48 protein-coding genes and 2 pseudogenes (1 of these 50 only partly in view) are annotated in these 57,671 nt (G+C 37.9%); 14 read left to right on the top strand and 36 right to left on the bottom strand.

From position 1 onward, the window contains the following. Positions 1–355: 355 nt before the first annotated feature. The 4 genes from G3567_RS00975 to G3567_RS00990 all read right to left on the bottom strand — a co-directional run bounded on the left by G3567_RS00975 (position 356) and on the right by G3567_RS00990 (position 6,218). A complete protein-coding gene (locus G3567_RS00975) occupies positions 356–916 on the bottom strand; it encodes a cob(I)yrinic acid a,c-diamide adenosyltransferase (RefSeq protein ID WP_164003305.1) in 561 nt (186 codons plus the stop codon). Between the two features lie 462 nt (positions 917–1,378). Beyond that, positions 1,379–3,646: an inorganic phosphate transporter gene (locus G3567_RS00980; RefSeq protein ID WP_164003306.1), complete on the bottom strand. Its 2,268-nt coding sequence runs from the start codon at positions 3,644–3,646 to the stop codon at positions 1,379–1,381. 398 nt (positions 3,647–4,044) lie between these two features. Beyond that, positions 4,045–5,328 carry an OmpA family protein gene (locus G3567_RS00985; protein WP_164003307.1) on the bottom strand — a complete coding sequence of 428 codons (1,284 nt, stop codon included), beginning with the start codon at positions 5,326–5,328 and terminating at the stop codon, positions 4,045–4,047. A gap of 554 nt (positions 5,329–5,882) precedes the next feature. Continuing rightward, complete coding sequence (locus G3567_RS00990; RefSeq protein ID WP_164003308.1) at positions 5,883–6,218, bottom strand: GIY-YIG nuclease family protein; 336 nt, start codon at positions 6,216–6,218, stop codon at positions 5,883–5,885. Between the two features lie 527 nt (positions 6,219–6,745). Here G3567_RS00990 and G3567_RS00995 point away from each other — a divergent pair. Beyond that, a complete protein-coding gene (locus G3567_RS00995; protein WP_164003309.1) occupies positions 6,746–8,278 on the top strand; it encodes a hypothetical protein in 1,533 nt (510 codons plus the stop codon). An 830-nt stretch (positions 8,279–9,108) separates the two neighbouring features. On the opposite strand, the gene G3567_RS13515 is transcribed toward G3567_RS00995, so the two are convergent. From G3567_RS13515 to G3567_RS01045, 11 genes and pseudogenes are all read right to left on the bottom strand, one after another. Next, complete coding sequence (locus G3567_RS13515; protein WP_262887100.1) at positions 9,109–9,237, bottom strand: hypothetical protein; 129 nt, start codon at positions 9,235–9,237, stop codon at positions 9,109–9,111. 137 nt (positions 9,238–9,374) lie between these two features. Beyond that, a complete protein-coding gene (locus tag G3567_RS01000; protein ID WP_164003310.1) occupies positions 9,375–10,022 on the bottom strand; it encodes an acetyltransferase in 648 nt (215 codons plus the stop codon). 37 nt (positions 10,023–10,059) lie between these two features. Beyond that, positions 10,060–10,671 carry a sugar transferase gene (locus G3567_RS01005; RefSeq protein WP_164003311.1) on the bottom strand — a complete coding sequence of 204 codons (612 nt, stop codon included), beginning with the start codon at positions 10,669–10,671 and terminating at the stop codon, positions 10,060–10,062. An 80-nt stretch (positions 10,672–10,751) separates the two neighbouring features. Continuing rightward, a pseudogene (locus G3567_RS13430) lies at positions 10,752–11,000 on the bottom strand (four helix bundle protein); the annotation flags it as partial. A gap of 181 nt (positions 11,001–11,181) precedes the next feature. Next, positions 11,182–12,432: a glycosyltransferase family 4 protein gene (locus G3567_RS01015; RefSeq protein WP_164003312.1), complete on the bottom strand. Its 1,251-nt coding sequence runs from the start codon at positions 12,430–12,432 to the stop codon at positions 11,182–11,184. Next, positions 12,433–14,295, bottom strand: coding sequence for a heparinase II/III domain-containing protein (locus G3567_RS01020; RefSeq protein ID WP_164003313.1), 1,863 nt, complete (start codon positions 14,293–14,295; stop codon positions 12,433–12,435). It abuts the gene before it with no gap. A gap of 8 nt (positions 14,296–14,303) precedes the next feature. After that, on the bottom strand, positions 14,304–16,421 hold the full coding sequence (locus tag G3567_RS01025) for a bi-domain-containing oxidoreductase (RefSeq protein ID WP_164003314.1): 2,118 nt from the start codon (positions 16,419–16,421) through the stop codon (positions 14,304–14,306). Further along, the gene (locus tag G3567_RS01030) at positions 16,418–17,506 is read right to left on the bottom strand and encodes a glycosyltransferase family 4 protein (protein ID WP_164003315.1); all 1,089 of its coding nucleotides are present in this window, start codon (positions 17,504–17,506) and stop codon (positions 16,418–16,420) included. Before G3567_RS01030 ends, G3567_RS01025 begins: the two co-directional genes overlap by 4 nt. After that, positions 17,499–19,373 (bottom strand): asparagine synthase (glutamine-hydrolyzing), encoded by a 1,875-nt coding sequence (gene asnB / locus G3567_RS01035; RefSeq protein WP_164003316.1) that lies wholly within the window; start codon positions 19,371–19,373, stop codon positions 17,499–17,501. The genes G3567_RS01030 and asnB overlap by 8 nt, the downstream gene beginning before the upstream one ends. Positions 19,374–19,559: 186 nt before the next feature. Then, the gene (locus G3567_RS01040) at positions 19,560–20,633 is read right to left on the bottom strand and encodes a glycosyltransferase family 4 protein (protein ID WP_164003317.1); all 1,074 of its coding nucleotides are present in this window, start codon (positions 20,631–20,633) and stop codon (positions 19,560–19,562) included. Continuing rightward, positions 20,630–21,844 carry a hypothetical protein gene (locus G3567_RS01045; RefSeq protein WP_164003318.1) on the bottom strand — a complete coding sequence of 405 codons (1,215 nt, stop codon included), beginning with the start codon at positions 21,842–21,844 and terminating at the stop codon, positions 20,630–20,632. Before G3567_RS01045 ends, G3567_RS01040 begins: the two co-directional genes overlap by 4 nt. A gap of 19 nt (positions 21,845–21,863) precedes the next feature. Between G3567_RS01045 and G3567_RS01050 the strand changes: the two genes are divergently transcribed. Further along, positions 21,864–22,040 carry a hypothetical protein gene (locus tag G3567_RS01050; protein ID WP_164003319.1) on the top strand — a complete coding sequence of 59 codons (177 nt, stop codon included), beginning with the start codon at positions 21,864–21,866 and terminating at the stop codon, positions 22,038–22,040. Here G3567_RS01050 and G3567_RS01055 read toward each other — a convergent pair. From G3567_RS01055 to G3567_RS13610, 19 genes and pseudogenes are all read right to left on the bottom strand, one after another. After that, the gene (locus G3567_RS01055) at positions 22,037–23,041 is read right to left on the bottom strand and encodes an ATP-binding protein (protein ID WP_164003320.1); all 1,005 of its coding nucleotides are present in this window, start codon (positions 23,039–23,041) and stop codon (positions 22,037–22,039) included. The genes G3567_RS01050 and G3567_RS01055 overlap by 4 nt on opposite strands. Positions 23,042–23,051: 10 nt before the next feature. Then, entirely contained in the window at positions 23,052–24,404 is a 1,353-nt protein-coding gene (locus G3567_RS01060; RefSeq protein ID WP_164003321.1) for a surface carbohydrate biosynthesis protein, read from the bottom strand. A gap of 4 nt (positions 24,405–24,408) precedes the next feature. Further along, positions 24,409–25,857, bottom strand: a complete 1,449-nt coding sequence (locus tag G3567_RS01065) for a lipopolysaccharide biosynthesis protein (RefSeq protein ID WP_164003322.1) — start codon at positions 25,855–25,857, stop codon at positions 24,409–24,411. After that, on the bottom strand, positions 25,847–26,536 hold the full coding sequence (locus G3567_RS01070) for an acylneuraminate cytidylyltransferase family protein (protein ID WP_164003323.1): 690 nt from the start codon (positions 26,534–26,536) through the stop codon (positions 25,847–25,849). The genes G3567_RS01065 and G3567_RS01070 overlap by 11 nt, the downstream gene beginning before the upstream one ends. Then, on the bottom strand, positions 26,537–27,589 hold the full coding sequence (locus tag G3567_RS01075) for a nucleotidyltransferase family protein (RefSeq protein WP_164003324.1): 1,053 nt from the start codon (positions 27,587–27,589) through the stop codon (positions 26,537–26,539). A 6-nt stretch (positions 27,590–27,595) separates the two neighbouring features. Further along, positions 27,596–28,753, bottom strand: coding sequence for a UDP-N-acetylglucosamine 2-epimerase (gene neuC, locus G3567_RS01080; protein WP_164003325.1), 1,158 nt, complete (start codon positions 28,751–28,753; stop codon positions 27,596–27,598). Beyond that, positions 28,753–29,760, bottom strand: coding sequence for an N-acetylneuraminate synthase (gene neuB / locus G3567_RS01085; protein WP_164003326.1), 1,008 nt, complete (start codon positions 29,758–29,760; stop codon positions 28,753–28,755). Before neuB ends, neuC begins: the two co-directional genes overlap by 1 nt. Before the next feature lie 3 nt (positions 29,761–29,763). Continuing rightward, positions 29,764–30,393 carry an acetyltransferase gene (locus tag G3567_RS01090; RefSeq protein WP_164003327.1) on the bottom strand — a complete coding sequence of 210 codons (630 nt, stop codon included), beginning with the start codon at positions 30,391–30,393 and terminating at the stop codon, positions 29,764–29,766. After that, positions 30,383–31,528 (bottom strand): LegC family aminotransferase, encoded by a 1,146-nt coding sequence (locus G3567_RS01095; RefSeq protein WP_205521154.1) that lies wholly within the window; start codon positions 31,526–31,528, stop codon positions 30,383–30,385. Before G3567_RS01095 ends, G3567_RS01090 begins: the two co-directional genes overlap by 11 nt. 48 nt (positions 31,529–31,576) lie before the next feature. After that, the gene (locus G3567_RS01100; RefSeq protein WP_164003328.1) at positions 31,577–31,939 is read right to left on the bottom strand and encodes a four helix bundle protein; all 363 of its coding nucleotides are present in this window, start codon (positions 31,937–31,939) and stop codon (positions 31,577–31,579) included. A gap of 83 nt (positions 31,940–32,022) precedes the next feature. After that, a complete protein-coding gene (locus G3567_RS01105; RefSeq protein WP_164003329.1) occupies positions 32,023–33,210 on the bottom strand; it encodes a UDP-N-acetylglucosamine 4,6-dehydratase in 1,188 nt (395 codons plus the stop codon). A 30-nt stretch (positions 33,211–33,240) separates the two neighbouring features. Next, positions 33,241–34,443: a UDP-N-acetyl-D-mannosamine dehydrogenase gene (wecC, locus tag G3567_RS01110; protein ID WP_164003330.1), complete on the bottom strand. Its 1,203-nt coding sequence runs from the start codon at positions 34,441–34,443 to the stop codon at positions 33,241–33,243. A gap of 9 nt (positions 34,444–34,452) precedes the next feature. After that, entirely contained in the window at positions 34,453–35,607 is a 1,155-nt protein-coding gene (wecB, locus tag G3567_RS01115; RefSeq protein ID WP_164003331.1) for a non-hydrolyzing UDP-N-acetylglucosamine 2-epimerase, read from the bottom strand. A gap of 42 nt (positions 35,608–35,649) precedes the next feature. Continuing rightward, positions 35,650–36,960 carry a nucleotide sugar dehydrogenase gene (locus tag G3567_RS01120; RefSeq protein ID WP_164003332.1) on the bottom strand — a complete coding sequence of 437 codons (1,311 nt, stop codon included), beginning with the start codon at positions 36,958–36,960 and terminating at the stop codon, positions 35,650–35,652. Positions 36,961–37,021: 61 nt separating this feature from the next. Then, on the bottom strand, positions 37,022–37,378 hold the full coding sequence (locus G3567_RS01125) for a four helix bundle protein (RefSeq protein WP_164003333.1): 357 nt from the start codon (positions 37,376–37,378) through the stop codon (positions 37,022–37,024). Between the two features lie 119 nt (positions 37,379–37,497). Further along, a complete protein-coding gene (locus G3567_RS01130; protein WP_164003334.1) occupies positions 37,498–38,493 on the bottom strand; it encodes an SDR family oxidoreductase in 996 nt (331 codons plus the stop codon). After that, positions 38,486–38,767 (bottom strand): GIY-YIG nuclease family protein, encoded by a 282-nt coding sequence (locus G3567_RS01135; RefSeq protein WP_164003335.1) that lies wholly within the window; start codon positions 38,765–38,767, stop codon positions 38,486–38,488. The genes G3567_RS01130 and G3567_RS01135 overlap by 8 nt, the downstream gene beginning before the upstream one ends. Before the next feature lie 173 nt (positions 38,768–38,940). Continuing rightward, positions 38,941–39,285, bottom strand: a complete 345-nt coding sequence (locus tag G3567_RS01140) for a phosphomannose isomerase type II C-terminal cupin domain (RefSeq protein WP_164003336.1) — start codon at positions 39,283–39,285, stop codon at positions 38,941–38,943. 177 nt (positions 39,286–39,462) lie between these two features. Further along, positions 39,463–39,651 (bottom strand): annotated as a pseudogene (locus G3567_RS13610) (four helix bundle protein); the annotation flags it as partial. Between the two features lie 917 nt (positions 39,652–40,568). Here G3567_RS13610 and G3567_RS01150 point away from each other — a divergent pair. Next, entirely contained in the window at positions 40,569–42,908 is a 2,340-nt protein-coding gene (locus G3567_RS01150) for a zinc-dependent metalloprotease (protein ID WP_164003337.1), read from the top strand. Positions 42,909–44,563: 1,655 nt separating this feature from the next. Here the strand turns inward: G3567_RS01150 and G3567_RS13580 are convergent. Both G3567_RS13580 and G3567_RS01160 read right to left on the bottom strand, forming a co-directional pair. Continuing rightward, positions 44,564–45,190 carry a response regulator gene (locus G3567_RS13580; RefSeq protein ID WP_164003338.1) on the bottom strand — a complete coding sequence of 209 codons (627 nt, stop codon included), beginning with the start codon at positions 45,188–45,190 and terminating at the stop codon, positions 44,564–44,566. A 186-nt stretch (positions 45,191–45,376) separates the two neighbouring features. Continuing rightward, on the bottom strand, positions 45,377–48,409 hold the full coding sequence (locus G3567_RS01160; protein WP_164003339.1) for a sensor histidine kinase: 3,033 nt from the start codon (positions 48,407–48,409) through the stop codon (positions 45,377–45,379). A gap of 131 nt (positions 48,410–48,540) precedes the next feature. Here G3567_RS01160 and G3567_RS01165 point away from each other — a divergent pair, with 131 nt between their 5' ends. The 11 genes from G3567_RS01165 to G3567_RS01215 all read left to right on the top strand — a co-directional run. Next, positions 48,541–49,269 (top strand): hypothetical protein, encoded by a 729-nt coding sequence (locus G3567_RS01165; RefSeq protein ID WP_164003340.1) that lies wholly within the window; start codon positions 48,541–48,543, stop codon positions 49,267–49,269. A 79-nt stretch (positions 49,270–49,348) separates the two neighbouring features. Further along, entirely contained in the window at positions 49,349–50,212 is an 864-nt protein-coding gene (locus G3567_RS13440; RefSeq protein ID WP_235923422.1) for a nuclear transport factor 2 family protein, read from the top strand. A 92-nt stretch (positions 50,213–50,304) separates the two neighbouring features. After that, complete coding sequence (locus tag G3567_RS01175; RefSeq protein WP_164003341.1) at positions 50,305–50,742, top strand: hypothetical protein; 438 nt, start codon at positions 50,305–50,307, stop codon at positions 50,740–50,742. 2 nt (positions 50,743–50,744) lie between these two features. Further along, positions 50,745–51,155 carry a RidA family protein gene (locus tag G3567_RS01180; protein WP_164003342.1) on the top strand — a complete coding sequence of 137 codons (411 nt, stop codon included), beginning with the start codon at positions 50,745–50,747 and terminating at the stop codon, positions 51,153–51,155. Between the two features lie 2 nt (positions 51,156–51,157). Continuing rightward, positions 51,158–51,850, top strand: coding sequence for a DUF2306 domain-containing protein (locus G3567_RS01185; protein WP_164003343.1), 693 nt, complete (start codon positions 51,158–51,160; stop codon positions 51,848–51,850). A gap of 6 nt (positions 51,851–51,856) precedes the next feature. Then, a complete protein-coding gene (locus tag G3567_RS01190; RefSeq protein WP_164003344.1) occupies positions 51,857–52,612 on the top strand; it encodes an SDR family NAD(P)-dependent oxidoreductase in 756 nt (251 codons plus the stop codon). A gap of 128 nt (positions 52,613–52,740) precedes the next feature. Further along, the gene (ahr, locus tag G3567_RS01195) at positions 52,741–53,745 is read left to right on the top strand and encodes an NADPH-dependent aldehyde reductase Ahr (protein ID WP_164003345.1); all 1,005 of its coding nucleotides are present in this window, start codon (positions 52,741–52,743) and stop codon (positions 53,743–53,745) included. A 97-nt stretch (positions 53,746–53,842) separates the two neighbouring features. Then, positions 53,843–55,135, top strand: coding sequence for a DUF418 domain-containing protein (locus G3567_RS01200; protein WP_164003346.1), 1,293 nt, complete (start codon positions 53,843–53,845; stop codon positions 55,133–55,135). Positions 55,136–55,139: 4 nt separating this feature from the next. Beyond that, on the top strand, positions 55,140–56,312 hold the full coding sequence (locus tag G3567_RS01205) for a DUF1624 domain-containing protein (RefSeq protein ID WP_164003347.1): 1,173 nt from the start codon (positions 55,140–55,142) through the stop codon (positions 56,310–56,312). 44 nt (positions 56,313–56,356) lie between these two features. Next, entirely contained in the window at positions 56,357–57,418 is a 1,062-nt protein-coding gene (locus tag G3567_RS01210) for a proline iminopeptidase-family hydrolase (protein ID WP_164003348.1), read from the top strand. A 20-nt stretch (positions 57,419–57,438) separates the two neighbouring features. Next, a protein-coding gene (locus G3567_RS01215; RefSeq protein ID WP_164003350.1) for a hypothetical protein crosses the window boundary here: on the top strand, positions 57,439–57,671 show its beginning. It continues 814 nt past the right edge of the window; the window shows 233 of its 1,047 coding nt (coding positions 1–233); its start codon is at positions 57,439–57,441; its stop codon lies beyond the right edge, outside the window.

Below are 57,671 nucleotides of genomic sequence, written 5' to 3' on the forward strand. Positions count from 1 at the left end.
CTGGTGAACTGGTGAACTGGTGAACTGGTGAACTGGTGAACTGGTGAAAATTTAAAATATCAGATGCAACAAAACAAATTCAGCCGTTAATAGTAGAAAGTATAAAGTAGTAGGTAGTGAGTAAAAAAACTGAACTGGTAAATAGCTGCTCTATCGAGTAATCGTATAATGGAATAGTGGAATAATCGGCAGGGCGCTTGAGGGAACGATGACGAAGACTTCTGGTTAACTAGTCAACTGGTAGACTAGGCCTTTGGCTTTTAGCCCTTAGCCGTTGGCATTCTGACCTTCCCTAAATAGCGTTGACCATTTTTTTATTTTTAAAATTCTATACTCACCACTCAAAAACTCACGACTACTTCCCCGTATCCGGAATCCACTTTACCTCCTCGGCGTTTTTCTGTTTGGCGATGCACCTTGCCAGCACAAACAAATAATCAGAAAGCCGGTTCAAATACTGCAGGACTTTCTCGTCAAAGGGTTCCAGATTGATAAGCGCGGCGCAGATACGCTCTGCCCGTCTGCAAACGGTTCTTGCCACATGGCAGTGCGACACAGCCGTATGCCCGCCCGGCAGCACAAAATGGGTCATTTCAGGCAGGTCCTCGTTCATCCGGTCAATCTCTTGTTCAAGGAACAGGATATCCGCTTCCTTGAGTTTTGGAATTTTAGAGGCGTTTGAAGCCTTAGCCGGGTCTGAGGCTAAAATCGCTCCCACCGTAAACAATTTCTCCTGAATCTGAATCAGGCCTTGCTTTGAGTTCACATCCAAATCCTGGTCTCTTACCAGGCCTAAATTGGCATTCAGTTCGTCCACGGTTCCGTAACTATCAATTCTTAGGTTATGTTTAGCGACACGCTTCCCCCCAAAAAGCGAGGTCGTGCCTTTATCTCCTGTTTTTGTATATATTTTCATGAGCACTTATTTATATTCAAATATAATCATATGCAGAGGAGTAGACTAGTGGGAGAAGCGGGGATTTTTTTTAAATATATTAGAAATTAAATAGTAGAAGTACGAAGTGGTGAGTCAAAACTAAAAATTTGAGATGAGAAGAACAAAGAGAAAAGAGAATAGAAGAAAGACTGGTCAACTGGTATACTGGTCTACCAGGCTGTTAGCCTTTGGCTTTTAGGTGTTGGCGTTCTAAACTTCCCTAAATAGCGTTGACCGTTTTGGTTATTTTTATAATTCTACTCACCTCTCAAAACTCACAAACTCATCGATTCCGGATTGCTGCGCTTTATCGAGTAATCGTGTAATCGAATAGTCGTATAATCGGCAGGGCGCTTGAAGGAACGATGAGGAGACACTGACGAAGACTTCTGGTTAACCTGTAACTGGTCGACCGGCAGACTAGTCTACTGGTTAACTAGCTTAAAACTCCTGTTTTGCCTCTTCGTAATATTCCTTAAACAATTCCAGCAGAGCCACAGAGGTTTTGGTTAGGGTTTTGGTCTCCAGTAAAATTCCGAAATAAAGCTTTGAGTTTTTGGGACTATTTTCCGTCTCGCGAATTCTTTCAATCTGCTTTTGAAGCAAATCGCTAATTTTGTTCAACACCTTTTTTTCGTTGATGATCAGCTGTTCTATACTGTCAAATTCTGAGGACTGAAAGGCTTTGATCAGCTCGCTGTAAACCTCATCCAAATCCCGCTGCACGCTCTTCAAATCGCGTATCTGACTAAATTTCAGGTTTTTGTGGTTGTTGCTCACGTGAGTATGGCTGCTTCTGGTGATATACGCCAGAGACTGGACCATATCCTGAAGGTAATCCAGCGTCAGGACATAAAATTTCGAGGCTTCCACATTGGTATCTTCTAGAGACTTGATGTAATAGAAAATATTATCTTTAAGTTTATTGATCAGCACTTCGAGCTCCTCCTGGGTTTTTAAACTTTTTTTAAGTCGGTTCAGATCGTGGTAACCCAGATTATTGACGACGTCCAATAACAAATCGTTGACCCCTGAGATGATCTTGACGATGTTTTCAGAAGACTCTTTGGTCATTTCATTGATGGTGATGATATCGGTTTTGTTGAATTTTTTGTGTTCGCGTTCAAATTTCACTCGCCTGGAGTGTCGCACTGCACTTCGTACAATGGAAAACAAAGCGATAATCAATAAAATACCAATGGCATAATAGGACCCGAACCAGATGATGAGCGACAGGAGTCCTGCAGCCGTAAACGCAATGGCGGCCGTCGCAATCCAGCTTCCTATGACATTGAAAACCCCGGATACCCGGTAGACCGCACTTTCTCTTCCCCAGGCGCGGTCTCCAAACGAAGTCCCCATGGCCACCATAAAGGTAACGTAGGTGGTGGATAAAGGCAGGGTATAGTTGGTAGCCAGAGAAATCAGAATACTGGCTAACACGAGGTTGACGGAAGCCCTCAGCAAATCGAAAGCCGGCTTGGCCACCCCTTTTTTATAGCCCAGGGCTTTTTCAGGAAAATTAAAACGGCTATTGATTTTCTCCTGAACGGGTTCTGAAAGCACCTGTGAAAAGGTCTGACCTACAAACACCGAATACCGGACCACGGTTCTGGATAAAGCATTGGGACGAAAACGCTCCTGACCCTCCCCCTGCCGACCTAAATTCACGCCCGTCTGAACGACATACTGGGCTTTGCTGGAAAACCAAAGCGTGACCACCATAATACCTCCTGCTATCACCAATAAATACACCGGGGTCTGGACTTCCCCAGACAGGCCGTCCATCAAAAACTGGGAAGGAAGCACCCCGGACGCAAGAAAAGCCTCCTGCCATAGCAAAAAGGCCTGCCAGGCCGCAATACTCACCCCGATAAAGTTGACTAGGTCATTTCCCGCAAAGGCCAGGGCCAGGGCAAAGGTACCGATGACCACAATCACTTTTAAAATATGTAAATGGAACACCTGAATCAGCACATTGGAAACCAGGGTCCAGAAGAAAAAACTGATACCGATAATCCACAGCTTGCTTTCCAGTATCTGTTCAATAAGATTTTGATCTATAAAGGTAATGGAGTTGGTTCCCTTCAGGAGGATGAAATAGGTGATGGCCGACAAGGAAACGCCGCCGTATAAACCGCCTATATAGTTGAGTTTACTTTGGTAGTCAAAGGAAAAAATAAGCCTTGATATAAACTGAACGATGGCACCGACCCCAAAAGCTACAAATACCGATATAAGAATCCCCAAACTGATTTCGGAGGCGTTTTGAACATTGATGAATTGTCTCAAATTCGAAAAGCCTTCCCCGGTTTCATAAAGCTTCAGCAGCGAAATGACCACGGCAGCCCCAAGGAGTTCGAAAACCACAGAAACGGTGGTAGAGGTTGGTATACCGATGGAATTAAAGAAATCCAGCAACAGGATATCGGTGATGAGCACCGCCAGAAAAATAATGATGATTTCATCAAAAAAGAAGAGTTCCGGATTGAAAATCCCTTTCCTGGCCACTTCCATCAGACCAGAAGAAAACACAGCCCCCACCAGAACGCCAAGCCCGGCCACGATCAGAATGGTACGCATGGGAACGGCTTTAGACCCTATTGCTGAATTCAGAAAGTTCACTGCATCATTACTCACCCCCACCACCAGATCGGCGATGGCGAGCAGAAACAGTAAAACGATAAGGGAGGTGTAAAGCGTTTCCATTCAAAGAAAATCAACCGCAAAAATGATACTTTCTATCGATCTACAGCAGGCTCTATTGTTATGAAATGATTAAGTTAGTTGAGGACTGCTGGCTGTGTCATTTCGGCCGAGCAGTAATCTTTGGGAGTAATAGTAGAAAGTACAAAGTAGTGAGTAGTAAGTAGAGAGTAGGAAGTAAAAAAAATGAGCTGGTGAGTCGTAACACTCTATCGTGTAATCGTGTATTGGTATAATCGGCAGGACGCTTAAGAAAACGTTGACGAAGACTTTGACAAAGACTTCTGGTTAACGGGTCATCTAAATTTGAAAAGAAAAATATGAACTAATCCTATTCATAAAATCAAAAAACCCCTCGGCATATCTGCCAGAGGGGTTTTGGAAATATATAGTATGATATTCTATTTCAATTCGAAAGACACACGTCTTGACAACTGTCTTGTTTCGTCTATCATATTATCTTCTGGTCCGTAGTTTACACTACCCCCACCTTGGTAAGATAATCTCGAGGCATCGATACCTGAAGCGATAACGATATCATAGATTTTCTTAGCACGGTCTTCAGATAATTTCATATTGTAATCTGAACCTCCAATTCCGTCAGCATAACCGGTTAACACTGCTTCAGCTTTTGGATATTCTTTCATGTATCTAACAATCTTGTTAATCGCTTCCAAAGAATAGAATTCCGGCTGAGTGCTGTTGAATCTAAAGTAGACATTCACGATTTTATCATTAGCTTCCGGCTTCACTTCAGCAATACCCGACTGAGACATGTTAAGCGCATATTCTTTAGTCACATAGGTTTCGTTTAATGTACTTTCCAACTCATCAGGAATACCGTTTTGATTCGCATCCACAGATTCTCCTTTGGTATTCACCGCCACACCGGCTAAGGTATTTGGCTCTCTGTCCAGATAATCCGGAACACCGTCTTTATCGGTATCCAGCATGTCACGCTCAATTTTAGCTAAGTCGTTTTCCAGAGTTGCAATACGATCTCCAAATAATTTTTCGTTGGAATTGTCAACCCAGTCTGCGTGCTTCTCTTCACTTCCTAAGTAAATGGATAGACCGGCAGTTACATTAGCAACCCAACCGTCAAATCCTCTGCTACCAGCAGGGCCATTACCATCAACACCGACTTGTTGCGAAACATTACCAAGAAAACTTGCATCTAAATTGAATGCGACTTTGTCGGATAATTTAATCTGAGGGGTTAAACCGGCAATAAATCCAAAAGCATTATCATTTCCTCCAATATCTGAACTAAATGTAGAATGCTGAACACCACCATGGGCCAGTAAATTAAATCGGTTTGTGAAATCATTAAAATTCAGGATCGCGCCCAAATTCAAGACACCTTCACCTGTAAAGGTCCACATATCTGTTGAAAATGGTAATGAATTATCACCTTCAGTTATTTCAGAATAAATAGCGCCAGCGCGTAATCCAAATTTTTCGTTAAGCATATAACGAACAGAGGCATTGTAAACCAAGTCTTCGAATTTGCCGGAATTATATTGAGGGCTACTGAAAGGTTTAGGCGTACTTAATAAACCTACCCCAAAATCTATCGACCATTTGTTATATTCCGTGTAAGGAGTGTCTGCTGTATCTTCCTGAGCATTCACTATAAACGTGAATAAGAAAAGGAATGATGTTAATAATGTAATCTTTTTCATAATTTTAAAATTTAGTTACAACAAATATACGGGTTTCAAATTAATAGCAATGTAAAATTACATTTAATTTTAACAATTATCCATTATTCACAAGTTATTTGACTTTTAGCCTTAGTACTTGCTCCTATTGACCTGAAGTTGCTTTGGGTTCTCCTGAATTCTTTTATTTTGTCGTTAATTCACAGCTTGTTCATAGGTGTATACGTGAAAGCGTTTAAGGGGGGGAAGCTTACAAAGTGGTGAGTGGTGAGTATAAAGTAAAAAAACTGACCTTCTAAATAGCTACGCTTTCGTGTAATCGCATATTCGAATAATCGGCTAGAGCTTGAAGGAACGCTGACGAAGACGTTGAAAACTGGCTGTTGGCTTTTGGCCGTTAACCGTTGGCTTTTTCGAGTGACGATAAATTTTCGGAAACAATAAAGTAATATTTTACCTTAGCCTAATGGCTTAACTTTTTCTTAAATCAAAATAAATTAGATGCTAATCTCGATAGCTATCGGGACAGGATGACAAATTTAAATTATGTGTCACCCTGAACATACCTGTCTGCGTCACGCGGGCAGGCTTGTTTCAGGGTCTGGGTCACTACCTAAGGGCTTGTATAAATCCTTCCAATCTGGATTATCTTGTTCAATCAAATTTATTTTCCACTGTCGGTGCCAGTTTTTGAGTTGTTTTTCTCTTGCGATGGCATCTTCTATATATTGAAAATCCTCAACATAGACCAAGCGATTCAATTTATATTTTGAGGTAAATTTACTTCCTTCTCCTTTGATATGCCTTTCCATTCTATCGTCTAGACCGCCAGTTACTCCAATGTATAATGTACCCTTAGGCTTATTGGTCAAAATGTAAACTGAGTAGTTATGAAAGCTTCGTTTAGTCATAAGTTAAATATAGTGAAGATGCTGAACTAAATTCAGCATGACAAATCTTGTGTTCAGCATGACAAAGCATTAATCAGATTTTTTTAAAATTTTCATTAATAATTTAAAATTCTATACCCACCTCTCTAAAACTCAAAGACTCACAAACTACTCAACTCAAGTTTGCTTCGCTCTATCGAGTAATCGAGCTATCGAATAGAGGTATAATCGGCAGGGCGCTTGAGGGAACGATGACGAAGACTAAGACTTTGACTTCTGGTTAACCGGTCTACTAGGCTGTTGGCCGTTGGCTCTATGACCTTCCCTAAATAGCGTTGACCGTTTTGGTTAATATACCTATTGGTTATTTTCACAATTCTATAATCACCACTCACCAATCAAAGACTCACAAACTCAAAGACTCAAAAACTAAGTGTCTACAACTTGTAATTCAAGATTTACCGACATACTCTGGTCTGAATGCGAAGAGAGGTAAGGCATTTAGGTGTATTCGTATATATTTGTGTCTGTATATAATCCTTTACGCTATGTGGAAAAGAATTCTCTTCACGCTTCTAATGTCAAGTGTTGCCTTCGCACAAAATTCCGATCAGGTTCCTCAATTGCAGCAGCAAAAGGGTTTTGGTCAAATCGACTTTTTATCCATCGACATGCCTGAAACTGTGGAGGGCATTCGTGAACCGAATATGGCCTGGTCCGGGCTGCACTATAACCTGCGTTTTGGTGATTTTTATACAGGTCTGGGGATTTATGGTTCACTGACGGGGCAGCGTGGCGGATTTTTCACTCTGGGTCTAAACGCCGGTTTACAGACGCATCTCAGCGATTTGCTGTTTATTGACACGGGCTTACACTTTGGCGGGGGTGGTGGCGCCGGCGCTCCCGATGGCGGGGGTGCTTTTATATTGCCTCATGCCGACCTAGGATTTCAGTTTAAGCCCTTTTCCGTGACGCTGGGGTATAGCTACGTCAACTTTATCGATAAAGGCCGGATTGAAAGCCATCAGTTGCATTTCGGAATGCAAATCCCTTTAAACTTTAACTATGCCACTTTCGACCAGATAGAGAAAACATACCCCTCAGCGGCTTTAAAAAACACCTCCTGGGATAAGCCTTTCAAGCGCTTTTCGGGGATGCTGCACCTGAATAATTTAATGGTAAGCGATCGTTCTGTAATTGCTAACGTGTCACCTTCTGCAGACAGGACTATTCGGCTTGTCGGGCTCGAAATCGATGCCTATCTGGAAGACAACTGGTTTGTTTTTCTGAAAGCCGACGGCGCCTACAGCGGTATACCGGCGGGGTATATGGATGTTTTTTTAGGAGGAGGCTATCACTTGAGTTTCAATAACAACAAAACCAACCTGCTCACCAAATTGGGCATGGGTGCCGGCGGTGGCGGCGGTGTGGATACCCAGGGCGGGTTTATGATTTATCCGGATATATCGCTGGAGCAAAAACTGTTTGAAGACCTTTACCTCGCGATTAATACAGGCTTCATGCTTACGCCCGACTCTCATTTTTCCTCCTCTACTTACGGACTTGGGCTAAAATACTACACCAACTTCAATGGCATTAGACCTAAGTCTGAAAGCAGGTCCGCAACATTTAAAGGTTTCGAAGCCATTTTAAAACAAGAGGTTTACGCAAATGCTCAGCGCACTTCCAATCCCACCGAAAACCTGTACCAGATCTCTTTTCAGCTGAATTACTTTTTAAACAAAACCTTTTATCTGGCAGGACAAACCTCCTTTGCCAATTTCGGTAATGCAGGAGCCTATGCCGAAGGGATTGCCGGTCTGGGACTTCAGTCGCCTTCTCTTTTTGGCAATACCATTCAGGTGTTTGGTCAGGTTCTGGGAGGCGGTGCCGGTGGCGGGAACATCAGCACCGGTCAGGGGCTTATTATAAAACCGGCAGCAGGCCTCAATTTAAAACTGTCTCCAACCTTATCCCTGAGAAGTTCTGTGGGATACACCAAGGCTTTAAGAGGGGATTTGGCCAGCGTATTTGGCAGTTTGGGACTGAGTTATAAGCTTGCTTTTTTGAAGGCGAAGTAGGGAGTAGTGAGTAGTGAGTAGTGAGTAAAAAAACTGAACTGGTAAATAGCTGCTTATTCGTGTAATCGAATATTCGAATAATCGGCTAGCGCTTGAAGGAACGATGACGAAGACGTTGAAAACTGGCTGTTGGCTTTTGGCCATTAGCCGTCTGCATTCCGCAAGAGCGGGAGCGAGATGGGCCTGCCTGCGTTAACTTGGCAAAGGCAGGGAATCTTTTTGTTTTCGATAGGAAAGATTATTCAGCCACCGATAAGATCCTATTTTAAATTAAAGCTGTATTACTTTTTACCATCGCCGTAAAAAGTAACCAAAAAGGTCTAGGCTTGCTAAAAAAATATAAGAAAAATCTACGAAATCCCCAGCCACAGATAAAAAATAACTCATCACGCAAAAGCGTGACTCAAACAGATTTTTATCTTTTAGCCAATCCTGCTTCCTTGATTTTCAATATTTTTTTAGTAGGCCAGTTTTAAATTCTTAACTGTTATTAATAAAAAAATCTAGATTCTTTACTATTCACTTTAATTCTAATTGTTTTAACATCGAATTGCCTGTACTGAGCGCAGTCGAAGTAGAGTGAGATGGAATGGGGAGTAGATATTAGATTTCAGATGTTAGAAAATGGAGAAAAGAACATAGAACAAAGAGGGATGACCTTCCCTAAATAGCGTTGACCATTTTGGTTAATATGCTAATTTTTTATTTTCATAATTCTATACCCACCAATCAAAGACTCACAAACTACTCAACTGACGTTGACAACTAGTTACCCGGTCTACCAGTCTACCGGTTTTCCAACAGTTCACTATTCACTACTCACTTTATTACTACATAAACGAATCGTAATACCACATACTACTATCAAATCTGTAATCGTCGTTTTGGGAGTCCTGAAGGGATTGGTCTGAAAAGACCTGGAGGGTGGGCTTGCCGCTTACCGGTTTGATGGCGGACACGTAGCCGGCAGGAATAAATAAAATGTGGTGATCCTCTGCTTTGAGAATGTATTCTTTTAGTTTGAAAAAAGAGATTCCTTAGTCTTAGAAAAACTCTTCCAGCTTAGGTTGGGCAGAGAGAATAAAAAGCATTCAGTTTATGAATGAAACTTGATGGGTTTTGCAGGAATTCCTACAGCGGTGCAATTTGCAGGTAAAGATTTTGCAACAACGGCTCCAGCACCAACAATAGTATTTTCTCCAATCTGTAATTGATTAATTATTTTTGCGCCTGTACCTACGTAAACTCTCTCTTCTATTATGACTTCTCCTGAAATGTTTACTGAAGGCATAAATGAGGAGAAACTTTTAATTTCAGTATCGTGACCTACTGTACAAGACAGGTTTAAAGTAACGAAATCTCTTATTTTAATATTACAAGTAATAACTGTATTAGCGCAAATAACACATCCTTTTCCTACTGTAACATCGTCTTTCCCTAGCCAAACATTGGGATGAATAAGAGTAGGATATTTGAATTCAAAATTTTCTAATCGTTTAATTATATTTTTTTTTACATCAGAAACTCCAATACCCAATGCTATTGATATTTTATCGTCCCTTTTTGTCAAATCATCAATTGAACCTAGATAGGGCAACCCATTAATAATGTTTGGTAAGTTACCATCATCATCATAGAAACCGATAATATCATACTTAGGTTTGGCTTCATTAATTTGATCTATCAACATTTTTACTTCACGACCAAAACCTCCAGCTCCTATAATTGCTATTTTACCTTTCATAGTTTTCATTATTAGTTTTCATTATTAGTTTTCATTATTAGTTTAATGTATCTCCTTTAAACTTTTCTGCTGTAGCTTGTCCTACCTGATTTATACCTTCTGAAACAAATACTTTTTTTATGGTTAAAAATAATATTTTTAGATCTAATGCAAAGCTTTGATTCCTGATATACTCTACATCCAATCTAAATTTATCTTCCCAGGAAATCGCATTTCTTCCATTTATCTGAGCCCAGCCAGTAATACCTGGTTTTACTTGGTGACGTTTTTTCTGTTCCTGGTCATATAAGGCCAAATACTCAGGTAATAAAGGACGCGGTCCCACTAAACTCATATCACCTTTAAGCACATTAATTAACTGCGGAATTTCATCTAAAGAGGTTTTGCGTACAAATTTTCCAACAACTGTTAAGCGCTTTTCATCTGGTAATAAATTCCCGTTCTTATCTGTTGCATCGTTCATGGTTTTGAACTTGATGATTTTGAATATATGTTCGTCTTTACCTGGCCGCTTTTGAAAAAAGAAAGGTTTGCCTTGATTAGCAATGAATAAGAGTATAGTAACTATATTAAAAATTGGACTCAGCAGGAGTAAACCTATCAGAGCAGCAAGGAAGTCGAAAAGGGGTTTTATGATGGGTTTGTACATTTGGTTTAGTGACTGGTTATTAGTGATGAGTGATTAGTAAGTAGTGATTGGTGACTAGTTACTATTTTACTCATTACTAGTTACTGTTTAGATTTTACATTTCCTATAAGTCCAGACAACATCTTAGAGATGGAAGCAAGCTTAATTTTTAGTTCTTCATTTTTGTTATTATCAATAAATCCAAGGTTTTCAGCTATAATGAGTTGTGTTTCTAATTCTGATGCACTGCCAAGAGCGATATATAAGAATTGAATGAATTCTTTCGGGGAATGTCTTGCTGCACCCTCTGCTATATTAGAAGCGATTGACACTGAGGATCGCCTAATTTGATTTGTTAGCTCTTATAATTCTGACTTTGGGAAAGTCTCAGTTTGTTTATAGATAAAGGTAATCAATCTAATAGCTTCCTCCCAAACTTTTAAATTCTTATGTGTTTTCATGTTTTAAGTGACTGGTAACAGGTGATTAGTCATTAGTGCCTAGTCACTAGTTACTGTACACTCATTACTATTAACTAATTAAAGCATTCTTCAATACATCTAAATATCTTTTAGCAAGAACTTGTCTGTCGAAGTGTTTTTTGGCGTACTGGTAGCCGTTTTCACCCATCTGATCGAGTTGTGATTTGTCGTATTTTAAAATTTCTTTAATCCCTTTAGCTATTACTAAAGTGTTTTCTGGTTCGAGGTACACACCGCATTTTGCTTCTTGTACGAGTTCTCTAGAAACTCCATCAATCAATAATAAAACAGGTTTTTTACAGGACATATAATCAAAGGTTTTATTGGAATAGATGGTTTTAAATGTATCTACTTTTTTCAAAACTGAAGCGCCCATGTCTGAAGCAAGTATGTATTTGAAAACTTCCGATTTCGGAACACTGTCTCTGAATATAAATTGATCTTGTAAATTTCGTTTTTTGACTTCAACAATAAGGTCTTGTTTTTTCATCCCGTCACCAATGAGCTGAAAAACAACATTGGTTTCTTTTAAATGCTCTGCTGCATCTACCAATTGAATCAAATGGTTGGCTACACCATGAGCTCCCACATAAGTGATGATAAACTTATCTTCTAGACCCGTATTTGTTTTAAAGGCTGGCGCATCAAAATCGCTAAGTAAACTTTCGGCTAGACTAAAATCGGCTGCATTAGGAATAAAAGCAATTTTATCGGTGTCAATATTTTTCTCCTCAATCAGTTTTTTTCTAAAAGCTGGAGTAAGCACGTTTATTTTTTCAGCTCTTTTATAAATAAAAGCTTCAAACCAATAGGCAAATTTAATAATCCATTTGTTGGTTAAAACGCCGGTATCTATAGCAGATTCAGGCCATAAATCGCGTATTTCGAATACAAAAGGCTTAAGTTTTAATTTGGATAAAACATAAGCGATAATCCCCACAAATAAAGGAGGAGAAGTGACTAAAATAACATCATAGGCTTTTCGAGTTTTAAACAAGCCTGCCCATATGCCTGAAAATACAAAAGAAAAGTAAGCCCATAATCGACCTATAAAATTGACATTGTAACTATCGGATACATGACAGCGGATCACATCTGTATTTTTATAAAAATCCAGATCTTTGTAAAAGTATTTACCCTTGTATTTTTCAGGTTTTTTACCAGTTGCATAGTGAACCATTCCAGAAAGCACAGTTACCTCATAGCCTAAATCTGACCAGTGCTTTACCATTTCATTAAATCGACTACCGCCTCCGTCATTTTTCTCCAGAAAATATTGATGAATTAAAAGAATGTTCATCTAAAAATTGATTTTTGTAGTAATTTGATTTGTTTGAGTTGAGAATTGTAGATTTTGAATTGGATGTTTTTCTAAATAATACAGTGAAGCTTCAGTTGAACTCATTTTAGGTCTTAAGTTTTCTGAATTTTGATCTGTAGCTTTTAAATTAAGTTCTCCGTTGATAGGCATGTGCCAAAATACTTTTGCTTCTATTTCTTTAAGTTTATCAAAAGAATCCGTTACTGTTAACTGACTTAAGTTAGTATTCAACGCAAAACTTCTAGTGTGTTTATTTTGATTATGGTCTTTATAAGATGCAGAAAAACTATAGATGCCTGATTTTTTTTCTAAAGGTTTCTTGATTGAAGTTTTTAGCCAGCTGCCATATAAGAATCGACTTATTTTAGGCATTTGTTCATGATGGTCGAATTGAATGGTATTGTGTGCTGTAACCGATTTAAATCTATCAGTTTCACTCCCAGAATTATAAGAATAAGTTCCAGAGTCACATAATATATTTTTACCATTAACCCATAAATCGACATGGAAAGCATCTGAGGAACTGGGTCTAAACTTATCTTGTGGTATGCGCATATATAGACTTAATTGCTCCTCTTTAATATAAAGAAATTGATTATCCAACACCCCAAAGTTTGGTTGATCTGATTTATACTGGGGAAAGTTTAAATAAGCTTTAGGATAACGCCAGTATAAGGCTTCGTCAAAGCCATCGTTATCTTGATTATTAAAAACTCTTTTATTTAAAAGCACTCCAAAAAAGAGCTGAGTTGATGGTCTGAAATCGCGGTAATCGCACTGATGAAGGTTTTCAAGCATGGCTCCATCATTTGAGCCTAAATTTGGTGGATTCCCTGCTGCATTAGCTGTCATGATCATTTGCCACTCTCCTAACCTTAGTAATCGTCCGTTCACCTGGTTAGAAAATTTTGGCTCATTATAACGTTGCATAGCATACACTACCCAACTGAGGGTGTCCACTACGACTCGTTGATAAGTCACTGATTGTTGAGCAAAAGTTCCTTTAGTGGCTATTAATTTTAAAATACGATTAATTAATATTTTACGTCCACGTTTTTTGAAGTAATTAAGTTTTTTTGAAGAAACGTTGATTTTCTTTTGGTTTAACAAATATGTTGCTCCTATGTATAATCCAGCTGCTTCTGAAGTTCCATGATTATTGTCCTGAGCAATCGCATAGTTAATGTTGCCTGAAATACGCTCCAGGTGCTCTAAAATCAGTTGTTGCAACGGTTGAGAAGCCTCAAAGTCTTGATCTAGAATTTGAGAGGCAGTCACAAGTTTCATCACTCGTATAGCCGTTTCTTGTCCACATTTCCAATTAGGCCCACAGTTTTTTGGATTTTTTTCACTCCAATCTTGTAACCAAACATTAAGCGTCATCAAGTACTTTTCGTCTCCAAAGACTTTGTAAGCACGAGCCAAATCCGTGAGCCAGTCGAAACGCGAAGGCTCCCATAAGATTTTGATATCCCCTGTATTCAAATCAAAATCGCTAAGCTCTGTCCAGTGCTTATCTGGGTTATTAAGTACAGAGTCCTCAAATGGATTTTGAAACCAGTTAGGCGGATTCCCCACCTCAAAGCTATGGTGATGGAAATAGTCTAAATGACTCTGCAAGGCAGCCTCTGCTCTTGCTCTTAGTTGCGACTTCCATTCCTCTGGATAATTGGATGCTAGAAAAGTACTTTTATAAAAATTTCCTCTTACAGGATTTCCCAATGGGAACTTTGCTTTTCGCCAGCCTAATTTAAAGGAAGTACGATACCAGAGCATATAAGCCACATTCCAATAGCCTAACTTGGGTAAAAGTGGAAATAAGAGACTAAGTTTTTTAAGCATTTATAGAATTACTTTATCTCTATCCATGCTTTTGACTTAAGACTCTCAATCGCTGCAAAACTAGCCTTAGTTGTGTTTACTAAACTATCAAAGGGTATAATGGCATTGCCTTTATTTTCAATTTGCTGGACCAGTTTGGTGAATTGTGCTGAATGCCCTTTGTCCATTTTTGATTTCATTTTACTAAACCCTTTAAAACCATAGCCTTTTAAAACCCGCCAATTATCTAGCGTAAGCGTACGTTCCTGAGAATAGACCTCAACCCGTTCTTTACTATAAGATTTACTTCCATTAGAAAAATAATTAATAACCCCTGTAGAGCCATTTTCATATTTTAATAAAATACTGGCATTGTCTGTGTTTTCCTCAGGATTCACTCCCATGGCATTCAAACACACCTCTGTGACCTTACTTCCTGTGAGATATGAAATCAAGTCAATAAAGTGACAAGCTTCTCCTACAATTCTACCACCACCTATTTTTAAATCATGTACCCATACATTTGCAGGTATCATCCCGGCATTCATAGTCGCGATCACATTTATGGGGCTGTCTGAACTTCCTAAAACTTCTTTCATCTTTGTTGCAAAGGGAGAAAAACGCCTGTTAAAACCGACAGTTAATACTGAATTACTTTTCCGGTAAGTTTCAATAATCTGATTCAACTCTTCACTAGTAAGTGCTAAAGGCTTTTCAACAAATATATTTTTATTAGCTTCCAAGGCTTTTAAAACCATTGGAGCATGTAAATTGTGTCTGGTCGTTATTAAAACTGTATTTACAGCCTCGTCTTCAAGCACAGTATCTACATCTGTTGTGCTTTTAGAAATATTGAATTTTTTGGCTAAAGCGGTTCCTGAAATGCCTCCGCTACTCACAACGCTGACGATGTTAGCCTTGGTTTTACTCAATTTCGGCAGCATGGTCATTTTTGTAAAATTACCAGCACCTACAATAGCTAAACCGTTATTTTTACGGTTGTTTTCATTGCTTTTTAAAACAACCTGATTGGAATAATTAGAATTGCTATAGGTTAAAATAGAAGCTATGGCTTTGGAAGTTCCGATTTCGCCATAAATTTTTTGGTAGTCTTCTAAAGGAATGACTTCTGTAATCAATGGTTTTACCTGAATGTTTCCAGAACTTATCGCTCCCAAAATAGTTTGAAAATTACGCTGCTCTGTCCACCTTACAAAAGCAAGTGGATAATCCTGCCCTTGTTGTTCATATACATCATCGTAACGTCCAGGACCGTAGGAACAAGACACCTGGAACGTTAATTCCTTCTCATAAAACTCAGCTCGACTCAGCTCTAAACCGATAACCCCAACCAAAATAATCCTTCCTCGTTTACGACTCATTTGAGCGGCCTGAGAAATCACTTCATTAGACTTTGTTGAAGCGGTTATAATGACCCCGTCGGCACCTATACCACTCGTTTTATCCATTACCGTTTTTACAGGATCATCGCCCTGCGCAGGATTAATGGTTTCTATACCAAATTGCTCTGCCAAATCTAATTTAGACTGGTCAAAGTCTATGCCTATGACTTTACAGCCATTAGCCTTAAGCAATTGAGCTGTCATCAATCCAATAAGACCCAATCCAGTAACTACAATGGTTTCTCCTAGAGTTGGCTGGCATAAACGAATCCCTTGTAAGCCTATAGAGCCAATTACCGTAAATGCGGCTTCTTCATCGCTTACATTATCTGGGATTTTAGCCACTAAATTTTTGGGTATAGAGACAAACTCGGCGTGTTGCCCATTGGAAGCCACACGATCCCCTACTTGAAATTCTGAAACATCCTCACCAACTGCAATTACCTTACCCACATTACAATAGCCTAAAGGCAAGGGCTCACCAAGTTTATTGAATACCGCTTCCAGGGTTGGTAATAAGCCTTCTGTTTTTATTTTATCCAGTACCTGCTTTACTTTATCGGGCTGTTGGCGAGCTTTGGAAATTAAGTTAGATTTCCCAAACTCTACCAGCATACGCTCTGTCCCTAGTGAGACCAAGCTTTTAGTAGTTTGAATTAATACCTGACCTGACTTTGCTTTAGGTGCCGGTACTTCTTCTAATATGGTGTCTCCTGTTTTAAAGGATTGGATGATTTGTTTCATAATTTTAATATACTGCTAAACTTAATTTCTACTATGCTTATAGAGTTTTTTTTTTGAATTGTTTGTAAAGCGCTTTCCGAATGTTTTTTTATTAATTCATGATTATCTAAATAATCTTCGATAGCATTTACTAATCCGTTGACATCGCCTGGATTAATTAATTTACCGTTTATATTGTGATTAATAATATCAGGTATAGCTCCCACATTTGAGGCGATAACAGCGCACTTTGATGCCATTGCTTCTAATAAAGAATTAGGAAGTCCCTCTCTGTATGAAGGTAAAATAAAAATATCAGCATCATTCAAAAGATTTATTTTATGATTTCCATAGACCCAGTCTAACATTTCAATCCTATCTTGAACAGAGTTTTCTAGTATAGCTTTTGAAAGCTTTTGAAACTCTTCTCCATTTCCTGCAATGTTTAGTTTATAATCACTCCTTTTTAAAATATTGACTGCATTGAAAATATCCCATACACCTTTATTTTTGTCAACCCAACCTAGGAAAAGGATATTGATAGGGGTCTTTATTTTATTTGTCTTGTTGTAATTTTTTGCATCAATCCAGTTATGAACTATTTTTAATTTATTTTCTGGTTGTCCCAATTCATTTAAAAAAAATGACTTCCAAAATGAACCTTGACAAATAATAGTATCACAAGATTCAAAGATAGATAACACTTTCTTTTTAAAACCTTGGTTTGTGATAATTCCATCAATTAAATGTCCAGATCTTGGAGCAATTATAGTGCGCTTCCCTAAAAACTTTGAAATCTTTAATACATAACCCTTTTCTAGAAAACTATTACCACTAGAACAAAATGCCAAAATAACATCAACTCTACAAAAAATGAGATAATAAAAAACCTTGATTAATCTCAAAATAGATTTTGAAAGTTTATTGAATACAGACCTTTTAAGATTTGTTGTTGCTGTTGTATCTACTAGAATCCAGTCAACTTTATTTTTTAAATCAGAATTAATTAACGAATTACACGCAAACATCTGTCCGCCGACATTTCCCTCTTTGCCTTTAGTCTTAAATGACCCAATAAAGAGAACTCGCTTTTTTTTATTATTCATTAATAGCATTGTTATTTAACCAAATAGCCAAAATCAAAACTTTCCATAGTAAAAAACCGTAATTACCCTTACCGTTTTTATGTAAAGTAAATAATCTCAAAACTTCATTTGAATCTATAAAGTTTGATACTTTTTTTGTTTGTATTTGTTTGCAAAAATAATCTGCTAATGATGTTTTTAACCAATAAGCGTATGGTACTCCAAAACCTTTTTTCTTTCCATCCAACACTTCATCAGGCACGATACCCCTTAAAGCTTTTTTTAATATATATTTTTGCTCACCATTTTTTGTTTTCAAAGATGAAGGTACACTCAACATAAAATCAGTTAAATTATTATCGATAAAAGGCACCCGAACCTCCATTGAGTTTGCCATTACAGATTTATCGACTTTTTCAAAAAACGTGTCTTTTAAAATTATTTGAGCATCAGTATAAAATAGGGCTTGAACAGAATTTTTCTCTTTCGGATACTGAGAGTAAACTTCTTGATACTTTTTGAATGGATCTTTATCTAAAACTTTTTCCTTAATACGCGAAGATAAAACTAAGAATGGGTTCGAAGATTTTGACTCCATAGTTAATAGTAATGCATTTCTCTTATACTGTTTTTTATCTGAAATAGCTTCTAAAAATCGCTTAAGCCTTAATAATTTGGTGTTTTCTGTTTTAGTTAATGAAATCAATGATGATATAAATGAAAATTTATTCCATTTTTTAGAACTACTTAATGTATTATACCTGCTATATCCACCAAAAAACTCATCTCCACCATCCCCTTGTAAAACAACTTTTACTTCTCCTTTTAGTTTTTCTGATATTAAATACAATGGAATATCTGCTGCATCAGCAAAAGGTTCATCATGACTTTCAACAAGTGATTCTATTACGCTAATCAAATCATTACCTGAAATTTGAATTTCATGATGCTCAGTTTCAAATTTTTCTGCAATTTTTTTAGCTAAAGGCAGTTCATTTATTCCCTTATCATAATCAAACCCAATACTATATGTTTTTAATTTTCCTTTATAATGTTTTGATGCAAATGCTGTTATCGCAGAAGAGTCAATACCACCACTTAAAAAAACTCCTACTGGCACATCACTTATTAATTGGCTTTTAACGCTCTCTTCAAGTAAAGAACTTACTCTATTTATTATTTGATTTTCAGTTAGATCATTTTCTTTAATTGAATTTATATCAAAGTATTTTTTTTCTACAAAAGTATTTATACCGATAATAATATAAGTTCCAGAATTTACTTCCTCAATCTGTTCGTAAAAAGTAAGGTTCCCTAAAGGGTTTCCAAACCAAAGATATTCTGATAATGCTTGATAATTTAGAGATAAATTTAAATTCTCATAAGCTTTTATGGCTTTAATTTCAGAACTAAACAATAACTTATCTTTATCTTTATAGAAGTACAATGGTTTTATACCAAATCGATCTCGACATAAATATAATAAATCGTCCTTATTATCATATATAGCCAAAGCAAACATCCCATTTAGCATAGTAAAACATGCGGTACCGTACTCTTGAAATGCTTTAAGTATTACTTCTGTGTCTGTAGTCGAATTAAATACATAACCAATCTTGCTTAATTTTTCTTTAATTTCTAAAAAATTATATACTTCGCCATTATAAACAATAGTAAACCTATCGTCATTCGTTTGCATAGGCTGGTTACCGTTAAGAGATAAATCTAAAATGCTCAATCTTCTATGGCCTAAACCTACATGACCTATAACATTAATACTCCCGTTGTCTGGTCCTCTATGAACAATGGCGTTGTTCATTCTTAATAAATTATCCTTTTCTAAATCAACGTTAGAATCAAAATAATAAGCCCCACTAATTCCGCACATTCGTCAATTTATTTATGTTTTAATCTTTTCTTTTATATTTAGCCTCAGGAATACCATTATTATTGAATTGGCTCAAACATTTTTTAAACACTTTTATACAATAATCGATATAGTTATTGCTTTGAAAAAATTCTCATGGAATAACCAAAATAAAGCAATATTAATTAAGTGATTTACTTTTATCTATCATTCAAATAGGTTTAAATAGGATGAGGTAACAAGTTCTTTATTAAATAGCTTCAAGGCTTTTATTTTATTTCTTTCACCAGTTTCAATAAGAATCTTTTTATCTGTTTTAATTATTTTTGAAATAGTTTCTGAAATATCTTTTGGATCATAAGGGTTAAAAAGATATTCTTTGTCAATAAAAAGTGGCAAATCAGAAACCGCAGAAGAAATCACAGGTTTACCTAACGTCATTGCTTCACAAATTACGTTTGGAAAACCCTCATGGAAACTAAATAAGCCTATTATGTCAGACTTTAACATAAACTCTTTTATTTTATTTGTTTCAGGTAAAAATTCAATAATATTTTTTAAGTTATATTTTTCAGTTAATTCAATCGCCTTTAAATAAGTTACGTCCCTTTTAGCACCATACCAGCAAATTGATATCTTTTCCTTTTCTTCATTACTTAATAAATTTACGGACTCAATCAAACCAATAGCATTTTTATAAATATGATGGCTTGCTGCTACTGTAATTTTTAATTTACTGCTATTTATTCTTTCTTTCTTTTTTTCGCCACACCATTTTTGATTATCAACGATATTATATATGACCTTTGCCTTATTGTGCTTAATTAAAGGATTAACTTTTTTAACAAGCTCTAAGTTATTATGAGAGTTTGCAACGACATAATCTGCAAATAAGTGAAAAAAACGATAAAATCTAAGTTTAAAAGATTTTAAAATAGCAGGGTTAGCGCTGCGTTCTCCTACAATTAGCTTCCATTTTCTATATGGAAAACCAGAAACAGTAGTTATAAAATTAGCTGCTTCTAGAAATGACAAAACTACATCAGCTTTATGGTTTCTAATGGCTGATCTTACTTTAAAAAAACGTTTAATGTAATTGGGTTCTAAAATAGTGTGTATTGTGATATTATACTTCTCTAACTCTGGTCTAAAGAAATTAATATTATGATATGTCAAAAAAGAAACTTTATGACCTTTTTCTTTAAAGCCTTTTGCCAACTCTACCAGCTGACGCTGTGCTCCTCCTGAGCCAAGACTATCTATCACACATAGAATTTTCATAAAAAAACTTTAAATAATATATAGATAACTAAGAGAAAGATGTAAGAGATAACTGATCTACGATGAATAATTGATTTTTTATATTCATTTAACTTATATTCTTTAACAAAAGCATAAATCAAAAAAATAACTGGATAAATCACCATAATCCTTCGCACAACAACGTTTGTAGAATTTAATAAAAGAAAAGCTACTACTAGAATTAAAAATAAAAAAAGACTTTTCGGTAGCTTCCTTATAATTCCTTCAGTAGTAAATGAATATAGCAAAAATAAAAATATGTAAGACCAATAAATCGTTACTACCCCTAAAGTGGTTGCTGTCAAAATAACAAAAATGTTTTGATGAAAATTAATTAATGCCCAAGGAGGGAGAGGTGTTAACTGCGAATTTACTGCTATTGCTAAATGCTTGATACCAAATGGTAAATCATAAAGTTTTGAGCCTAAACCACTGTCATTTAGCTCACTTACTGTATGAAGTTCATATCTATCTAAAGTTTCTACAGCTTTAAATAAATTTTTGGACTGGGTAAATAGTATAATTGTAATGATACCAACACCGAAAAAGATAAATACTGACCAATATTTTTTAACGAAGCTGCTGTATTGTCGATTATAGTATAAATGAATTATAAAAAAAAGTAAAATTATTAGAGAATGCTCCATTCTAAACTGAGAAGTTATCGTAAAAACAGCAAAAAACAAAATGCTATTTTTTAAATTAATCTTCCTGAAGGTAAGATAGATTGCAACACTAAAAAGAAATGTAATATGAACGTCCCTTAATAGCCATGGTGAAAAAAAAAGAATAGGCGTTAATAAAGCAAAAGTTAACGTATATCTCTTTGCCGTACTTTTTAATAAAAATTTTTTTAACAATTTAAAAACAAAGAGATTTGAAAGTATCGCAAAAAAAGAAACATATAGCGATTGTAATAATACCGAATTACCATCAAAATATTTGTTAGCAATAAAAGCTATTGAACCAAAAAGAAAATGCGCTCCTTCTGATTCAAAATGCACTCTATTTATAAAGCAAGCTTCAATAATTTCCTTAAAGGAATTCAACTCACCTAAGTTATTTGAAACGCTATAGAAATACCCTTGATCTGGATAGAAATAAAAATTACTATTTCCTAAATAACCTAGGTGGGCAACCAAACAATATATCAAGTAAAAAGGAGTAATAGTAAAGAATAAGCTATACAAGCAAGATTTTTCTGAATTGTTGGAAGAAATTACAGAAATTAAAATTGAAGATAATAATACAAATAAAAAAAAAGAAAATGCAATCGCTGTGCTCGATTTCCAAGTGAAAACAAATACACAAAATATACAAGTAATTATGATTTTAAAGATTATTGAAGATGAAATATATTTCACTTTTACTAACTATTTTTTTTAATTTATAAGGGACTCAATAATCCAGGATTGAGGGTTGAATTGTCCTTCATGAAAGTTTAAATCTTTGGTCCAATAACCTTCACAATTATCATAAGCTGCAACAGCGAATCCAAAACTGATTTCAACAATCAAAGATTTCTTATTTTTATCGAACACAAAATCAAAGGCTAGACATTGAGTTTTTAATTTTTTATTTACTTGAAATGCAATCTTTACACAATTTGTATCAATTTCATCTTTTGAATAAATGATCGAACCACTTCCTGACGCGCGAAAATCACCTTTCCTAACCATCCGCTTTAGTCCAAAAGCTTTATCTTTAATTATAATTATCCTGACATCTGAATCATTATTGGGTATAAATTCTTGAAAATACGCATAACCACTTTCCGTTGGCGCCTGTTTAGCATACTTTGTTGAAATGAGCATTCTACCGAAAGCCTTTGTCACTTGTTTTAAGGATTTAATACCGGATTTGTGTTTTTTGATGGTATCTAAAAAATAGGCTTTGCCATCAAATTGTTTGAAGCCTTTGCCAAAAGCTTTATTGATGAGTTTTATACACTCTGATTTAGTTCTTACCAATTTCACATTGGCGGCACCAGCGCCTCCTTTAAGCTTAAAAACTTTAGGATAAGTTGTTTTTAGTGCCCAATCCAGAGCTTCTTTTTTATCATAAAAAACATAACTTCTAACAAGTGGCGCATCAATGGCTTCTAGTAAATATTTCTGTGCCACCTTATCATCAAAATGCCAGGCAGTATTGAAATCAGGAAAAACTTTAATACCCGCATGCTCTAAAGCAAATAAGATTTGCTTTGCACATAATGTATCTTTAAATAACCCATGATTATGATGCCATAAAAAAGCATCACAATCAATAACTTGTTGAATTATATCTGAATCATAAGCATTGACAACTTTATAATCAACATTATTTAATTCACAATATTTAATCCAGCGTTTGGAAAAACTATTACTTGAATGATGTATAGCTATCATTTAACTTCTATTAGTCAATTTTTATAATTACAGATTTCAATGAATGTTTTTTTAGGGTGAAGTCACAATCAAAATCATTAATTTTAATGAGACAATTAAGTTTAGTTTGGATCTCTTCCTTCTTGACTTTTCCAAACTTCTGATTATTAACTTCTTTTTTATTTTTAAAAAATAAAATAAATTCTTTAACTTTTATTCTAGAACTATAATCTAAAGTTTGCAAATAGCTTTTAAAAGTATTAAATGATTTACTTTTATTTGAATAATGGTTATATAAAACAGAAGCTATGATTTTGGAAGATTCATTATTAAAATTATCGACAGTATCGCTCAACTTTTCAAACACTTCTTGTTGAATCTGGTATACATATTCATCTGAAATAATTTTTCCTACACTTGTTTTTAATTTATCATAGGTATTTACACTCTCACTTGCTAAAATTGGCAACCAAGCTACAATAGAATCATCAAGTAATGGAGTGTAACTTATGACAGGCTTACCGGCAAGTTTAGCTTCTATTCCAGTAGTACAATCATAATGTATCACACCATTAGAAGCCTTTATCCATAAAGCAACATTATCTTTTTTAGTTATTGTTATGTTTCTAAAGTCTTTAAAATATCTATTATAATATTCCTCAGACTCACTAGGGTGAGGTCTTAATACAAAATTGTAATTTGGAAAATCCGTAGCCAATTTTTTGATTGCTTCGATAAATTCATGTAATACCTCTTCAAAAAAAATCATTTTCTGCATTAATAATTTTTTAGCTTTAGAGGAAAAAGTAGGTTCATTTAACCAGTAATTTCTAAGAAACTCCTTACCTGCAGTCGGGTTTGCAGCGCTAAAGCTAGTATTTATAAGTATAAAATCGCTTTGTTTCTTTATTATTTGTTGTATTTGCTTCTTAAAAAATAAATCATATTTAGATTTTAGCAAATCAAATCTAGGCTCACCTGATATTATCGTTTTAGGGTCATATTTATAACCATGCATTTCAAGAATAGATTGTTTAATGTCTTTTCCGAATGCAAAATTATAATCCATATATTTTAATACTTCAGGATTGAAAGCACTCTCAATAGAACTTTTATTGTCTTTATAATATATGCCTCCTTCAGCGTGAATTAAAACCAATTTAAAATTTCTTTTCTTTAACTCTTTATACAGTTTTATTTCTGAAACAGATAAACTTTTAAAAAAATAAATTCCGGATTCATGTAATAAAGCTTCATTTCTTAATGGCCTACCAGCTCCAAAATATATTTTCTTAAACCCCTTATCTAGTAAATATGAAATTAAAAGTAATTTCCCATCAAATTCACGCGATTTGGTTTCATACTCAATAAATACTGTACTCATGATTTTATTTTTTAAAAAAACTTTTTAGCTGTTTATAATTTATTTTGCTTTGTTTGAAAACAAGGAATAAGAAAACAATAATAATTGAGGTTTTGATTGTCAAATGAATTAGGGAAAAACTACTAGTTTCATATAAAAAAGAAAAAGTTAAAGACAGGATAATGAAAAAAATCGGTAAAAGTAATTGTTTAAATGTCGAAATTACTTGGCTTCTCTTATCTGCAATTATACTAGCTATTAAAAAATAAGTGAAGTAAGCGATTACCGAAGCAAGTGCGGCACCCATAGCGCCTATATGTTTTATTAAAATTATATTCAAAAGTAAATTAATAACAAAAGCTGTAAGTGCAATTTTAGAAGTAAGTCCAAACCTTTTCGAATAACCAAGTTTAGAGTTAGGTATAATTAATAGACCACTGAAAAAGATACCTAAAACGATAATATTAACAAGCGGAATTGAATCGTAATAGCGTTCGTCTATCAGCAAATAAAATAAATCATTTGAGAAAAGAATTATTAATATACATATTAAGCCTAAAAGAGAAGAAAATAAAAAAATCAGTTTCTCAATAATTTTATAATTATTATTATTCATGTTTTCATAAAACATAGGATTCCATAACTTTTTAATTCCTAATACAAAAAATTGTGGTATTTGACCTATTTGAAAAGCAAATGCATAAATGCCTACAGTTGCTACATCAGTCATTACTTCAAGCATATATCTATCTACAATAAGAAGTAACGATGTTGACCATATAGCACCTATTAGAGGAACACCGAATTTAAATTGGTAAAGCATGTTTTTTATACTCCATTTTCCTCCAGTATATCTATAAACTGTAAAAAGCGAAATTATAAATAAAAATATTGCTGGAGGGAACATTGCCAACACTCTGCCTAATGCTCCCATTTCATAAACTACTACTAGTAAATAAGCAAATACAAGTCCTATTATTACAGATAAAAAAGTATAAATCGATAATAATTTAATTTTATATTTTAATAATAAATAAACTGACCAAACATTTTTAGCTTGCATCAGTAGAGCAAGTAAAATTGCCATTAATCCGTAAGGATAAAATGAGAAATTTTTAAAAAATATATTAAACAATGGCTGTCCTACCATTATTAAAATAATTGAAAAAGCAAATGGAATAAAAATATAAAAAGCAAATAAAGAACCTATTAACTCCTTCTGCTCATTTTTATCGGTGGTGTCATGATACAATCTAGTAGTTCCTGATGTTGTGCCCGGATTATATATTAAACCTAAAACAGACACAATTACCACAACTAATGAAAAAACACCAAAATCTTCAGGTGTTAAGTATTTAGAAAAAACAGGCAATAATAGTAAAGTTACAAGTTTTGCCGAACCTTCTAAAAGACTAACTATAAATGCACCGTTTAATAAAATTTTAGCAAAATACTTACTATCTCTAGACTCCATTTATAGATTGTTGTATTGTTTTTGCAATTTTCCAATCCAACATCGTGTCAATATCATGAGAGGAAACTTCATCCATTACGTATTTTTTAACTTTAGTAAAATCAGATATAGATTTTGATTTTAAAGCTTTTATATTAATTACATAAATAGCACCATTTAGCTCCCAGACCTTAGGTACATCTTGTCGCCGTATAGCGTCTGATTCCTTGGATTTGACTAAAAATCCATTTTCATCTTCTTCTCTCAATACATAGTATGGGTTGGCTTTGGTTTCTTTAACGGAAACTATCATTTCAACTCCTCTAACATATAAGTCAATTGCTTCCTTGATCTGTTTTGCACTACGGAAGGGTGATGTGGGTTGCAATAAAATCAGCGTATCTGGATAGTAGCCTCGTTTTTCATAAAAAAATACTGCGTGTAACAAAACTTCATAAGAGCTTGCTATATCAGTCGCCAATTCTTCGGGTCTAAGAAAAGGAATTTTTAAACCTGTTTGTTCTACTACACTTTGAATTTCTTCATCATCCGTAGAAACACAAATGACTTCATCAGGAAAAATTTCACGTGCAACTTCAATCGTCCAGTGAATAAGTGGTTTCCCCCCTAGAAGCTTAATGTTTTTACGAGGCACTCCTTTTGAACCTCCCCTTGCCGGTATAACTACAAGTTGATTCATTTAAAGTTTTATATGTTTAATATCTTCCTGTGCTTTTTTATAATCTTCAGGTTTGCCAATGTCCAGCCAATAGCCGTTGATGGGATAGGTAACTAATTTTAAGTTCATTTCCAAGATTTTATCCATCAAATCAGTGATGTCAAAAAATGTATCCTGTGGGATCATTTTGAGCACTTCTTTTTTGAGTAAATAAATGCCAGCATTGGAAAAATAGGTGTAGCGTGGTTTTTCTTTTAAAGATTTGACCTGATTTTCACCATCGACTTCCATTACAGCATAAGGCACATCTACATTGTAAGGTGTGGCCGCTACTGCCATATAAGCGTTATCCTCTTTGAATAATTTATAAAAATCAGCAAAGTCAATATTGGTAAGCAAATCGCTGTTTATTACTAAAATATCATCATTTTTAAAATCTTCTACCAATAGTACAGATCCGATAGTGCCAAGCGGTTTATCCTCTCTCACATAACTTATATTCAAGCCTCTATCTGACCCATCACCAAAATAAGCTTCTAATTGTTCCCCAAGGTAATTGATACTTAGGTATATGTTTTTAATGCCTACTCCAGCAAGACGGTCAATATTATATTCTATAATGGGTTTGCCTCCAACTTTTAAAAGTGGTTTAGGTGTTTTTTCAGTTAAGGGCCTTAAGCGTGTACCTTTTCCACCTGCCATTAAGATGGCATCCGCAGGAATGATGGTAGAAGTGTCTCTAAAGTTGATGATATCAACCACTTGCATGTCTTTATTAACGACGGGGACAATTTTAAAATTTTTGGATTTGTAGTCTTCCAGTTCATTCATCACTTTATTGCCTTCTACCACGTAACCAGGATTAGACTGAATAAAATCTGTAATAGGCGTTTCAAAACCAAAGCCTTTGATAAAGCCACGTCTCAAATCTCCATCGGTTAAAGACCCCATCAATTTATTTTGCTTATCGACAATAAACAATATAGCATCTAATGCCAATTTGTCTAACTTGATGAGCGCTTCACGAACGCTGGAAGTTTTATTTAAGGTATGTTTCGTAATTCTTTCGTCCATAGATTTTCAATTTAAATCATGAAATTTTTTAGTCTTTAGCAAGCTAAAATCAGTTTGATTTAATATGTCCATTATTTTAGCTGTTGTATTTCCATCACCATAAGGATTTTTTATTTTATTAAGGCTTTCTATAAAAATTTGATTCTTTGTTGTCAGGAGTGCTTTACTAATCTCCCCTGAATCAGCAGTTACATTTATAACAGATTTTGCCTGAGTTCTTCCTTTTTGCCTATCGCCAATATTAATAGTTGGAATACCTAAGGAGGGTGCTTCAAGAATACCGCTTGAACTATTTCCAATAATACCGTGACTGATTTTTAACACTGATAAAAACCTAAGAGAACCCAGAGAAGAAAATGCTTTAGCATTTTCCGGATGTTCTTCTACAAATGTGTTTATCATTTGATTTATGATTCTGCCATCTGTATCTGCATTGGCTTTTGTAAATACAAAAAAACTTTCTTTATCTTTTTCAATAGCTTCCAGCAAAACTCCAAATTGTTCTTTAGCTGAAACATCTGATAGAGTTTCCGGGTGAAAAGTAATTTGATAATTGTATTTTAAAAATTTGAGTTTTAATTCGCTTTCTAATTCCTCTTTATTAAGCAAATTCAATTGTTTGATGTTATCAATACCAATAGCCCCTACATTATAAACATTACCGGGCTTTTCACCCATTTGTATGACTCGTTTTCGATGTGTTTCAGTTGATGTAAAATGCAAATGGCTTAATTTGGTGACGGCATGTCTAAAGGCATCATCATAAGCACCTTCGGTAATTTCGCCCCCATGAAGATGAATGATGGGTATTTTAAGTACCGAAGCTGTTAAAGCCACAGCCAACATTTCATAGCGGTCACCCAGGATAACTAGCGCGTCAGGCTGTAGTCGATTTAAGACATCTGCATAACCTATCATACCTACTCCCATTGATTTTGCAATTGAAGTTCCCGTATCTGCAGACAAAAGCATTTCCACCTTTTCATCAATCAGATATCCATCGTTTTCAATTTGTTGATAGGTGTTATCAAATTCAGGAGATAAATGTGCTGCTGTTGCAATGATTTGTAATTTGAAATAAGAAGATTGTTTAAGCTCTCGCATTAAGGGTTTAAGCAATCCATATTCAGCACGTGTTCCTGTAATTATACAGATTTTCTTCATTACAACTCTATTAAATCATCTTCATTAAAGTCTTTTGCAGCTTTTGTTCCTATGGCTTCATCGTATCTCATTGGGGAAATGCCAGCACCAGGTCGCTTTATAGTGATATTTCCTTCTGTGAACTTTTCTCCTTTTTTGATATGTTTTGCTGCTATAAGGCTTTTGCGAGCAATCGCTTTATTTTTGGCTTCAGATTTGGAGGTTTTTTTGATTCCATTTCCACCTACCGCTTTTTCTGTATTTCGTATAGCATCTACCATCGCTTTTAGTTCAGAAGGTTCTAAAGAAGCCGCATGATCTGGGCCTGGCAAACTTCTGTCTAAAGTAAAATGCTTTTCAATGACTTTTGCTCCAAGCGCCACCGCTGCTATAGGAACTTCAATTCCTAGCGTATGGTCTGAATAACCAACAGAAGTTTTTAATTCATTCTGGATGTGAATCATAGCTTTAAGATTCACATCTTCCATAGGGGTGGGATACTCTGTATTACAGTGTAATATAGTGATGGATTTAGATTGGGCTCCATAATCGATCAAAACCTGATAAGCGGCTTTAATTTCTTCGATATCAGCCATTCCCGTGGACATAATAATTTCAGGGAAGAGTTTCGCTATTTTCTTGAGATAGGGTAAGTTAGTGATTTCACCTGATGGGATTTTAGCTAAGTTGATTCCTAGACTTTTAAGAAAATCCATGCTTTCCAAATCAAATGCCGTGGATAAAAACTTAATGCCTTTTGATTCGCAATATTTAATTAATTCTCGATGCATCTCTTCAGACAGCTCCAGTTTTTTGAGCATTTCAAATTGAGAATCTGCATTCTTTGTATTAGTATTCTGGTAAGAAGCTCGCTTAGCAGATTTAGTAACTATTTTATCTGCTTTAAAGGTTTGAAACTTTACGTAATCTACATGAGCACTGGCAGCCGCATCTATCAGCTGCTTTGCGGTTTCCATACTGCCGTTATGATTTACTCCAGCTTCTGCTATAATTAATGTTTTTTGCATTGACTACTTATTTATTTCTTTTGTGGGATTACCGACAACTGTTGTATGGTCTGGAATATCATTTATAACTACAGATCCAGCACCTATAATAACATCATCTCCAATTTTTACACCTTGCTTAATGACTGAATTTGCACCCACAAATGTACGGCACCCTACACTTACATTACCGGCTAAAACCGCTCCTGGTGCAATATGTGAGGATTGTTGAATATTACATTCATGCTCTATAATGCATCCTGTGTTTAATACACAAAAGTCTCCAATACTTGCTAAAGCATTCAAACTGACATGACTTCCAACAAAACATCCTTTACCTAATTTTGCAAGTTTTGAAATGCTCGCAGATTTATGGTGTATGTTCAAAATTTCCTGTTGGTTTTTTAGTAAAATTTGTGCTGTTTTTTCTCTAATCGAGTTATCTCCTATACCTAAAATATAAGAATAGTTTTTTGACCAATGTCTATAATAAACATCACCTTCAAAACCAAGATATTCCAGATTAAACACATTATTAGTATTTTCCCTTTTATCTGTATAATAACTCAAATCAATACCGGACAAGATAGCCGTATCTCCAACCACTAAGGCATGTCCTGAATATCCGACAAGTACAGCTTTTTTATTTAACACTGCTCGGTAAGTTTATTACTCTGTCTTCTAAAAATTCTGCATTTTCAAGATTAGCTTTAGGGCAATCCTGAAACATAGACAATTTCGTCATCAATTGCCAAATGGGTCTTGTCATGACTCCTGCGTCATTCATTTCTTTTAGAAAAAGGTTTCGTTCTTCTAAAGACTCTAAAATAACAGTATTTAACCAATAATTGGATTGCTCATCGGTTCTTTCTTCAAAGGTTGTTATACCGTGTTGGCCAAAAAATGCTTTATATTTTTGGGCTAAATTTCTCTTTTTCTCCAGGGATTGGTCGAGTTGTTCTAGTTGTGCTAAGCCTAAGGCAGCGTTTAAATTTGGCATTCTATAATTATAGCCGATTTCATCATGATGGTATTCCCAGGCATGTGGTGTTTTTGCTTGTGTACTGAGGTGCTTGGCTCGTTTGGCAAGTTCTTCATTCTCAGTAACTATTACTCCGCCTCCGCCAGTGGTCATGATTTTATTACCATTAAAACTTATCGCTCCTAATTTTCCAAAACTTCCTAAATGTTTGCCTTTATACCTGCTGCCCATAGCTTCAGCGGCATCTTCCACCAATTCTATATGGTATTCTTTACATATTTGTTTAATTTCTTCAATTCTACAGGCATGTCCAAAGGTATGCATTGGCAGGCAGGCCTTAATCCGTCGGCCTGTTTTTTTGTTGTAACAGGTTTTGTTTTTCATTTCTGCGTTTTGCTCTAAAAAATCAAGCATCGATTTTGGTGATAAGCCCATCGTGTCCTTATCTACATCGACAAAAACCGGTATAGCATTAGCATAAGCTATAGCATTAGTCGTTGCAATAAAAGTCAAAGGCTGAGTGATGACTTCATCCTTAGCTTCCACCCCCACTAACTTCAAGCACAGATGAATGGCATTCGTCCCATTAACGCAAACAACTGCTCTTTTGACACCAATATACTCAGCTAACTTCAATTCAAACTCATCGACAAATTTACCAATACTCGATACAAACGTAGAGTCGATACACTCGTTTAAATAGTCTTTTTCGTTTCCATCAAATACAGGAGCATGTAAAGGTATAAACTCTTCTGTTTGGTAATACTCCCTGATGAAGTTGATGGTATGTTGGATTTTTTGTTGCAAGTTGTTTGGTTGGTTTATGGGGTTTATATTGTTTATTTATTTGGGTGTTTATCGGTTTAGAGCAGCTCTTCTGAGTGAATTGATTTTATAACCGATATTTGAAATCTTTTCTCGCAGTTTCTCCACATCTGATTCTCTAACATATTCTAATTCAACTGAAATTAGTAACTGACTTAGAACCTCCATTAAACTACTAAAAGCTATATGATAGAAATGAGCCTGATCTTTTTTGGACATTCTTGAAGACCCTTCGGCTATATTTGAAGAAACCGATATTATTGCTCTTCTAAGCTGACTAACCAATACGTATTTTTCTTCTTCTGGAAATGATTTAGTTATAATATAAATGTCTTTAGTCAAAAGCTTTACATCATTCCAAACTTCTAAACTTTCAAAACTAAACTTTTTCATTTATTCAGCTATTAGATATAAACTTTAATAAACCACGGGCTCAGCGAGAAATAAACAGCGTAGCAATAAACCGCGAAGCGCTTTTACATTTTCCCATCTAAATACTTTCCGGTTTCTTTATGTCCGAAGTTAGGTATCATTTGATTAAAAAGCTTAACTATTTGCTCTTTATTCCATTTTTTGGAGGTCATCATTTCCTTAATGGAGGATTCGAAAAGTTGTAATTTTTTATCTTCAGTGTTTAGTTCGTTTTTAATCACTCCTAGATTATCAAAACGCTGCATATCTAAGACTTCATTATCCATATAAAACTCTTCAAAATCTTTTTCGCCTGTGGTATCACTATTGACAAATAAACACGGCCATTTCCCTTCATATGGTAATCTGTTTACTAAGGTTCTAGCTTCATCTTCATTTTCGCAAAGGTGAGATTCATAACCTAACTCCAATAAGTATTTTTCAGCAATTTCAGCAAAGGTAATTAGATGTAAATTCTCGCTGAGCTTAGGAAAGAATATGTCTCTATTTTCTCCAAAAATACAGGACATTAAACACAACTCACCTGACTCTTTTGGTATCACGAAATAACGTTTGATATCTTTTGGCGCAACAATGGGTTGTTTTTTCTCAATACGTTGATTAAAACCATGTAATAATGAACCATCAGAAAATGCCACATTAGCAAAACGTGCCGTTGAAATCTTGATGTCTATGCTTCTTCGCATTAAGAACATTTCCATAATGCGTTTAGAAGCTCCCATCATATTCACGGGATTAGCCGCTTTATCTGTTGAAACGCAGAAATACTTTTTTACACCTTTATCAATTGCTTGTTTTAAAGTTTTGTCTGTGTTAAACACATTAACGTTAATCATTCGCATTAAAGTGTAAGGATCTTTTTCACTTCTCACATGTTTTAAAGCAGAGAGATTCAAAACATAATCATAATTACCATCAGCTTGCCAAAAAGCATCATATTCTACTGAGCCGATATCTAAAGCAAAGGTCTGAAAGTCTCCATCAATATAGCCTAAAGAACTCCTTATATCTCTTACTAGCTCAACCATATTGTTTTCACTGATGTCCACCACGTGTAACTTCTTCGGATTTCGTTTAAAAATTTCTTTGGTCGTAGCTTTACCAATAGTTCCTGCTCCTCCTAAAACTAAAAATCTTGAAGAAGAAACTATTCTCTTTAGTTCTACTTCATGGTGTTTAATATCATTAGTGAATAGTTCTTTATTTCTTCCTATAAGGTGTAAAATGTTCATTCTGTATCAAATGGTTTAATTGTAATTTTTTTATTTCCTAACTCCCGCAAAATCCAAAATGACTTTGTCTTCTGAAAGTTGTAAGTTTTTAAATTCTTTATGCGCCACTAAAAAGGCGATAATATCTGCTTCTTTAACCGCTTCCTGGTAAGGGGTGATTTTAAAGACCTGATGGTCTTTTATATTGGGTTCTACAATAAAGTATTTTTCATCATGGGCGTCCTGCATAATTTTCTGAGCGATATATTTAGCCGGGGATTCTCTAAGGTCGTCTATATTAGGCTTAAAGGCCAGCCCCATCAAGGCTATAGATGGGGCTCTACCGTACTTCAGTTTAAAGTCGTGTTTTGCTTTTTTAACCTGCTCGGCACACCAGAAGCTTTTATAATTATTGATCTCCCGGGCTTTACCAATAATTTGAGATTCCATGGGAAATTCTGAAGTGATGAAATAAGGATCTACCGCAATACAATGCCCTCCTACACCACAGCCAGGTTGAAGAATATTTACACGTGGGTGCTTGTTTGCTAATTTAATAAGTTCCCACACATCAATATCTGCTTTGTCACATATCAGAGATAACTCATTTGCAAATGCAATTTGCACATCGCGACTCGAGTTTTCAGTCAGCTTACACATTTCTGCTGTCCTCGCATTGGTGGCATGCAACTCTCCCTTCACAAAAAGCCTATAAAAATCAATGGCTTTTTGGGTGCTTTGTTCATCAACTCCCCCAATCACTCTATCGTTATGAACCAGTTCATACATCACATTTCCAGGGAGTACCCGTTCCGGGCAGTAGGCAATATGTAATTTTCCTTTTAATTCTGGTCTTTGGTTATAGATGAGTTTAGCCATTTTTTCTGTAGTTCCTACTGGCGAAGTAGACTCTATGATGTATAAATCGTCTTCTTTAAGAAGTGGTATGATGCCATTGGTAGCAGCTTCTACATAAGATATATCCGGTTCGTGGTTTCCTTTAAAAGGTGTCGGCACGACAACAAGATACACTTCTGCTTCCTGAGGCTCTGTATAGGCTTTTAGGAACTTATCCTTCACTGAAGAAGCTACAGCCTTATCCAAATCTGGTTCTATGATATGGATTTCACCTTTATTGATGGTCTCAACAACATTAGGATTAACATCCACACCACATACCTGAATTTTATTTTGGGCGATTAACGCTGATGTTGGAAGACCGATATAGCCCAGACCGATGGTAGTTACTTTCATAGTTTATTATTAATTGTTGGCAATTTCAAGAGCATTCGCTTCTAGCTCAATTGCTTTGATGTAGTCTATAATCTTGTCGCAAGCCTTACCATCGCCATAAGGATTGTGCAATCTGCTCATGCGTTGGTAATGCGACGTATCTTCTAACAGCTTTTGGGTTTCAGTGATGATTTTATCAGTATCTGTTCCTACAAGAATTACGGTACCTGCTTCAACAGCTTCTGGTCTTTCCGTCGTATCTCTCATCACCAGGACAGGCTTACCTAAACTTGGGGCTTCTTCCTGAATGCCACCGCTGTCGGTGATGATGATGTAGCTTTTGTTCATCAGCCAGACAAATTCCGGATAAGCCATAGGGTCGATAAGATGAATATTTCGGATATCCGACAAATACTCATACACAGGCTTTTGAACATTTGGATTGAGATGGACCGGATAGATTAACTCTACATCTTTATTTTTTGTGGCGATTTCTTTTAAAGCCTTGCAGATATTCTCAAAGCCCTGTCCGTGATTTTCCCGTCGATGACCAGTGATCAAAATAATCTTTTTAGAAAAATCAATATCTTTCTTTAAGGTTTCAATGTGTTCAGAGGTGTAATTTTTTACTTTTTCAGAACTAATCATAAGCGCATCAACTACTGTATTTCCGGTGACGAGAATGTTTTGTTCATCAACGTTTTCCTTGAGTAAATTGGCTTTAGAGGTTTCGGTAGGTGAAAAGTGATAGTCGGTAATACGTCCGGTCACCTGCCTGTTTATTTCTTCCGGGAAAGGAGACCATTTGTTATGCGTTCTTAATCCTGCTTCCACGTGGCATAACTTAGCACCGCTATAAAACGAGGCCAAACCTGCCGCCATAGATGTGGTGGTATCGCCATGTACATATACAAAATCAGGCTTAAAATCTTCCAGCACAGCCTTCATTTCAATTATGATGGTCGCAGTGAGGTTATATAGATTTTGATTGGGCTTCATCAGGTCCAAATCATAGTCGGGCTTGATTTCAAAAAACTCCAACACCTGGTCTAACATTTCACGATGTTGAGCCGTCACGCAAACTTTCGTCTCAAACTCTTCTGTTTGTTCCTGAAAAGCTTTAACCAAAGGCGCCATTTTTATAGCTTCTGGTCGGGTTCCAAAAATGATGAGGTTTTTTTTCATTTAATAGTAGTAATTTGTATTAAAAATTATTTTTTAAAATAATTACAAATTAGCATCCACTCCTTCAGTCAATACACCTTTGACATCATAAACTACTGCGTTCTTTGTTTTGAATTTGGTTAAGTCCATGCTTAGGAATTGCTTATGAGCAACGGCTAAGACGATGGCGTTGTAAGTAGAGTGGGATGCTGAATCGAGTTCAGCATGACAAGTAATACCATATTCTTTTTTTACTTCTTCTGGATTTGCCCAGGGGTCAAAGACATCTACTTCGGTTTCATAGTCTTTCAGGTCACGCACGACGTCAATGACTTTAGTATTTCGCACATCCGGACAGTTTTCCTTAAAGGTAATGCCCAGGACCAGAATTTTACTGCCTTTTATTTTGATGTCGTTTTTGAGCATCAGTTTGATGACCTGGCTGGATACGTATTGCCCCATAGAGTCGTTCATACGGCGTCCTGCCAGAATAATTTCCGGATGGTAACCCATCTCCTGTGCTTTTTGGGCTAGATAATAAGGATCCACACCAATGCAATGTCCGCCGACCAAACCCGGTCTGAAGGGTAAAAAGTTCCATTTGGTTCCGGCAGCTTCCAGTACGGCATGTGTATCAATCCCCATAATATTAAAAATCTTAGCCAGTTCGTTAACGAAAGCGATGTTAATATCCCGCTGAGAGTTTTCAATCACTTTGGCTGCTTCTGCCACCTTGATGGTAGGTGCCAGGTGAGTTCCCGCGGTAATGACCGTGGCATACAACTCATCAACCTGCTTACCTATCTCTGGTGTACTTCCCGAGGTTACTTTTAATATTTTTTCTACCGTATGTTCCTTGTCTCCCGGGTTGATACGCTCCGGAGAATAGCCGACATAGAAATCTTCGTTAAAAGTCATTCCCGATATGTTTTCCAAAACAGGAATACATTCTTCTTCGGTTGCCCCCGGATAGACAGTGCTTTCATAGACCACCACATCGCCCTTTTTCAAAACTTTCCCAACGGTTTCACTTGCTTTTTGAAGAGGTATTAATACAGGTCGGTTATTTTTATCTACGGGTGTTGGTACAGTAATGATGTAATAGTTACAGTCTTTAATATCCGCTAAGTCTGTACTGCAAAACAATCCGTTTCCTAATCCGGAGTTCTTCACAGGGTTTTCCTGCTTGAGGACCTGTTGCAAGATATCATCCTCTACTTCCAACGTATCGTCGTGTCCTTCCTGTAGTTTCTTTACCCTCTCCACATTAATATCAAAACCTACGACTGGGTATTTTGTGGCGAATAATCGGGCTAAAGGCAGACCGACGTAACCGAGGCCTATGATTGCTATTTTATGTTTGGTTGTATTCATAATTTAATTTGACTTTGACTAAGACAAAGACGAAAACTTGGTCTTAATTAATCTTTAAAATTTATTTGTTAAGCACATTTTTTCTCAATGCGAAAATCCTTTTTTGTAAGCTGGTTATGTTATTCAATAAGAATTCAAGCTCAGATGACGTAAAATAGTTTCGCTGGCTTGCTATTCTTAATTGTGTTTCAAGTTCAAAGCTTGATCCTAGTGCAATTTCTAAGAATCTGGCAAAATCTTTCTCTGTGGCTCGTGATGCTCCTTCTGCAATGTTTGATGGAATAGAAATCGCTGATCTAGTAATTTGCGAACTCAGTATAAACTTTTCATTTGAAGGAAAATTATCTACTAAATCATATACATCTTGCACAAGTTGCATTGCATCAATCCAAATATCATATTCTCTAAAATTTCTCAATCTGTCTATTTTTGAGCGTTGACTTTGATTCTAGCAATGAAATTAGATTTAACTAAATATAGTCTTTGTCATCGTCAATGTTTTAGTCTTTGTTTTGGTCATTGCTACAAACAACCAAACTAAAGATTCTTCCAATACCAGTCCACAGCTTCTTTTAATCCTTCTCCGAACACATGGGAGGGCTGATAGCCTAAATTTTTCTGTGCTTTTTCAATACTGGCTAAGGAGTGAGGTACATCCCCCTGACGATTGGGTCCATGCTTGATCTCGACTTCTGCTATTTGCTCATCGTAATTGCTTAATTCTTCTCTTAAGAGTTCTGCCATAGCTTTGATAGTGATGCGATCACCTACGGCTGTATTGTATACTTCGTTTAAGGCCTCCTGGTTAGTGGTGGTTATTGCCCTTAAATTCATTTGAATCACATTGTCAATATAGGTGAAATCACGTGAGTAAGTACCATCTCCGTTGATGACAGGAGATTCATGTGCCATGAATTGCATCACAAACTTGGGGATGACCGCGGCGTAAGCACCTTTGGGATCCTGACGTCTCCCAAAGACATTAAAATAACGTAAGCCTATACAATTGAGTCCATAGGTTTTACCAAAAATATCGGCATACAATTCATTCACATATTTGGTAATTGCATAGGGTGATAAAGGTTTACCTATTTCATGTTCGATTTTAGGCAGTTTAGTTGAATCTCCGTAAGTGGATGAACTTGCCGCAAATACGAAACGCTTAACCTTATTATCTTTTGCTGCAACGAGCATATTGAGAAAGCCACCCACATTCACTTCGTTAGAGGTGACAGGATCCTTAATAGAACGCGGCACAGAACCTAAAGCCGCCTGGTGCAGGATAAAATCCACTCCCTGACAGGCCTTTTGACAGGTTTCTAAATCCCGAATGTCCCCTTCTATAAAGGTAAAGTTACTTTCTTTTTTAAACTCCTGAACATTATGATGATGTCCAGTAGCAAAATTATCCAAAGCAATAACATCAGCACCAATTTGGATCAGGGCTTCACATAGGTTACTGCCGATGAACCCGGCAGCTCCAGTTACTAATACTCTTTTGTCTTTTAGCTTTTTAAATTCTTCCTTATTCATATGTTTTTTCTTGACCTGTGAAATAAGATTTGAGGCGTTTGCCTAAATACATTTTTCCATAGTGAGTTTTAAAATATTTTTCTCTCTTTAAAGCATCTTCTTGAGATAAGCAGGCTTCAAAATAAATAAGCTTAAGTGGTCTTCTGTGTTTTGTGGAGGCTACTTTACCAAGATTATGAGCCTCAAATCTTAATGGCAAATTAGCTGTATAGCCAGTATATTTTTTCTCGTCTTTTTCGCTGACTAATATGTAAACATAATAATAACCTTCCATTTGCCATTATTTCACGGGTTGAAACCAGCGGCACCGGTAACGAGTACTTTTTTATCTTTTAAGGATTTGAATTCTTCTAAGTCCATATGTTTTATTAATTTGATTTTGACTAAGACTTTGACATTGACAAAATCTAGTCTTAGTTTTCGTCATTGCCTTAGTTTATAAGTAATTCAGCTTCTATCATAATCATCTTCTAGTCGAACAATATCGTCTTCACCAAAATAAGTCCCTAGCTGGACTTCAATGAACACGCAATCTTCATCAGCAGAAGGATTCTCAATGCGATGCTTCACGCCCTGAGGGATTTGGATCACCTCCCCAGGATTATAATCTTTTACTTTACCATCCAGCGTAATACGCCCCTCTCCACTGACGATGGTCCAGACTTCGGAGCGTTTATGGTGGTACTGGTAGGAAAGCCTGCCTCCCGGCTTGACTTGAATGCGTTTGACTTTATGGGTGGCTTTGTCTTCCAATACAAAATATTCCCCCCAGGGTCTGATGTCGTGTTCCATGGTTTTTTAACTAGATATTGTTATAGTACTGTTAGCTGTTGGCTTTTAGCCATTAGCCTTTGGCTGTTTTTTATACTGGGTAACCAGGTGACTGTTATGTTAACTAGTATCTGCTTTGGATTTATAGCTAATAGCATTTAGCTGTTGGCCATTAGCCTTTGGCTTTTGTATTTGATTTTATTTATTAAGTTTTGAAATAAAGGCATTCAGCTGTTTTTGTAATATTTCATTTTTAATAAGAAGGTCACTAAAATTTTCGTCCGAAATGAAACCTAATTTTAACGAAATATCTAACAAAGCTTCTATTTCAAAGGAAGACCCTAGAGACATGGTCAGAAAATGTTTAAAATCCTTTTCTGATGACCTACTAGCTCCTTCTGTCTAACCTGGCTGATTAGACCAAACCTTTCAGTTTCTGGAAACTCTTTTGTAATCTGATAAATTATTACAGAGTAATTTTTAGCATTAGTATATACATCCCATTTTCTAAAGTTTCTCATATTTTGAGTTTTAGCTAATAGCTAGCGGCTAAATGCTAACGGCCTAAAAAGCACGGCTTCGCCACAATGAGTCCCATTTTCAGGGTCACTGGTCTATAAATTTAGACAGGTCCAACTACGTAAATACTAGATCCTAGATGCTGCGTTTACGCCTTGAAAATAAAGCTTTAAGGGAAGGGAAGCAGGATGAGCTATTCACGTAAAGGTATTTGCCAAGTTTGGTTAGACAAATGTAAGTCAGATTCTTAAGGAAAACCAAAAGAAATGGGAAGTATTTTGGAGAAAGTTTTATTTCTAGATAGTAGTTGTAAAAAAGAAAAAACGTAGAGAAAAGAGAATAGAAGGGCCTTTTATTAATTTTGAATTGTTTTAACTCATCTGTAAATCGGTAGACTGGTCAACTGTAAGTTTCACTTTTCACGAAGGAGATGCTCGCGCTAGCTTGGGGGATATTTCAGGGTCTAGCTTAACTGAGAAAGATGCTGAAATAAATTCAGCATGACAAAACTCAAGGCTAAATTTAAGTATACATGCTCCCTTTAGGGTTGGGTGTTTTTTTTCGATTATACGATAGATGACTGGTCAACTGATATACCGGTAGACTGGTTCACTACTCACTACTTTGTACTTTCCTCTCACTACTAACCAAATCACTCACCGATGCTGCGGCTTCGATACAACGCAATGAAAAATCCAAACTCCTTCATACCCTCTAAAACCTAATACCTAACCCCCTACATTAAACTTCTGTCCTTATATTTAGTCTTAAAAAAAACTCGACTCATGAAATACGTTTTTCTTTTTGTCTTCGCCCTAAGCTTACACCTGGGGATGGCTCAGGACAAAACCTCCAAAGATTTGAATTCTGTTTTAAAAAACATGCCTGAAGACAAAGGGCTCATCACCACTTATTTTGAAGACGATAAACTCTACTTCAAATTTCCGGAAGAGGTTCTGGAAAAAGATTTACTGATGGTAACTCGCCTGAAGCAGTTGCCGGCTAACTATTCTGCTTACCGCAATGCCGGGTCCAAGACGTCTGAGCAAATGATTCATTTTGTGAAAGTAGGCAAGTCTATCGATCTGGTACAGGTCCTGACCACCAATGTGGCCGATGAGGAAGACCCCATCAGCCTGAGTGTCGCTCAAAATAACCTCAACCCGATTTTGGCATCCTTCCCCATCAAATCTGAAAAAGGAAAAGATATCGTGATTGAAGTCTCCTCGTTTTTCAATGCTGATTCACCCTCCTTCAACATTATTCCGGACAGATTAAAATCAGAATATAAAATCGGGAAAGCAGATGACAAGCGCAGCCGTATCAATTCGGTGAAAAGTTTTCCTGAAAACACCGAAATCACCCATACGCTTACCTTCCCAACGGCTAAGCCTCCCCGCAGGAATTCGACCAATACCTTTACCTTTCAAATCAACCACTCCATCATTGCCCTGCCGGAAGATAAAATGCAGGTGCGCTACGAAGACTCCCGTGTGGGCTGGTTTGGTATCCGAAAATACGACTACAGCTCCGAGGCTTTAAAGTCGGATGAAGTGAGACTGGTGCGCCGCTGGAGACTGGAACCCAAAGACGAAAAGGCCTACGCCCAGGGCAAGCTTACCGAGCCTAAAAAACCTATCGTGTACTACCTGGACCCTGCCACTCCCGAAAAATGGAGAAAATATTTTATCCAGGGCATCGAAGACTGGAACTCCGCCTTCGAAAAAGCGGGCTTCAAAAACGCCATTGTGGCCAAAATGCCTCCAACCCCTGAGGAAAATCCGGATTTCAGTCCGGAAGACGTGCGGTTTTCTACCGTGCGCTATGTGGCCTCCACCACACGAAATGCCACGGGACCCAGCGTCTCCGATCCGCGAACCGGAGAAATCATCGAGTCGGATATCATCTGGTATCACAACCATTTGAGGTCCTACCGTAATCGTTATTTACTGGAAACCGGCGCTGCCAATCCAAAGGCCAGAACTCTGGACACCCCCGAAGAGGAGATCGGCGAAATGATGCGCCGTGTCATTTCTCACGAAGTAGGTCACGCCCTGGGTTTGCCTCATAACATGAAAGCCAGTTCGGCCTATCCCGTCGATTCGCTCAGGTCCGGAAGCTTTACCCAAAAAATGGGTATTGCGGCTACCATCATGGATTATGCCCGTTACAACTATATCGCACAACCCGGAGATGAAAACATTCGCTTTGTCAGACAACTGGGGCCTTACGATGATTATGCCATCGAATGGGGTTACCGGTATTTCCCGAACAGCACTCCCGAGCAGGAAAAAGAGATTCTGGAAAGCTTTGTGGACGAGCGCAGCACCAATCCTTTGTACATGTTTGGTGGAAGAGGAAACGATCCCGATGCCCAAACCGAAGACATCGGCGATAACTCTGTAAAAGCAAGCACCTATGGGCTGAGCAATTTGAAAATTGTCGCCGACAACCTCAATGCCTGGACGACGCCTGAGGGTCAGAATTTTGAAGATCTGGAAGAGCTTTACGGCGAGATGCTTGGGGTGTACAGACGTTACATCTATCACGTCGTTTCCGTGGCAGGAGGCGTCCATAAAACCCTGCTGCATAAAGGTCAGGACGGTATTCCGTATCAGGTGGTGGATAAAACCAACCAAATAAACGCTTTGGACTTCCTAAATAAAAATGTGTGGACGCCACAATACTGGCTGGTGGATAAAGAGCTGATTTCTAACTTTGCCGAAACCGGCAAACTGGAAACTCTGGTTAGCATTAACAAAGGCGTGCTCAATCGACTTACCGATGCTGAGCGCCTGACGATGATGTGGGACACCCATTCGACCCTGGCTGGAAACGGACTTTCCCCTCAGGAACTTCTGAATTTGCTTACAGAAGACCTCATCTATTCCAGAACCACTCCAGACCAGGTCGAGCGTGAATTGCAGAAACATCTGGTCCATCAGCTTATCCAACTCGTTGACGACAAGGATTTGGCGATGGAGCTTAAAGGACATAGCCTTTCACTTCAGGAGGACCTTCTGACTGATTTTAATACCAGAGCTGGTTCTACCGAAGGCGAATTAAAAGCGCATTACAGCTATATGATTCAAATGCTGGAAGAGGCTTTACAAACAGGAAAATAACAGGTCTCAAAACCTCCTTAGGCTGGGGCTTTTTGCCCCCTGGCCTTTGGTTAATATGGATGTTAGGTTTTAGAGGGTAGATATTAGAAGGAGAAAAGAACATAAAGAAAAGAGAGGACCTTATAATAATTTTGAATTGTCACACTGTCCCGAAGCGTCGGGATATTTCAGGGTCTAGCTTAACTGAGAAAGATGCTGAAATAAATTCAGCATGACAAAACTCAAGGCTAAATTTAAGTATATATGCTCCCTTCAGGGTTGGGGTGTTTTTTTCGATTACTCGATTACACCGTTACACGATTGTACTAAAAACGATGAACAATCTTCCTCAGGAACTCACCAACTCACAAACTCACCACTACTGCAGATCGCAGAAGTACGATATGAGATAGTAGAAGTAAAAAAGAGTTTTATCTAATTTCCCTTCAGGCGATGCACTGAGTTGATCGAAGTGTTAATGCGGATAGGCAAAGGATGTAATCTCTGAGTATAAAACCTACCACCTAATCCCTACTACTTAACTCCTTACCATTTACTTATAAAGCGAATACACGATTAATCGATTATACGATAGATGACTGGTCAACCGGTATGCTGGTTCACTACTTAATACGATGTACTTGCTACTTTCCACTCACAAACTCACCAACTTTCTACTCACTACTACAATAACAATAAAAACAAAATGTACGGTTTTCCCGTAAAAATGTACGGTTAAACCGTAACGCAAAGTCATTTAAAAAAAGCATATTTGCCGTACTAACTCAATTGACTGTGTCAAAATTCATCCGATTTTGAGACCGTTCCAACGGAAAAGCAAGGTTTAATCGCCTTGCTTTTTTTATTTTAGACCTACTCTTATTTTACTATCCGCTTATCCGCTGCAATAACTTGAATTTAAACTTAAGCCTTCATTCTTTTTTGCATCGCCCAAAAAAGAACAAAAAAACGCTAGGCTTATTTTTATGTCTTTAAAAACTACGAAAGTGGCTCCACCTCGTAACGCAAACCGTTTCACTCGTGCGTTACTCCTTCACCCAGGCTTCACCACTTTCTTGTTTTTAGCAATTCCATAAAAAGTAGGCCGTTTTAAAAATAATCCGTTTTCAACAAAGAACTCTATGTGATTTCCCTTGAGGCGATGCACTGAGTTGATCGAAGTGGAAATTCCGATAGGCAAAGGGTGTAATCACCTATCTTTGCCAAGGAAACGCAGGCAGGCTTAGTCACCATCCACCACTAACCCTCACTTTTCAATTGTAAAGCGAATACACGACTATTCGATTATTCGAAAACCGACAGATATGAGATGGTAGATATAAGAAGGAAATGAGAATAGAATATAGAGAAAAGAGCAAAGAGAGGACCTTCCATTAATTTCTAATTGTCACCCTGTCCCGAAGCGTCGGGATATTTCAGGGTATAGCTTAACTTAGAAAGATGCTGAAATAAACCTGCCTGCTTGAAGCATTCAGGCAGGTTCAGCATGACAAACTTCAGTTTTAATTTAACATAATAAACTCCCTTTAGGGTTGGGGTGTTTTTTTTTCGATCATTCCATTATACGATTATACGACTACACGAAAACCAAAAGATATTAGAAGAAAAATCATCGAATAAACTCCCCTCCAGGGGCTAGGGGGAGGAATTTCCCCTCACAACTCATTATCATAGGATTTGCGAATCAGCTCTGCTTTTGAATTGATTTCCAGCAGCTTATAAATATTCTTGATGTGGCTTCTCACCGTATCCAGGGAAATAAACAGATCGGAGGCGATCATTTTATAACTTCTCCCCTTCACGATACCGTTGACGATCTCGCGCTGCCTGTGGGTAAGCTGACTTTTGGGTTTAGGCTTGTAGTAATCGGCAATTTTTCTGGCGATGGCCGGCGACATATAAGACCCTCCCTGAGCGACGACCTCAACCGCCTCTTTGATTTTAGGCAATGCACTTCGTTTGGAGATATACGAACAGGCCCCCGCACTCAAGGCTTTAAAAATGACATCGGTTTCTTCAAAGGTGGTGAGGATGATGACTTCCAGTTCCGGTAAAAGACTTTTGATTTTGGGAAGGGCTTCAATACCGCTTTGTCCCGGCAGCTGTATGTCGAGTAACAAAATAAAAAGACCCTGAGACTGGTCTGCCCATTCGATAAACTGCTCCACACTCCCAAAGGTATTCTGGAGCTTTATATCAGCCTGTATCTTAAAAAAAGACACCAATCCGTCCAGAACCAGTGGGTCATCTTCGACAATTACAATGTTGATTTGTGCTGACACCTTTTTTTAGGGATAAGTACGTTAAAATTATCTTGTCTTCAACTCACATTTTCATGTGATTTTTAGACGGGGCTAAATGAATTACACCTAGGTGGTTATAGTAAAGAAAGCGCTTAGTTTCAGTGCGGTTTTAATGACATTTTTTTTAAGACGCAACCTGAATTACAGATGTCAACCTAAGCCCTGTCACACCGAATACGGCAGATTCACTCTCACTCCAAATCCGTTTTCCATATCAAATTCCAATTTTGCATCCATGCTATCGCACCTCAGTTTCATATTGGCCAATCCCATTCCTGTGCCCTGTTTTAAATTTTCACCCTTGCCGTTGTCTTTGATTTCAAAAATACACTCCGCCTTTTTTTTGGTTATTTTGATATGGACTTCGTTCGCATCAGAATGTTTCACGATATTGGTAACCGCTTCTTTGTAAATCAGAAACAGATTGCGTTTGCAATTGAGATTTATCTTTTTACTTAGATTGAGTTCATCGGCTTCGATGCTGTACCTAATCTCCGCCGGTAGCAGCATTTCTTCTGCCAGCTCCTGCATGCGTTCCAGTAAATCTCCGAGGGTGTCTCGCCGGCTGTCAATACTCCAGACCAGGTCCCGCATGTGTGAGATCGTATCTCGACTCATGGTTGTGATGTTATGTAGCCTGTTCTTATCGATTTTATGATTGGTTTGCATCTCCAGCATTTCGGACTGCATGGCCAGACCCGTGAGCATGGACCCCACATCATCATGTAAATCGCTTGAGATTTTTGTGCGTAAGCGTTCTAAAGCTAAAACTTGAGTTAGCCTATAGCGATAAAACCCATAAAATAGACCGATAAGGCCTCCCAGCATCAAGGCTATAAACCACCAGCGCTTATAGAAAATTTGCCGAACGGAAATCGGAATGGATAAGATGGAAGCGCTGTCAACGCCACGGGAATCTTTCCCTTTAATTTTTAAAACATAATCGCCTGCCGGCAATTGGTTGTAGCGAATTGAAGTGGAATTACCCTGGTCGAACCACTGCTCTTCAAAGCCTTCCAGTGTTGTGCTGAAGCTGTTTTTCTGATTCTGAAAATAGCTGGTCATCGTCCAGTCGATTTCAAAATACTGATCGTAGGGAGATAATTCTAATCCTGTAAATTTTGTCTGGTTATACTCTTTTATAAAGCTGACTTTACCCTTGCTATTATAAGCTTTGGCAGACAAGAGCCTTAATTTAGGCGGAACAGATTCTTTGGAAATATCCCGGGGGTTGAAGCTGTTTAGGCCATTCATGCCCCCAAAATAAAAACGTCCCCGGCTGTCTTTAAAAAAGGAGGTGTAATTGAATTCATAGTGTGACAAACCGTCTTCAGCATAAAAATTTTGAAATATTCTGCTGGTTTTATCAAAATGAGATAAACCATCGTAAGTGCTGATCCATAAGCCATTTTTATCGTCCAACAGCAAACCCACAACATTGTCATTGGACAATTCCTGTGCGGTTGTATAGGTCTCTACACGCGTGCCGTCGGCTGATATATGATTGAGCCCGCCACCGTAAGTTCCTGCCCAAAGGCTCCCGTCTGTGTCTTCTTCAATCACGAGAATGCAATTTCTTGAAATAGCTGGAGTGGTTTCTCTTGTATATATATTTTCGACACGGCCGCTGAGGTGTATTTTGAGTAAGCCTTCCGTTTGAGTTCCTATCCAAACCACACTGTCTGTCCGACTTTCTTCAAAATACCTGAAATTTGAAATACTGGGAGTGGTTTCAGAATCGGAAAACACAAACCTCTTGGTTTCAGTTTTTGGATCAAAAAGCACCAACTGATTCAAGCTTTGACCAAAAAGCAATTTTCCGTTACGGAGTTTAAGCAATGGGTTTTGTCCTTTAAAGGTCACGTGAGTATGAAACTCATCGTAACTTTGGATACTTCCTTCTTTCAGGTTGATTTTCATTAAAGTCTCTCCTAAGGTAAACACATGTTTTTTTTCATCATCTACAACAAAAAAATTAGCGGTATGTTTAAAGGCTTCCATGGATTGAGTATCCAGCTTGAGTGGCAGTGTATCTACTTTTCCGCTTTGAGTCTGATATACGATTTTGTTTTTGTTTTCACATTTGGCAAAAATAGTCCCGTGCTTATCCTCAAAAATACCGCGCATGGAGTTTCCCCAGCCTTCCTTTTTTGATTTAAAGAGGGGTTCAAACAGCTCCTCACCAATTCTTATTTTAAAAATACCGTTATCTGTCGCTACCCAGAGCAATTGGCTGGCATCTATAAAAATGTCCCTGATTTTTGAATATTCAAACCGGGTTTTAAGCTGCTGGGTGTAGTCCGTAAATTCACCCTCCGGACTCATGCGATACAGTTGGGTATCCCCGGCAAACCACAGGTGGTTTTGGTGATCTTCTATGGCATAATAAAACTGGATATTTTTTTTAAACAGCTGCGTTTTTTGCAGCGTGTTTTCGTCAAACGTGAAAATGCCGAGCTCCTGCTGTGGAAAAAAGTAGTGGGTATTGTTGGAATCATAAAAAGAGACGTTAAACTTCAGCTCAGAGCCATACCATTCAAAGGTCGACAGATCAAATTCAGCTTTCAGATTCCCCTCGGCATCAAATTTATAACTTCCGAAAGGGGTGCTCCATAAGATATCGCCCTGCTGATCTGAGATCAATCGACTAGAATCCACTTGATCTTTGGAAATTCTATGCTTTATTTCAAACTGTCCGGCGGTTAATTTTTGAAGGTATTGCTGAGCGCCTACAGGGGTTGTGCTTTTATGGTCATCACTTACAATCCAGATACTTCCATCCTGATGTTGCATCAGGTTCAAAACGGAACCGTGAATATTATGCGTTTTATCATAACTGAAAACTTTATCGGTTGAAGGATCAAGTCTGAAGAGTTTTTCATTAGCGATATACCAGAGGTGGTTGGTCGTGCTATCCATAAGCATTTCACCTTTGATGTTTTCTTCCTCTATGAAAAAAGGATTATGAGGATTGGAGTTGTAAAGCTTAAAATGATAGCCATCATACCTCAACAAACCAAGCTCTGTTCCAAACCACATCATTTCATCCTTGTCCTGGGTCAGGCATTTTATGTCTCTGAAGGGCAGCCCCTGCTCTGTGGTAAGCACATCGATTTGCCAGGGGTTTTGAGCCTGAAGTCCCGAAGTCATTGATAGAATAACCCAAAATACACTACCGATTAAAACCCTGACTCTCATAACAATAGACCTAATTAAAAATAAAGGTAGTCTTTTTTAGAATACAACCACATGAATATGTGATTGACTACCAGGAAATTGTGAAATACTTTGCAAGTGTTAAATTAACATAAATTATAAAAAATTAAACCATGAAAAAATTACTGATGATTATCCTGATGTTTCCGCTAGTAGCCATGTCTCAAGAGGCTGAAACGCATTTATTAACCTTAACAGAATTTACCGTCAAGCAGGGACATGCTGCTCAGTTTCTGGACGGTGTCAAAAAATGGAAAACCTGCTACAACGAAAATGAGGGAACCGATTCCTGGAGCTTCTGGTCAAGAGTGCAGGGTGAAAGTAACGTGTATGGCGTCTCCGGCGACATGGCCAACTGGGCTGAAATGGACAAAGAGGATGAGGCGGGAAATGCCTGTAGAATCGTAGCCATGAACTTTATCATGCCTCATGTTGAAAAAGCGGTCAATAACATCACTAAATCCATACCTAAATGGAGTAAAGCAAACATGAGTACAGACACTGAGCTGGTCTGGGTGACCTATTTCAAGGTAAAAGATGGGGCTTTGTTTAACGAGGTCGTCAAGGAGGTTTCCGGAACTCTGGCTGCTGAAGAGGGTGAACCCAGAGGCTACTGGTATGGCTTTATGGGTGGAGGCCCGGAGGCACCGGATTATATGGTCTCTGAAACATTCCCAAGTTATGCTGCCTTAGATGAGGATGATAAAAAAGACAGTCCGTTTGCCATTTACAAAAAGGTACATGGTGATAAAAAAGCCAAAGAGATGAGCGATAAGTGGATGAAAGCCGTCGATAAAGGCTGGTCTTACCTCTGGGAACTCAACCAGGATTTATCCAATTAATCGACTATTAACGACTGCAGGCCGAGCTATTGATTTGAATGAGCCCGGCCTGTTTTTATTTACTTAAAAATAGTTCAACATGAAAAAACTACTATTACTCATCTTATCTGTAATGCTTTTTACAGCCTGCAATCAGGAAAGCCGTTACACCCAGGAATCTTCAGAAATAGAGACTTACAAAAAGGTCCTCAAAGCCTATGAAGATCAGGATTGGGGGAGTTTTGCCACCCATTATGCCGACACCGCCATTATCGCTAATAATGTGACCTTAGATAAAGGACAATCTTTAGCCGAACTGGTCGAAACCAATAAACAAGATGCGACGCTATTTTCATCCTGGCGTTATGTAGATACGGAAAGTGACTACGAAATGGTCGTGACCGATGAAGGTGAAACCTGGGTCAACTTTTGGGGCTTGTGGCAGGGAGAGATGAAGTCTGACGGTAAAACCTACGACATCCCGGCACATATAACCGCTCAGTTTAAAGATGGGAAAATTATCAAGGAATATGGCTACTGGGATATTTCAAAACTTTTAGTTAACCCAAATAATGTGGTCATCATTGACAGCCTTTACAAAGCTTTTGGGAAGGGTGAAATTCCTAAAGTCCTGGAGCTGATGGATCCTGAAATTGTATGGTATGAAGCTGAAGGTAATGCCTATGCCGATGGCAATCCCTACATCGGTCCCGAGGCGGTTTTAAATGGTGTTTTTGCCAGAGTGGGTGCAGAACACGAGTATTTCAACCTGCAGGATATTGAGCTGAATCAAATGACTGGCAATAAAGTACTGGCCAGGCTACGCTATGATGCAAAAGTGAAGAAAACCGGCAAAACCTTTAATGCCCAGGTAGCGCATCTCTGGACACTTAAAGACGGAAAGATTTCTGGCTTCCAGCAGTATGTGGACACCAAAAAACTCCGTGATGCTACAAGCAACTAATTTTTCTTGAAGTCAAAAAAAAAATAGAATGTAAAGCCAACCAAGGACAGGATGGTTGTTTAAATTTTTAAAAGCGAGTTAATGATTTAATTATGAAAACTTATCGAAATCTTATGTTCTCTATACTGATAATTGTTTTGATTACTCCATTTGGGTATGCTCAAAACAAAAAGAATCATAAAGTAGTAAAGGATATCTACACGCAATTGCTTACCGAGAGTTCATCAAATAGTGACCAGCTCACATCCATCATAAAATTAAACAATGAAAATGATAATGACAGATACACCATCTCATTATATGCTATTGTACAAAATGAATGGGTTGAGGTGGTTTTTGACAAGATTCAGCTGCAAGAAGTCAAAAAAGACAACATTGAAGTCACCGGTAAAGTTACTGGTCGGCAACCCACAGAGTGCGAAATCGTTTCCACAAAATTTAAACACGTTTGGACGGTAAAAGACGGACAAATCATCAAATTTTACGACTATCAAAATCATGAAAAACCTTATGACGACACAAAAAAATAAAGATGGAAAACTCTAAAACCCCTTCAGAAAAACCAGAGTATTTCCTGCTCCGCCCCGAAATTGAAAAAGCCTACGGCTACTCACATGCGGTAAAGATTGGTAACCACATTAAAATTTCAGGGGCCGTAAGTATGGACGATGAAGGTAATCCTACAGCCGTTGGCGACTTTTTACAGCAAATGAAAAATTGTTATGCCGATTTAGATAAAATCCTAAAGCACTTCGACTGCACCTTCGATGATGTGGTCAAAGAAGATGTCTTTACCACCAACATGCCGTTGTTTCTGGAACATGCCGAATACCGGTCTGAAATCTATAAAAACCATTTTCCGACAGGCTCCTGGCTGGGGGTGAAGGAATTGGCTCTGCCTGAATTATGGATTGAAATTGAATTGGAAGTATATAAACTATAGAGATGACAGGTTTAACTGCAGTAAAAACTTTAAAAATAATTTCACTTAGTATCCTGGTTCTTGTCGCTTTATATTTTGTGATAGATAGAGCACTCCCTTACTTTTTGAAATTTAATATAGAACACTATACATCTTATTACTGGCCTAATAAATGGTGGCTTGTCGGTCATTTAGCGGGAGGTGCACTGGCTTTGCTTATCGGGCCATTTCAATTGAGTACACCCTTCAGAACTCGTTTTATAAAGACACATCGCAGCTTAGGAAAAATTTACATTACCGGCATTATAATAGCTTCTTTAACTGCTTTTTATATGTCTGTTTATGTTGCCCCTCAGGTCAATGTATCCTGGAGCATTTCGCTTTTTGTTTTGGCTTTGGTGTGGCTTGTAAGTGTGTTAATGGCTTACAGGGCTATTATGCTGAAAACAATTCCTCAGCATCGGGAATGGATGATCAGATCCTATATCATTAGCCTTGGATTTGTGCTGTTTCGTTTTTTGAATGAAAATTCACTGGTGCAGGATGTCATGCCCACTTTTGAAGAACGCGGTCCCGCCTGTTTATGGCTTTCCTGGACAGTCTCTTTATTTGCTTCAGAAGTAGTGCTGCAATGGAACAAGAAAAAAATAAAAAACAGAAAAAAACTTCAAGGCGATTTTGACAATGAGCCTGTAAGATACAATTTCAAACCCTGATTTATTATGGATTTACAGCTTAAAGGAAAAAATGCCATCATTACTGGAGGCAGTAAAGGCATAGGCAGAAGCATTGCTTTAAACCTTGCCGAAGAAGGCGTCAACCTAGCCATTTGTGCCCGTGGTAAAGACGACTTAAAAAAGACAGAAAAAGAACTCCTGAAAAAAGGCGTAAAGGTTATCGCCTTAACCTGTGATATAGGAAATACCAAACAGCTAGATGATTTTCTCGAAAATGTAAAACGCCAGTTTGGAACAATCGATATTTTAGTCAACAATGTCTCCGCTTTAAGCCTGGGAGATGACTACCGTGACTGGGAAACTTCCATCAATGTAGACTTGCTGGGGAGTGTAAGAGCCACCAGAAAAGTCATCCCTTGGATGCAGGAGGCGGGCAGTGGAAACCTCCTGTTTATTTCATCAGGATCCGGACTGGAAGCCGGTTCGCCTCCTGCCTACGCAGCCGTAAAGGCAGCCCTTATCAGTTATTCCAAAACCATAGCAATTCAGCTGGCACCAAACAACATCAGAGTCAATACCCTGGCCCCGGGCTCGGTAGAATTTCCGGATGGACTTTGGGAATTTACAAAAACGCAAAACCCGGCGTTTTACGATAAGATACTTCATAGCATCCCCTCCGGAAGACTGGGAACACCCGATGAAATAGGTAAAGTGGCTGCATTTATCGTATCTCCCTGCGCCAGCTGGGTTGTGGGTACCTGTCTGGCTGTGGACGGCGGGCAGCATAAAGCGAATTTATAAAGCACCGGTTCACATGATGCTTTTGGCCTGGTCAACATGAATGAGAACCCTCAAATGTAATCTTGAAATGAAAGCACACAGAACATAAGAATGAATACAACCTAAAATCAACTTATAAAATCCAAAATATGAAAGTATCAGCATTTGCAAGCCATGGCCCTAATCAGCCTTTGGAAGCGTTCTCCTACGAAATGAGACCTATTGGTCCGGAAGAAGTCGATGTTAAAATCATCAATTGCGGAATTTGTCATTCCGACCTCAGCATGATGAACAACGACTGGGGAATGACCACCTATCCCATTGTACCCGGACACGAAATTATAGGTGAAGTGGTAGCTGCCGGCGATGCGGTAAAAAATATAAAGCTGGGAGATAAAGTAGGCGTGGGCTGGTACTCCGCTTCCTGTATGTCCTGCCATGAGTGCATGGATGGAGCTCATCACCTGTGTTCCAGTGTAGAGTTTACCATCGGTGGTCGGCACGGCGGCTTTGCAGATTATGTACGCAGTCACTGGTCCTGGGCAATTCCTTTACCCGACGGAATCAATCTGGATAAGGCAGGCCCTTTGCTTTGCGGAGGAATTACGGTGTTTAACCCCATCCTGCTGGCCGGGGTAAAAGCAACCGACAAGGTCGGAGTCATAGGCATAGGCGGTCTGGGACATATGGCCCTCAAGTTTTTGAATAAATGGGGCTGTGAAGTGATTGCCTTTAGTTCCACACCGGGTAAAAAAGAATCCATTCTGGCTATGGGAGCCACTCAGGTAGTGGATTCAACAAAGCCTGAGGAATTAGAGAGCATTGCAGGCTCCCTGAATTTTATCCTGAATACCACCAACGTCACCCTGGACTGGAATTCCTATCTGGTCGCTCTGGCGCCTAAAGGAAAATTTCACAATGTCGGCGCAGTATTGGAACCTTTAGCAATCCCGGCTTTTACATTAATAATGGGAGAAAAATCAGTCGCAGGCAGCCCCCTCGGAAGTCCCGCGATCACCAAAACCATGCTGGAATTTTGCGTGCGCCACGACATCTACCCCATAACAGAAGAGTTTCCTATGAAAGAAGTAAATGAAGCCATGGCCCATTTAAAATCAGGGAAAGCTCGTTACCGAATCGTTTTGAAAAACTAAATAAGCTTAAAATTTTGAATTCATAAAAACACCTGTCCACAAAATTTAAAGACAGCAATATCCTCTTAAGATTGATTTATTTCTTAAAAAACAAACTATGGAACCCCTCACTACTCCTGAACTAAAACCCACGCGTAACCAGGCCCGTATTCAAGCCCTGGATGTGATCAGAGGCATCGCCTTACTGGGCATTCTGCTGATGAACATCAATGGTATGGGATTGCCCTACTCCTACTCAGACCCCAGTGTGCTTGGTCATACCGAAGGTTTAAACTACTATGTATGGTTAGCCAATGAACTCTTTTTTGAAGGAACCATGCGTGGTTTGTTTACCATACTCTTTGGCGCCGGAGTTGTTTTACTCACCACACGGCTTATTCATAAAGGGGCCGGGATTTCTACAGCCGATGTGTATTACAGAAGAATGATTTGGCTTTTGCTGTTTGGTCTGGTCAATTCCTGGCTGTTTCTCTGGCAGGGGGATATCTTATATGCCTACGGACTCTTTGGTTTGTTTTTATTCCCCTTTAGAAATTTACGGGTCAGAAGTCTGCTGAGTATTGCTGCCGTGTTGATTTGTATCGGAATTGTATGGGATGTCAGCGATTATCATAAAAACAAAACTCTGAAAACAGAAGCGGAACAAGCCCTGGCTTTAAAAGAAAGCGGTGTCCCCCTCAACAAAAAAGCCGAGGCCGACATTGCCGAATGGGAAAAGGTATCCACTAAAAAAACAGCAGAAGAAATTCAGGAGAACATCGAAGAGATGCGCGGCAGTTATTTTGAAATCATACAGCATAAAGCCACTCAAATTCAATGGATGCAAACCTGGTTCCAGTACCGGTATGGCGCCTGGGATATTTTAAGCTTTATGTTTTTGGGCATGGCTTTTTTCAAATTGAGAATACTGCACGGGGAAAGACGTGTAAAATTCTATGCCTTACTAGCTGTTATAGGATATGGCATCGGCTTAAGCATCAATTATTATGAGGTGAATTTGATTACTGAAAGCGATTTTGAGCCGCTTAAAATGTATGAAGCTGTACAGACGTATAATATAGGCCGCCTGTTCGTCACCTTAGGACATATTGGTTTATTCATGCTGTTTATCAAATCAGGGCTTATCGGTTTTCTACAGCGAGGTTTAGCTGCCGTAGGCAGAATGGCTCTATCGAATTACCTCATGCACAGCATCATTACTTCTCTTGTTTTTCTTGGCTTTGGGCTTTACGGTCAGCTGGAGCGTTACGAATTGTATTATGTGGTCTTTAGCATCTGGATTTTCCAGCTTATCACCAGCCCCATTTGGTTAAAACATTTCTACTTCGGTCCCTTCGAATGGCTTTGGCGTTCGCTGACCTATGGAAAAAAACAAGTCTTTAAAAAATAAATTAATGACATTCACACTCAAACGGGTTCAGTCCTTAGACTTTTTAAAAGGCTTGGTCATCCTGCTCATGGCTTTAGACCATGTCCGGGATTACTTTCATAAGGACATGTTTTATTTTGAGCCAACTGATATTGAGCAAACCCATTTAGCCTTATTTTTTACCCGTTTTATCACTCATTTTTGCGCCCCGGTCTTTGTGTTGCTGGCAGGGACTTCGGCCTTTTTTGTTCAATCGCGGATGCTGAAATCGGAACTCAGCAAGTGGCTGGTTAAACGCGGCTTGTGGCTGGTGTTTGTAGAAATCGTCATCATCACGTTTGGCTGGCGGTTTCAGTTCAATTTTAACAGCATTCTTTTACAGGTAATCTGGTTGCTCGGGATTTCCATGGTATTCTTGGCCGCGTTTATTCACGTCCCCAGAAAACTTATGATTTCCATAGGTCTCATCGTGATTTTTGGGCATAACAGTTTGGACGGAATCACGGGCGGTCAGTTCAGTAATCTCTGGACACTTCTGCATGTGCAGGGACCAATTCAACTTACAGAACAGATCACCTTATTCAATGTGTACCCGCTTATCCCCTGGATTTTTGTCATGCCTCTGGGCTACCATCTGGGACGCCTTTACACCTCAGCTTATGAGGCCAAAACAAGACGTCAACTCTTAATCGGAATAGGACTTGCTGCCATCCTGGTGTTTTTGGTTTTACGTGTCTTAAATGTGTATGGCAACCTAACCGATTGGACACCTTATGAAAACTTCGACAAAACTTTGATGTCATTTTTCAATGTTTCCAAGTATCCGCCTTCTTTACTTTACCTGCTCATCACCCTGGGGCCTTCTTTGATATTACTGGCCTGGGCAGAGCATTTTAAGGGGCAGGTCTATAAGATCAGTGTGCTGTTTGGCAAAGTGCCCATGTTTTTCTACATCATTCATATTTATTACATCCATTTACTAGCTCTTATCACAGTATATCTTTCAGGTTATGACCCCAGCCTGATGATTGTGGAGGTTTGGGTGAGTTTTGAAACCGGACTGCAGGGCTATGGTTTTTCTTTGACTGTGGTATATTTCATCTGGCTGTTTGTGGTGGCCACGCTATACCCCGTTTGTGTGTGGTACTGGAACTATAAAAAATCCCACCGCCAGTACTGGTGGCTGAGTTATTTCTAATTAAAACTAATAAGCATTAAATAATAACCATTAAAAATTAAGTTATGAAAACTCAAGTATTAAGTTTAATCTGCCTTTGCTTCTTAGCCTTAAGCTGCACTGATAAAAACTCACAGTCCGCTGAAACAGAAATCGAAGAAAACGTCGCAGCATCTAGTTATTTCGACTATTCCGACAGCGATGACCAATGGACAGGCGGCGTAAGGATGATTCCGATAGAAACCCCAAAAGGCACTTTTAAGGTGTACACCAAACGTATGGGGAATAACCCTAAAATGAGGATACTCCTTCTACATGGTGGTCCTGGTGGAACACATGAACAATTCGGGAATTTCGAGGGCTACCTGCCTAACGAGGAAATTGAATATATCTATTACGATCAGCTCGATTCTTATTACAGCGACAAACCGAACGACCCCTCACTTTGGACCACCGAACGTTTTGTGGAGGAAGTAGAGCAGGTGCGACAGGCTCTGGGTTTACATAAGGATAATTTCTATCTCCTGGGTCAGTCCTGGGGTGGCATTTTGGCTTTGGAATATGCTTTAAAATATCAGGATAATTTAAAGGGTCTCATCATTTCTAATATGGTGGCGAGCGTACCGGAATACAATACATACGCCCAGGAAGTTCTGGGCCCACAATTACCGGAGGAAATCCTGACAGAAATTCAGCAAATTGAGGCGGATAAAGATTACGCCAACCCGAGATACGAAGAGCTTTTGATGACTCATTTTTATACAGAACACATTCTCCGCATGCCCTTAGAAAACTGGCCAAAATCTATACAGCTGTTGTTTGAACATCTCAATCCTGAAATTTACGTCTATATGCAAGGTCCAAGCGAATTTGGCATCATAGAAGAAGCCACATTAAGCGACTGGGATGTTTCTCACCGCTTAAAAGAAATTAAGACACCAACCCTAATGCTGGGCGCAAAACACGACACCATGGATCCGAAGTATATGGAATGGATGGCCACCGAAGTTCAACACGGCAGAAGTGTGATTACCAACGGAAGTCATGCGTCTCAGTTTGATGATCCTGACACTTATTTTGATGGCATTATCAGGTTTGTAAAGGATGTAGATAACGGGAGTTTTTAAGCCTAAAAACACAAACCAGCATGAATCTAAAACAATCCTTTACCATCGCTTTAATACTTGGTGTATTAAGTATTACCGCCTGGGAATTCTACTGGCGATCTCAGGGCTATTTTCCAGATCTGGACGATGACAAATATTTGTGGGCCAAGACTCGGGCTAAAGTAGATGAAGCCACCAAAAGCGATGTTGTGCTTATTGGATCCTCACGGGTATTATTCAATATTCAGGTGGATATTTGGGAAGAATTAACCGG

This window comes from Psychroflexus aurantiacus, assembly GCF_010820555.1.
In the GTDB taxonomy this organism is placed as follows: Bacteria; Bacteroidota; Bacteroidia; order Flavobacteriales; family Flavobacteriaceae; genus Psychroflexus; species Psychroflexus aurantiacus.

Excerpts from the sequence above, each read along its gene's own strand:
- G3567_RS00975 (WP_164003305.1), bottom strand. The coding sequence starts at position 916 with ATGAAAATATATACAAAAACAGGAGATAAAGGCACGACCTCGCTTTTT.
- G3567_RS00980 (WP_164003306.1), bottom strand. The coding sequence starts at position 3,646 with ATGGAAACGCTTTACACCTCCCTTATCGTTTTACTGTTTCTGCTCGCC.
- G3567_RS00985 (WP_164003307.1), bottom strand. The coding sequence starts at position 5,328 with ATGAAAAAGATTACATTATTAACATCATTCCTTTTCTTATTCACGTTT.
- G3567_RS00990 (WP_164003308.1), bottom strand. The coding sequence starts at position 6,218 with ATGACTAAACGAAGCTTTCATAACTACTCAGTTTACATTTTGACCAAT.
- G3567_RS00995 (WP_164003309.1), top strand. The coding sequence starts at position 6,746 with ATGTGGAAAAGAATTCTCTTCACGCTTCTAATGTCAAGTGTTGCCTTC.
- G3567_RS01000 (WP_164003310.1), bottom strand. The coding sequence starts at position 10,022 with ATGAAAGGTAAAATAGCAATTATAGGAGCTGGAGGTTTTGGTCGTGAA.
- G3567_RS01005 (WP_164003311.1), bottom strand. The coding sequence starts at position 10,671 with ATGTACAAACCCATCATAAAACCCCTTTTCGACTTCCTTGCTGCTCTG.
- G3567_RS01015 (WP_164003312.1), bottom strand. The coding sequence starts at position 12,432 with ATGAACATTCTTTTAATTCATCAATATTTTCTGGAGAAAAATGACGGA.
- G3567_RS01020 (WP_164003313.1), bottom strand. The coding sequence starts at position 14,295 with ATGCTTAAAAAACTTAGTCTCTTATTTCCACTTTTACCCAAGTTAGGC.
- G3567_RS01025 (WP_164003314.1), bottom strand. The coding sequence starts at position 16,421 with ATGAAACAAATCATCCAATCCTTTAAAACAGGAGACACCATATTAGAA.
- G3567_RS01030 (WP_164003315.1), bottom strand. The coding sequence starts at position 17,506 with ATGAATAATAAAAAAAAGCGAGTTCTCTTTATTGGGTCATTTAAGACT.
- asnB (WP_164003316.1), bottom strand. The coding sequence starts at position 19,373 with ATGTGCGGAATTAGTGGGGCTTATTATTTTGATTCTAACGTTGATTTA.
- G3567_RS01040 (WP_164003317.1), bottom strand. The coding sequence starts at position 20,633 with ATGAAAATTCTATGTGTGATAGATAGTCTTGGCTCAGGAGGAGCACAG.
- G3567_RS01055 (WP_164003320.1), bottom strand. The coding sequence starts at position 23,041 with ATGATAGCTATACATCATTCAAGTAATAGTTTTTCCAAACGCTGGATT.
- G3567_RS01060 (WP_164003321.1), bottom strand. The coding sequence starts at position 24,404 with ATGAGTACAGTATTTATTGAGTATGAAACCAAATCGCGTGAATTTGAT.
- G3567_RS01065 (WP_164003322.1), bottom strand. The coding sequence starts at position 25,857 with ATGGAGTCTAGAGATAGTAAGTATTTTGCTAAAATTTTATTAAACGGT.
- G3567_RS01070 (WP_164003323.1), bottom strand. The coding sequence starts at position 26,536 with ATGAATCAACTTGTAGTTATACCGGCAAGGGGAGGTTCAAAAGGAGTG.
- G3567_RS01075 (WP_164003324.1), bottom strand. The coding sequence starts at position 27,589 with ATGGACGAAAGAATTACGAAACATACCTTAAATAAAACTTCCAGCGTT.
- neuC (WP_164003325.1), bottom strand. The coding sequence starts at position 28,753 with ATGAAGAAAATCTGTATAATTACAGGAACACGTGCTGAATATGGATTG.
- neuB (WP_164003326.1), bottom strand. The coding sequence starts at position 29,760 with ATGCAAAAAACATTAATTATAGCAGAAGCTGGAGTAAATCATAACGGC.
- G3567_RS01100 (WP_164003328.1), bottom strand. The coding sequence starts at position 31,939 with ATGAAAAAGTTTAGTTTTGAAAGTTTAGAAGTTTGGAATGATGTAAAG.
- G3567_RS01105 (WP_164003329.1), bottom strand. The coding sequence starts at position 33,210 with ATGAACATTTTACACCTTATAGGAAGAAATAAAGAACTATTCACTAAT.
- wecC (WP_164003330.1), bottom strand. The coding sequence starts at position 34,443 with ATGAAAGTAACTACCATCGGTCTGGGCTATATCGGTCTTCCAACATCA.
- wecB (WP_164003331.1), bottom strand. The coding sequence starts at position 35,607 with ATGAAAAAAAACCTCATCATTTTTGGAACCCGACCAGAAGCTATAAAA.
- G3567_RS01120 (WP_164003332.1), bottom strand. The coding sequence starts at position 36,960 with ATGAATACAACCAAACATAAAATAGCAATCATAGGCCTCGGTTACGTC.
- G3567_RS01130 (WP_164003334.1), bottom strand. The coding sequence starts at position 38,493 with ATGAATAAGGAAGAATTTAAAAAGCTAAAAGACAAAAGAGTATTAGTA.
- G3567_RS01135 (WP_164003335.1), bottom strand. The coding sequence starts at position 38,767 with ATGGAAGGTTATTATTATGTTTACATATTAGTCAGCGAAAAAGACGAG.
- G3567_RS01140 (WP_164003336.1), bottom strand. The coding sequence starts at position 39,285 with ATGGAACACGACATCAGACCCTGGGGGGAATATTTTGTATTGGAAGAC.
- G3567_RS01150 (WP_164003337.1), top strand. The coding sequence starts at position 40,569 with ATGAAATACGTTTTTCTTTTTGTCTTCGCCCTAAGCTTACACCTGGGG.
- G3567_RS01160 (WP_164003339.1), bottom strand. The coding sequence starts at position 48,409 with ATGAGAGTCAGGGTTTTAATCGGTAGTGTATTTTGGGTTATTCTATCA.
- G3567_RS01165 (WP_164003340.1), top strand. The coding sequence starts at position 48,541 with ATGAAAAAATTACTGATGATTATCCTGATGTTTCCGCTAGTAGCCATG.
- G3567_RS13440 (WP_235923422.1), top strand. The coding sequence starts at position 49,349 with ATGAAAAAACTACTATTACTCATCTTATCTGTAATGCTTTTTACAGCC.
- G3567_RS01175 (WP_164003341.1), top strand. The coding sequence starts at position 50,305 with ATGAAAACTTATCGAAATCTTATGTTCTCTATACTGATAATTGTTTTG.
- G3567_RS01180 (WP_164003342.1), top strand. The coding sequence starts at position 50,745 with ATGGAAAACTCTAAAACCCCTTCAGAAAAACCAGAGTATTTCCTGCTC.
- G3567_RS01185 (WP_164003343.1), top strand. The coding sequence starts at position 51,158 with ATGACAGGTTTAACTGCAGTAAAAACTTTAAAAATAATTTCACTTAGT.
- G3567_RS01190 (WP_164003344.1), top strand. The coding sequence starts at position 51,857 with ATGGATTTACAGCTTAAAGGAAAAAATGCCATCATTACTGGAGGCAGT.
- ahr (WP_164003345.1), top strand. The coding sequence starts at position 52,741 with ATGAAAGTATCAGCATTTGCAAGCCATGGCCCTAATCAGCCTTTGGAA.
- G3567_RS01200 (WP_164003346.1), top strand. The coding sequence starts at position 53,843 with ATGGAACCCCTCACTACTCCTGAACTAAAACCCACGCGTAACCAGGCC.
- G3567_RS01205 (WP_164003347.1), top strand. The coding sequence starts at position 55,140 with ATGACATTCACACTCAAACGGGTTCAGTCCTTAGACTTTTTAAAAGGC.
- G3567_RS01210 (WP_164003348.1), top strand. The coding sequence starts at position 56,357 with ATGAAAACTCAAGTATTAAGTTTAATCTGCCTTTGCTTCTTAGCCTTA.